58 protein-coding genes and 2 pseudogenes (2 of these 60 running past the window's edge) are annotated in these 55548 nt (G+C 72.8%); 45 read left to right on the top strand and 15 right to left on the bottom strand.

Annotated elements, in window-relative coordinates; translation table 11 throughout:
• The 5 genes from E1212_RS00545 to E1212_RS00565 all read left to right on the top strand — a co-directional run.
• On the top strand, positions 1-817 hold the final stretch of the coding sequence (locus tag E1212_RS00545; RefSeq protein ID WP_131977501.1) for a proline--tRNA ligase. It extends 944 nt beyond the left edge of the window; 817 of the gene's 1761 nt are visible here — the last part of the coding sequence; the start codon falls outside the window, past its left edge; the stop codon is at positions 815-817.
• Positions 818-821: 4 nt separating this feature from the next.
• Positions 822-1637, top strand: a complete 816-nt coding sequence (locus E1212_RS00550; RefSeq protein WP_131977504.1) for a helix-turn-helix domain-containing protein — start codon at positions 822-824, stop codon at positions 1635-1637.
• Between the two features lie 170 nt (positions 1638-1807).
• On the top strand, positions 1808-2719 hold the full coding sequence (locus E1212_RS00555) for a DMT family transporter (RefSeq protein WP_203416092.1): 912 nt from the start codon (positions 1808-1810) through the stop codon (positions 2717-2719).
• A 9-nt stretch (positions 2720-2728) separates the two neighbouring features.
• Entirely contained in the window at positions 2729-4141 is a 1413-nt protein-coding gene (gene sthA / locus E1212_RS00560; RefSeq protein ID WP_131977507.1) for a Si-specific NAD(P)(+) transhydrogenase, read from the top strand.
• A gap of 40 nt (positions 4142-4181) precedes the next feature.
• The gene (locus E1212_RS00565; RefSeq protein WP_131977510.1) at positions 4182-5075 is read left to right on the top strand and encodes an alpha/beta fold hydrolase; all 894 of its coding nucleotides are present in this window, start codon (positions 4182-4184) and stop codon (positions 5073-5075) included.
• Here E1212_RS00565 and E1212_RS00570 read toward each other — a convergent pair.
• Positions 5072-5485: a DUF4439 domain-containing protein gene (locus tag E1212_RS00570; protein ID WP_131977513.1), complete on the bottom strand. Its 414-nt coding sequence runs from the start codon at positions 5483-5485 to the stop codon at positions 5072-5074. The genes E1212_RS00565 and E1212_RS00570 overlap by 4 nt on opposite strands.
• Positions 5482-6003, bottom strand: coding sequence for a hypothetical protein (locus tag E1212_RS00575; protein WP_131977516.1), 522 nt, complete (start codon positions 6001-6003; stop codon positions 5482-5484). Before E1212_RS00575 ends, E1212_RS00570 begins: the two co-directional genes overlap by 4 nt.
• Positions 6004-6147: 144 nt before the next feature.
• Between E1212_RS00575 and rimP the strand changes: the two genes are divergently transcribed.
• From rimP to E1212_RS00655, 16 genes and pseudogenes are all read left to right on the top strand, one after another.
• Positions 6148-6642, top strand: coding sequence for a ribosome maturation factor RimP (rimP, locus tag E1212_RS00580; protein WP_131977519.1), 495 nt, complete (start codon positions 6148-6150; stop codon positions 6640-6642).
• 4 nt (positions 6643-6646) lie between these two features.
• Positions 6647-7648, top strand: a complete 1002-nt coding sequence (gene nusA / locus E1212_RS00585) for a transcription termination factor NusA (protein ID WP_131977522.1) — start codon at positions 6647-6649, stop codon at positions 7646-7648.
• A 75-nt stretch (positions 7649-7723) separates the two neighbouring features.
• Positions 7724-8020 (top strand): YlxR family protein, encoded by a 297-nt coding sequence (locus E1212_RS00590; RefSeq protein WP_275296141.1) that lies wholly within the window; start codon positions 7724-7726, stop codon positions 8018-8020.
• Positions 8021-8110: 90 nt separating this feature from the next.
• On the top strand, positions 8111-11152 hold the full coding sequence (gene infB / locus E1212_RS30260; protein WP_131977525.1) for a translation initiation factor IF-2: 3042 nt from the start codon (positions 8111-8113) through the stop codon (positions 11150-11152).
• A gap of 22 nt (positions 11153-11174) precedes the next feature.
• Positions 11175-11474 carry a DUF503 domain-containing protein gene (locus tag E1212_RS00600; RefSeq protein ID WP_131977528.1) on the top strand — a complete coding sequence of 100 codons (300 nt, stop codon included), beginning with the start codon at positions 11175-11177 and terminating at the stop codon, positions 11472-11474.
• Positions 11475-11478: 4 nt separating this feature from the next.
• Entirely contained in the window at positions 11479-11985 is a 507-nt protein-coding gene (rbfA, locus tag E1212_RS00605) for a 30S ribosome-binding factor RbfA (protein WP_131977531.1), read from the top strand.
• Positions 11945-12850: a tRNA pseudouridine(55) synthase TruB gene (gene truB / locus E1212_RS00610; protein ID WP_131977534.1), complete on the top strand. Its 906-nt coding sequence runs from the start codon at positions 11945-11947 to the stop codon at positions 12848-12850. The genes rbfA and truB overlap by 41 nt, the downstream gene beginning before the upstream one ends.
• Entirely contained in the window at positions 12847-13290 is a 444-nt protein-coding gene (locus E1212_RS00615) for a MarR family winged helix-turn-helix transcriptional regulator (RefSeq protein WP_131977537.1), read from the top strand. The genes truB and E1212_RS00615 overlap by 4 nt, the downstream gene beginning before the upstream one ends.
• Positions 13291-13374: 84 nt before the next feature.
• Positions 13375-13833, top strand: coding sequence for a MarR family winged helix-turn-helix transcriptional regulator (locus E1212_RS00620; RefSeq protein WP_131977540.1), 459 nt, complete (start codon positions 13375-13377; stop codon positions 13831-13833).
• 50 nt (positions 13834-13883) lie between these two features.
• Entirely contained in the window at positions 13884-15422 is a 1539-nt protein-coding gene (locus E1212_RS00625) for a DHA2 family efflux MFS transporter permease subunit (protein WP_131977543.1), read from the top strand.
• Between the two features lie 41 nt (positions 15423-15463).
• A complete protein-coding gene (locus tag E1212_RS00630; protein WP_131977546.1) occupies positions 15464-16417 on the top strand; it encodes a bifunctional riboflavin kinase/FAD synthetase in 954 nt (317 codons plus the stop codon).
• A 146-nt stretch (positions 16418-16563) separates the two neighbouring features.
• The gene (gene rpsO, locus E1212_RS00635) at positions 16564-16833 is read left to right on the top strand and encodes a 30S ribosomal protein S15 (protein ID WP_131977549.1); all 270 of its coding nucleotides are present in this window, start codon (positions 16564-16566) and stop codon (positions 16831-16833) included.
• A gap of 227 nt (positions 16834-17060) precedes the next feature.
• Positions 17061-19280, top strand: a complete 2220-nt coding sequence (locus tag E1212_RS00640; protein ID WP_131977552.1) for a polyribonucleotide nucleotidyltransferase — start codon at positions 17061-17063, stop codon at positions 19278-19280.
• Positions 19255-20607: a M16 family metallopeptidase gene (locus tag E1212_RS00645; protein WP_131977555.1), complete on the top strand. Its 1353-nt coding sequence runs from the start codon at positions 19255-19257 to the stop codon at positions 20605-20607. The genes E1212_RS00640 and E1212_RS00645 overlap by 26 nt, the downstream gene beginning before the upstream one ends.
• Before the next feature lie 7 nt (positions 20608-20614).
• Positions 20615-21388: a polyprenyl diphosphate synthase gene (uppS, locus tag E1212_RS00650; RefSeq protein ID WP_238992204.1), complete on the top strand. Its 774-nt coding sequence runs from the start codon at positions 20615-20617 to the stop codon at positions 21386-21388.
• Positions 21389-21773: 385 nt separating this feature from the next.
• Positions 21774-22250, top strand: a pseudogene (locus tag E1212_RS00655) (transposase); the annotation flags it as partial.
• Here the strand turns inward: E1212_RS00655 and E1212_RS00660 are convergent.
• A complete protein-coding gene (locus E1212_RS00660; protein WP_131977561.1) occupies positions 22212-23258 on the bottom strand; it encodes a GlxA family transcriptional regulator in 1047 nt (348 codons plus the stop codon). The pseudogene E1212_RS00655 and the gene E1212_RS00660 overlap by 39 nt on opposite strands.
• A gap of 144 nt (positions 23259-23402) precedes the next feature.
• On the opposite strand from E1212_RS00660, the gene E1212_RS00665 reads away from it, so the two are divergent.
• From E1212_RS00665 to E1212_RS00685, 5 genes and pseudogenes are all read left to right on the top strand, one after another.
• Positions 23403-24320: an ABC transporter ATP-binding protein gene (locus E1212_RS00665; RefSeq protein ID WP_131977564.1), complete on the top strand. Its 918-nt coding sequence runs from the start codon at positions 23403-23405 to the stop codon at positions 24318-24320.
• Positions 24317-25117, top strand: a complete 801-nt coding sequence (locus E1212_RS00670) for an ABC transporter permease (RefSeq protein ID WP_131977568.1) — start codon at positions 24317-24319, stop codon at positions 25115-25117. The genes E1212_RS00665 and E1212_RS00670 overlap by 4 nt, the downstream gene beginning before the upstream one ends.
• Positions 25118-25473: 356 nt before the next feature.
• Positions 25474-26082, top strand: coding sequence for a dihydrofolate reductase family protein (locus tag E1212_RS00675; RefSeq protein WP_131977571.1), 609 nt, complete (start codon positions 25474-25476; stop codon positions 26080-26082).
• Positions 26083-26317: 235 nt separating this feature from the next.
• A pseudogene (locus tag E1212_RS30265) lies at positions 26318-26419 on the top strand (transposase); the annotation flags it as partial.
• Between the two features lie 225 nt (positions 26420-26644).
• Complete coding sequence (locus E1212_RS00685) at positions 26645-27655, top strand: alpha/beta fold hydrolase (RefSeq protein WP_162605245.1); 1011 nt, start codon at positions 26645-26647, stop codon at positions 27653-27655.
• A 165-nt stretch (positions 27656-27820) separates the two neighbouring features.
• Here E1212_RS00685 and E1212_RS00690 read toward each other — a convergent pair whose 3' ends face one another.
• From E1212_RS00690 to E1212_RS00700, 3 genes are read right to left on the bottom strand one after another with little or no spacing between them, the layout of a single operon-like run.
• Positions 27821-29308, bottom strand: coding sequence for a pyridoxal phosphate-dependent decarboxylase family protein (locus tag E1212_RS00690; RefSeq protein WP_131977577.1), 1488 nt, complete (start codon positions 29306-29308; stop codon positions 27821-27823).
• Between the two features lie 53 nt (positions 29309-29361).
• Entirely contained in the window at positions 29362-29823 is a 462-nt protein-coding gene (locus E1212_RS00695) for a tRNA (cytidine(34)-2'-O)-methyltransferase (RefSeq protein ID WP_131977580.1), read from the bottom strand.
• Between the two features lie 13 nt (positions 29824-29836).
• Positions 29837-30805: a GlxA family transcriptional regulator gene (locus E1212_RS00700; RefSeq protein ID WP_131977583.1), complete on the bottom strand. Its 969-nt coding sequence runs from the start codon at positions 30803-30805 to the stop codon at positions 29837-29839.
• Between the two features lie 52 nt (positions 30806-30857).
• On the opposite strand from E1212_RS00700, the gene E1212_RS00705 reads away from it, so the two are divergent.
• A complete protein-coding gene (locus tag E1212_RS00705) occupies positions 30858-32192 on the top strand; it encodes an MFS transporter (RefSeq protein ID WP_131977586.1) in 1335 nt (444 codons plus the stop codon).
• On the opposite strand, the gene E1212_RS00710 is transcribed toward E1212_RS00705, so the two are convergent.
• Positions 32189-32986: a hypothetical protein gene (locus tag E1212_RS00710; RefSeq protein ID WP_131977588.1), complete on the bottom strand. Its 798-nt coding sequence runs from the start codon at positions 32984-32986 to the stop codon at positions 32189-32191. The genes E1212_RS00705 and E1212_RS00710 overlap by 4 nt on opposite strands.
• Before the next feature lie 239 nt (positions 32987-33225).
• On the opposite strand from E1212_RS00710, the gene E1212_RS00715 reads away from it, so the two are divergent.
• The 5 genes from E1212_RS00715 to E1212_RS00735 all read left to right on the top strand — a co-directional run bounded on the left by E1212_RS00715 (position 33226) and on the right by E1212_RS00735 (position 38571).
• A complete protein-coding gene (locus E1212_RS00715) occupies positions 33226-34407 on the top strand; it encodes a hypothetical protein (RefSeq protein ID WP_131977591.1) in 1182 nt (393 codons plus the stop codon).
• A gap of 26 nt (positions 34408-34433) precedes the next feature.
• Positions 34434-35174 (top strand): 4-hydroxy-tetrahydrodipicolinate reductase, encoded by a 741-nt coding sequence (gene dapB / locus E1212_RS00720; protein WP_131977594.1) that lies wholly within the window; start codon positions 34434-34436, stop codon positions 35172-35174.
• A gap of 401 nt (positions 35175-35575) precedes the next feature.
• Entirely contained in the window at positions 35576-36022 is a 447-nt protein-coding gene (locus tag E1212_RS00725; protein WP_238992206.1) for a hypothetical protein, read from the top strand.
• Between the two features lie 331 nt (positions 36023-36353).
• On the top strand, positions 36354-38186 hold the full coding sequence (gene ggt, locus E1212_RS00730; protein WP_131977597.1) for a gamma-glutamyltransferase: 1833 nt from the start codon (positions 36354-36356) through the stop codon (positions 38184-38186).
• Positions 38187-38253: 67 nt separating this feature from the next.
• Positions 38254-38571, top strand: a complete 318-nt coding sequence (locus E1212_RS00735; RefSeq protein ID WP_131977600.1) for a hypothetical protein — start codon at positions 38254-38256, stop codon at positions 38569-38571.
• Here E1212_RS00735 and E1212_RS00740 read toward each other — a convergent pair.
• The 3 genes from E1212_RS00740 to E1212_RS00750 are packed head-to-tail and all read right to left on the bottom strand — an operon-like array spanning position 38537 to position 39858.
• Positions 38537-38854 (bottom strand): NIPSNAP family protein, encoded by a 318-nt coding sequence (locus E1212_RS00740; protein WP_131977603.1) that lies wholly within the window; start codon positions 38852-38854, stop codon positions 38537-38539. The genes E1212_RS00735 and E1212_RS00740 overlap by 35 nt on opposite strands.
• Positions 38855-38863: 9 nt before the next feature.
• Positions 38864-39175 carry an AzlD domain-containing protein gene (locus E1212_RS00745; RefSeq protein WP_131977606.1) on the bottom strand — a complete coding sequence of 104 codons (312 nt, stop codon included), beginning with the start codon at positions 39173-39175 and terminating at the stop codon, positions 38864-38866.
• The gene (locus E1212_RS00750; protein ID WP_131977609.1) at positions 39172-39858 is read right to left on the bottom strand and encodes an AzlC family ABC transporter permease; all 687 of its coding nucleotides are present in this window, start codon (positions 39856-39858) and stop codon (positions 39172-39174) included. The genes E1212_RS00745 and E1212_RS00750 overlap by 4 nt, the downstream gene beginning before the upstream one ends.
• A 71-nt stretch (positions 39859-39929) precedes the next feature.
• Here E1212_RS00750 and E1212_RS00755 point away from each other — a divergent pair, with 71 nt between their 5' ends.
• On the top strand, positions 39930-40514 hold the full coding sequence (locus E1212_RS00755) for an ASCH domain-containing protein (protein ID WP_131977612.1): 585 nt from the start codon (positions 39930-39932) through the stop codon (positions 40512-40514).
• A 1-nt stretch (position 40515) separates the two neighbouring features.
• Here E1212_RS00755 and E1212_RS00760 read toward each other — a convergent pair whose 3' ends face one another.
• From E1212_RS00760 to E1212_RS00770, 3 genes are read right to left on the bottom strand one after another with little or no spacing between them, the layout of a single operon-like run.
• The gene (locus E1212_RS00760) at positions 40516-41151 is read right to left on the bottom strand and encodes a DUF2461 domain-containing protein (RefSeq protein ID WP_131977615.1); all 636 of its coding nucleotides are present in this window, start codon (positions 41149-41151) and stop codon (positions 40516-40518) included.
• Complete coding sequence (locus E1212_RS00765; protein WP_131977618.1) at positions 41148-41720, bottom strand: GNAT family N-acetyltransferase; 573 nt, start codon at positions 41718-41720, stop codon at positions 41148-41150. The genes E1212_RS00760 and E1212_RS00765 overlap by 4 nt, the downstream gene beginning before the upstream one ends.
• Positions 41721-41777: 57 nt before the next feature.
• Positions 41778-42962, bottom strand: a complete 1185-nt coding sequence (locus E1212_RS00770; protein ID WP_203416095.1) for a nitric oxide synthase oxygenase — start codon at positions 42960-42962, stop codon at positions 41778-41780.
• A 400-nt stretch (positions 42963-43362) separates the two neighbouring features.
• Here E1212_RS00770 and E1212_RS00775 point away from each other — a divergent pair, with 400 nt between their 5' ends.
• The 6 genes from E1212_RS00775 (at position 43363) to paaE (ending at position 47934) form a co-directional block, all read left to right on the top strand.
• Positions 43363-44271, top strand: a complete 909-nt coding sequence (locus tag E1212_RS00775; protein ID WP_131977622.1) for a hypothetical protein — start codon at positions 43363-43365, stop codon at positions 44269-44271.
• Between the two features lie 88 nt (positions 44272-44359).
• Positions 44360-45322 carry a 1,2-phenylacetyl-CoA epoxidase subunit PaaA gene (gene paaA, locus E1212_RS00780; protein WP_131977625.1) on the top strand — a complete coding sequence of 321 codons (963 nt, stop codon included), beginning with the start codon at positions 44360-44362 and terminating at the stop codon, positions 45320-45322.
• Positions 45319-45606: a 1,2-phenylacetyl-CoA epoxidase subunit PaaB gene (gene paaB / locus E1212_RS00785; RefSeq protein ID WP_131977628.1), complete on the top strand. Its 288-nt coding sequence runs from the start codon at positions 45319-45321 to the stop codon at positions 45604-45606. The genes paaA and paaB overlap by 4 nt, the downstream gene beginning before the upstream one ends.
• The gene (gene paaC, locus E1212_RS00790; RefSeq protein ID WP_131977631.1) at positions 45603-46349 is read left to right on the top strand and encodes a 1,2-phenylacetyl-CoA epoxidase subunit PaaC; all 747 of its coding nucleotides are present in this window, start codon (positions 45603-45605) and stop codon (positions 46347-46349) included. Before paaB ends, paaC begins: the two co-directional genes overlap by 4 nt.
• A complete protein-coding gene (gene paaD, locus E1212_RS00795) occupies positions 46346-46834 on the top strand; it encodes a 1,2-phenylacetyl-CoA epoxidase subunit PaaD (RefSeq protein WP_238992207.1) in 489 nt (162 codons plus the stop codon). The genes paaC and paaD overlap by 4 nt, the downstream gene beginning before the upstream one ends.
• Positions 46831-47934 carry a 1,2-phenylacetyl-CoA epoxidase subunit PaaE gene (paaE, locus tag E1212_RS00800; RefSeq protein ID WP_131977634.1) on the top strand — a complete coding sequence of 368 codons (1104 nt, stop codon included), beginning with the start codon at positions 46831-46833 and terminating at the stop codon, positions 47932-47934. The genes paaD and paaE overlap by 4 nt, the downstream gene beginning before the upstream one ends.
• Here paaE and E1212_RS00805 read toward each other — a convergent pair.
• A complete protein-coding gene (locus tag E1212_RS00805) occupies positions 47922-48605 on the bottom strand; it encodes a response regulator (protein WP_131977637.1) in 684 nt (227 codons plus the stop codon). The two genes, paaE and E1212_RS00805, sit on opposite strands and share 13 nt — an antisense overlap.
• On the bottom strand, positions 48602-49459 hold the full coding sequence (locus E1212_RS00810; RefSeq protein WP_131977640.1) for a sensor histidine kinase: 858 nt from the start codon (positions 49457-49459) through the stop codon (positions 48602-48604). The genes E1212_RS00805 and E1212_RS00810 overlap by 4 nt, the downstream gene beginning before the upstream one ends.
• 99 nt (positions 49460-49558) lie before the next feature.
• Here E1212_RS00810 and E1212_RS00815 point away from each other — a divergent pair, with 99 nt between their 5' ends.
• From E1212_RS00815 to E1212_RS00840, 6 genes are all read left to right on the top strand, one after another.
• Positions 49559-50260: an ABC transporter ATP-binding protein gene (locus E1212_RS00815; protein ID WP_131977643.1), complete on the top strand. Its 702-nt coding sequence runs from the start codon at positions 49559-49561 to the stop codon at positions 50258-50260.
• A complete protein-coding gene (locus E1212_RS00820) occupies positions 50257-50997 on the top strand; it encodes an ABC transporter permease (RefSeq protein WP_131977646.1) in 741 nt (246 codons plus the stop codon). Before E1212_RS00815 ends, E1212_RS00820 begins: the two co-directional genes overlap by 4 nt.
• Positions 50998-51164: 167 nt before the next feature.
• The gene (locus E1212_RS00825; protein WP_131977649.1) at positions 51165-51815 is read left to right on the top strand and encodes an HAD-IA family hydrolase; all 651 of its coding nucleotides are present in this window, start codon (positions 51165-51167) and stop codon (positions 51813-51815) included.
• Positions 51816-51826: 11 nt separating this feature from the next.
• Positions 51827-52951: a PrsW family intramembrane metalloprotease gene (locus tag E1212_RS00830; RefSeq protein ID WP_131977652.1), complete on the top strand. Its 1125-nt coding sequence runs from the start codon at positions 51827-51829 to the stop codon at positions 52949-52951.
• Positions 52952-52993: 42 nt separating this feature from the next.
• Positions 52994-53926, top strand: a complete 933-nt coding sequence (gene dapA, locus E1212_RS00835; protein ID WP_131977655.1) for a 4-hydroxy-tetrahydrodipicolinate synthase — start codon at positions 52994-52996, stop codon at positions 53924-53926.
• On the top strand, positions 53923-55548 hold the 5' portion of the coding sequence (locus E1212_RS00840; protein ID WP_131977658.1) for a ribonuclease J. 63 nt of this gene lie beyond the right edge of the window; only the first 1626 of its 1689 coding nucleotides appear in the window; its start codon is at positions 53923-53925; its stop codon lies off the right edge, out of view. The genes dapA and E1212_RS00840 overlap by 4 nt, the downstream gene beginning before the upstream one ends.

A 55548-nucleotide genomic window follows, 5' to 3' on the forward strand; every position in this document is an offset into this window, starting at 1 on the left:
CGACGAGAAGCGGCTGCAGGCCCAGGTCGAGCCGGCCGCCGTCGAGCCGTTCACCGAGGACGACTTCGCCGCGCACCCCGCTCTGGCCCGCGGCTACATCGGCCCGGGCGTCCTGGGCGAGAAGAACGCGTCCGGCATCCGCTACCTCGTCGACCCCCGCGTCGTCGAGGGCACCCGCTGGGTCACGGGCGCCGACACCCCCGGCAAGCACGTCATCGACCTCGTGGCCGGGCGCGACTTCACGCCCGACGGCACCATCGAGGCCGCCGAGGTGCGCGCCGGCGACCCCGCGCCCGACGGCTCCGGGCCGCTCGAGACCGCGCGCGGCATCGAGATGGGGCACATCTTCCAGCTCGGCCGGAAGTACTCCGACGCGCTGGGCCTGCAGGTGCTCGACGAGAACGGCAAGCTGGTCACCGTCACCATGGGCTCCTACGGCGTCGGCGTCTCGCGCGCCGTCGCGGCCATCGTCGAGAACTCCCACGACGAGCTGGGCATCATCTGGCCGCGCGAGGTCGCACCGGCCGACGTGCACCTCGTCGCGACCGGCAAGGACGACGCGGTGTTCGAGGCGGCGGCCGGGATCGCCGCGGAGCTCGACGCGGCCGGGGTCCGGGTCATGTTCGACGACCGCCGCGGCGTCAGCCCGGGCGTGAAGTTCAAGGACTCCGAGCTCATCGGCGTGCCGACCATCGTCGTGGTGGGGCGCGGGCTGGCCGACGGCGTCGTCGAGATCAAGGACCGCGCCACCGGCGAGCGCGAGGAGGTCGCCGTCGGCGCCGTCGTCGACCGGCTGCGCGCGATCGTCGCAGAATAGGGGCATGACGGGACCGCTCCTGGGCGAGTACCCGGCCGGCGCCGCACACCCGGCGCTGGCCGGCGACGTGGTCGGCTACTGCGGCTACGTCGAGCACTCGGCGGTCCCGGTCCGGCGGCGCGAGCTGCCCGGTCCACGGGTGCCGGTCATCGTCAGCTTCGGCGACACGCTGTCGGTGCGATCGCCCGGTTTCAGCGGCGAGCTGACCGCGTTCGTCGCCGGGTTCCACGACACCTTCGCCGTCACGGAGTTCGTCGGGGCCCAGCGCGGCCTGCAGATCGACCTCACGCCGCTGGGCGCGCACCGGCTGCTCGGCCTGGCCGGCCGCGACCTGCGCGACGGCGCCCTGCGGCTGGGCGATGTGCTCGGGCGGTCCGGCGACGAGCTCGTCGAGCGGCTGGCGGCGGCGCCGGACTGGCCGTCGCGGTTCGCGCTGGCCGATTCGTTCCTGCTGCGCCGGCGCGAGGCCGCTCCGGTGGCCGACCCCGAGGTGGGGTGGGCATGGGACCGGCTCGTGCGCTCCGGCGGGCGCGTGCGCATCGCCGCCCTGGCCGGCGAGGTCGGCTGGAGCCGGCGCCACCTGGCCGGCCGGTTCCGGCACCAGACCGGGCTCGGCCCGAAGGAGGCGGCTCGGGTGCTGCGGTTCGCGCGCGCCGTGCGGCGCCTCGGCGGGGCGCCGCCGGGGGCGCTGAGCGACCTCGCCGCCGACACCGGCTACGCCGACCACAGCCATCTGGTCCGCGAGTTCCACGCCCTGGCCGGCTGCACCCCGTCGCAGCTGGCCGCGGAGCTGAGCGGTGCGTCCGTCGTTCCCGTATGATCCCCTCATGCATCGGTTGTTCCCGATCACCCCGCCCCCCGCTTCCTAGCGGGGCGCGTCTCTCAGCGCGCCGGCTGCCCCTCTGACGGGTGGCCGGCTTCTTCGCGCATTCCTGTTGTCGTGTCCCGCTCCCGCGCGCCTCTTTCTCTTCTCGTCGCAGGAGCTGATCCGTGGAACACACTCGTACGCTCACACCTTCGTCGTCGCGCACCGACCTGCTCTCGGTCGTGGGCGCCGGCGTGCTCTGGGGGACCGGAGGCCTGACCGGCGTCCTCCTCATCGACCGCACCGGCCTCGGCGTGCTCGCCGTCGCCGCCTATCGGCTGCTCGTCGGCGGCGGGCTGGTCGCCCTGTGGCTGCTGGCCACCGGCCGGCTCACCACGCTGCGGCTGGGCGGGCGCGGCGTCCGGCGGCTGGTGCTGCTCGGCGCCCTGGCCGCGCTGTACCAGAGCTGCTACTTCGCCGCCGTCTCGCTGACCTCGGTCAGCCTGGCGACCCTCGTCACCCTCGGCGCGTCGCCCGTGCTCGTCGTCGCCGCCGAGGCGGTCCTCGGGCGGCGGCGGCCGTCGGGGCGGATCCTGGTGGCGATCGCGACGGCGATCGCCGGCCTGGGGTTGCTGGTCGGCACGCCGGCGGCCGGCGACCCGGGGGCGGTGCTGGCCGGGACGGCGTGCGCGCTCGGCTCGGCGGCCGGGTTCGCCGCCATCACCATGCTGGGCGCCCGTCCCGTCGACGACCTCGGGCCGCTGCCGACGGCGGGCCTGTCGTTCTGCGCCGGCGGCCTGGTGCTGCTGCCGGTCGCGGCGCTCACCGGCGGTGTCACCGTCGAGCTGGACGGGCCGACGGTGGCGCTGCTGCTCTACCTGGGGCTGGCGCCGACGGCGCTGGCCTACGGCCTGTACTTCACCGGCCTGCGCACGGTCGCGACCGGCTCGGCGGCGCTGATCTCGCTGCTGGAGCCGATCACGGCCGCCGTCCTGGGCGCCGTCGTGCTGGACGAGCGGCTCGGCGCGGCCGGGCTGGCCGGTGCGGTGCTCATCGGCGCGGCCGTGCTGATGACGACGACGGGTCGACGCCGCTAGCGTGGGGTCATGGACGAGCCCGAGTACGACTACGACCTGCTCGTCATCGGCTCCGGGCCCGGTGGGCAGAAGGCGGCCATCGGAGCGGCCAAGCTGGGCAAACGGGCGTGCGTGGTCGAGCGCCGGCACATGATCGGCGGCGTGTGCGTCAACACCGGGACCATCCCGTCGAAGACGCTGCGCGAGGCCGTGCTGTATCTCACCGGTCTGTCCATGCGCGAGCTCTACGGCCAGTCGTACCGCGTCAAGCACGAGATCACGGTGCAGGACCTGCTCGCCCGCACCCAGCACGTCATCGGCCGCGAGATCGAGGTGGTGCGGGCGCAGCTGTTCCGCAACCACGTCGATCTCGTGGTCGGCTCCGGCCGCTTCGTCGACCCGCACACCGTCGCCGTCGAGGGGCCGGGGGAGCGCCGTCAGGTCACCGCCGCGAACATCGTCATCGCGACGGGAACCACCCCGGCCCGCCCGGCCCACGTCGAGTTCGACGACGGCAGGGTGGTCGACTCCGACGGCATCCTCACGATCGAGCGCATCCCCGACTCCATGGTGGTCGTCGGGGCCGGCGTCATCGGCATCGAGTACGCGTCGATGTTCGCCGCCCTCGGCACCCGCGTCACCGTCGTCGAGAAGCGGGCGCAGATGCTCGAGTTCTGCGACCCCGAGGTGGTCGAGTCGCTCAAGTTCCACCTGCGCGACCTCTCGGTGACGTTCCGGTTCGGCGAAGAGGTCGAGAAGGTCGAGATCGGCTCGCGCGGCACCGTCACGACCCTGGCCAGCGGCAAGCGGATCCCGGCCGAGACCGTCATGTACTCGGCCGGCCGGCAGGGCGTCACCGCCGAGCTGGGGCTGGCGAACGCCGGCCTCGAGGCCGACGGCCGCGGCCGCATCACCGTCGACGGCCAGTACCGCACGACGGTGCCGCACATCTTCGCCGTCGGCGACGTCATCGGCTTCCCGGCGCTGGCCGCCACCAGCATGGACCAGGGCCGGCTGGCGTCGCTGCACGCGTTCGGCGAGCCGGCCAACGAGCTGCGCGAGATCCAGCCCATCGGCATCTACACCATCCCCGAGATCTCCTACTGCGGCCGCACCGAGGTCGAGCTGACCCAGGAGGCGGTCCCGTACGAGGTCGGCATCTCCCGCTACCGCGAGCTCGCCCGCGGCCAGATCGTGGGCGACTCCTACGGCATGTTGAAACTGCTGGTCAGCCCGACGACCCGGCACATCCTGGGCGTGCACGTCTTCGGCACGGGCGCCGCCGACCTCGTGCACATCGGCCAGGCGGTCATGGGCTGCGGCGGCACCGTCGACTACCTCGTCGACACCGTGTTCAACTTCCCGACTCTGTCCGAGGCCTACAAGGTCGCCGCGCTGGACGTCACCAACAAGCTCCGCGCCCTGGAACGCTTCGACCTCTAGCAGCCCGAATAACCGGTTAAGGCCTGGGTACGGTTACGGCATGAGACACGCAGCCAAGACCAGGCACCTGTTCCGCGACGTCGGCGGGCTGCGGGTGCACTACCGCGAGACGGGCATCCCGTCGTCGACGGCGGTGCTGCTCCTGCACGGCTTCCCGGCCTCGTCGCACTCGTTCCGCGCGGTGCTCCCCGTGCTGGGCGAGCACTTCTACACCGTCGCGCCGGACATGCCCGGGTTCGGGTTCTCCGACGCGCCGCCGCCGGACGAGTACGAGTACACCTACGAGCGGTTGTCGGAGGCCATCGAGGCCCTGGTCGACGACCTGGGCGTCCGGCGCTACGTCCTCTACGTGACCGACTACAGCACGCCGGTCGGATATCTCATGGCCCTGCGCCACCCGGAGCGGATCCTGGGGCTGGTCGTGCAGAACGGCAACACGCACGAGGCGGGCATGGGCGAGACCTGGGACACCGCGCGCCGGTACTGGGCGGAGCCGACCGAGGAGAACCGCGCGGCGCTGCCCGACTGGCTGACCTTCGAAGGCACCCGCGACCAGTACCTCAGCGGGCTGTCGCCGGACCTGCAGGCCCTGCAGCCGCGCGAGACGTGGCACCTCGACTGGGAGCGGCTCACACGGCCCGGCAACGTCGAGGCGCACTTCCAGCTCTTCGTCGACTACCAGCACCACGTGGCCCGTTTCCCCGAGATCGCCGCCTTCCACCGCGAGCACCAGCCGCCGTGCCTGGTGCTGTGGGGCCGCCACGACGTCTACTTCGACATCGCGGAGGTCCTGGCCTACCACGAGGAGATGGAGACCCTCGAGGCGCACATCTACGACGGCGGGCACCTCTTCCTCGAGACCCACGCCGCCGAGGTCGCGGAGCAGCTCGTCGCCTTCGTCGGCGACGTGCTCGACGCCGCGAGGACGGGCTAGACCCGGCCGTCGAGGCCGGGGAAGGCGGCCGGGGAGCCGCCCCACGCCAGCGCCTGGACCGCGGCCGCGACCACGCCGCGGACGGCGAACTCGCGCAGCTCGGGCGAGTCCGCGGCGCCGACGAGGTCGGCGTACAGGGCGCCGAGGCGTTCCTCCAGCAACACCGCCAGCGCCGCCGCGGATGCCTCGTCGGTGACGGGGGAGGGCAGCGCGTAGCCGGGCTCGGCGGCGACGGGATCGGCGTCGGCCGCGCGGATCAGCGCTGCCAGCGCATCGCGGCGCGCACGATGGGCCGCCAGCGCGGCATGGGCCGATTCTGCGCCGTCGGCCAGGTGCGCGCCGGCCACGCCGTAGCCGTAGACGCACGCGTGCTCGCCCGCCAGTGCCGCCTGAGCTGCGTCGATACTCATCCGAGCAGCACCCCGTGACCGGCCTCGGAGGCGGCGATCGACGCGAGGACGGCGGCCAGCCGCGGCCCGGACGCCGCCAGGCAGGCCACGACACACGCGTCGGCAGCGGCCCGTTCCGCCTCGGCGACGGCGGCCAGCGCGGCGCCCGCCTCGCCCGGGACCTCCGGCGCCGCGGCCTCGGGTGCATCAGGAGCGGAGCCGAACGGCAGCGGCCCGTCGTCGCCGAGAACGGTGAGATGCTCCTCGTGGTGCGCGGTCAGCGGCGCGAGCCGCCCGTCCAGGTCCGGATGGGCGGCGACGGTGGCCGCGTGCAGCGCCAGCAACCGCTGCTCGGACGCCACCGCGCGCCACCGCAGCTTCACGTCCGCGTCGAGCGACGAGCGTGCCCCGGGCGCGGCCTTCGGACGCGGGTCGGCGGCGCACCCCGGCAGCGCGACGAGAGCGGCGGCACCCAGCACCGGAGCCCCGGCCACCAGCGCGAGCAGCCGCCGCCGGCCGTCGTCCACCCTCTGCGTCACGGGGGACACCGTAACCGGTGAGAACCCGCGCTTGGATCACCGGCCGGAGCTGTAGTCTTGGCTACTCTTGGCGGCAGGGAGTCAAGAACACGGCCAACCCATGAGACACCATGAGACAACTCGACATCGAGGAAGGGGCACCCGATGACATCGGCCACCCGTGACCTTCTGCAGCAGGTCATCGAGCCCGTGGTGACGTCAGAGGGGCTCGACCTCGAGGAGCTCGAGCTGTCCCAGGCGGGTCGCCGCAGCCGGCTGCGCATCATCGTCGATGCCGACGGCGGGGTCGACCTCGACCGCTGCGCCGAGGTGTCGCGGCACATCGCCAAGGTGCTCGACGACTCCGACGTCATGGGCGACCACGCGTACACCCTCGAGGTCAGCTCGCCGGGCGTCTCCCGGCCGCTGACCCTCCCGCGGCACTGGTCGCGGGCGACGGGCCGGCTGGTGCGCGCCGTCCTGCACGACGGCGGCGACGTCACCGGCCGGGTGGTGTCGGCGGGAGACCACTCCGCCGTGCTCGACGTCGACGGCGACAGCCGCGAGCTGGCGTACGCCGACGTCCGCAGGGCCAAGGTTCAGGTCGAGTTCCGGAAGACCGACGACTCCGAGCTCGACGATTTCGAGGAAGAGGACTGAGAGCGTGGACATCGACCTTTCGCTCCTGAGAGCACTGGAGCGAGAGAAGGACATCTCCTTCGACCTGGTCGTCGAGGCGACGGAGCGCGCGCTGCTGCTCGCCTACCAGCGCTCCGAGAGCCACCAGCCGCGCGCCCGCGTCGAGCTGGACCGCAAGACCGGCCATGTCACCGTCTGGGCCCAGGAGCTCGACGAGGACGGCGCCGTCGTGCGCGAGTGGGACGACACCCCCGCCGGCTTCGGCCGCATCGCCGCCACCACCGCGAAGCAGGAGATCCTGCAGCGGCTGCGCGACGCCGAGGACGAGAACACGTTCGGCGACTTCCTCGACCGCGAGGGCGAGATCGTCTCCGGCACCATCCAGCAGGGCCGCGACCCCCGCACGGTCATGGTCAGCCTCGGCAAGGTCGAGGCGGTGCTGCCGCCGGCCGAGCAGGTGCCGGGCGAGCGCTACGAGCACGGCAGCCGCATCCGCTGCTACGTCGTACAGGTGCGCAAGGGCCAGCACGGCCCCGTCATCACGGTGTCGCGCACGCACCCCAACCTGGTGAAGAAGCTGTTCGTGCTCGAGGTACCCGAGATCGCCGACGGCACGGTGCAGATCGCCGGCATCGCCCGCGAGGCCGGCCACCGCACGAAGATCGCCGTGTTCTCCACGGTGCCGGGGGTCAACGCCAAGGGCGCCTGCATCGGCCCCATGGGCTCGCGGGTCCGCGCGGTCATGTCCGAGCTGCACGGCGAGAAGATCGACATCATCGACTGGTCCGAGGACCCCGCTGAGCTGGTGGCCAACGCGTTGTCGCCGGCTCGCGTGCAGCGGGTCGAGATCGTCGACGCGGCCGCGCGGTCGGCCCGGGTGACGGTGCCCGACTTCCAGCTCTCGCTGGCCATCGGGCGCGAGGGACAGAACGCGCGGCTGGCCGCCCGGCTCACCGGATGGCGCATCGACATCCGTCCCGACACCGAGCCGGAACCCGCCGATCGGGGCGCCGATGCGCCCGCGTGACCGTTCAGGCGTGATAGACGCTAAACTGTTCGAGTGAATGACCGCGCGACCGGCCGGTCACCTGTGCGCACCTGCGTGGGTTGCCGGTCCCGCGTGGTGAAGTCCGAACTGCTCCGCGTCGTCGCGGGCGGTGCCGGCGCCGAACGGGCGCTGGTTCCCGACCTCGGCGGCCGGCTACCGGGCCGGGGTGCGTACCTGCACCCGAGCCAGGAATGCCTCGACCTAGCCGAGCATCGTCGGGCGTTCTCGCGCGCACTTCGCGCCGAGGGGCCGCTCGACGGTGCTGAGCTGCGTCGATGGCTGGCCGAGCACGAGGAACGACCCGGTCGGCTGCCACGGCCGACCGGAACGGAAGAAGGAGACACGACGTGACGCTCACGAGCGCTCGATGAGCACGCAGCGATGAGCACGCGCACCACCTAGCCGGTCCGAGCCGACACGCCCGGGCCGAGAAGGAGAGCAGTGGCAAAGGTCCGGGTACACGAGCTCGCGAAAGAGCTCGGTGTGACGAGCAAGGATGTCCTCGGCAAGCTGGGCGACCTCGGGGAGTACGTCAAGTCGGCATCGTCGACTGTCGAGGCTCCCGTCGTCCGCAAGCTTCGCGACGCATTCGCCAATCAATCGACCGGCAAGGGAACCACGCGGTCTCCTGGCCGCCCTGGCCCCACGGCCAGGCCGGGAGCACCCACCCCCAGTCCCAGCACCAACGCCGCACCGGCGCCGGCACCCGCCGCGCCGGGGGCGAAGCCTGCCCCGCGTCCGGCCGCTCCGGCGCCCGCGGCCGAGCAGGCGGCTCCGGCCGCTCCGGCTGCGCCGCCCGCGTCCCGGCCGGCACCGAGCCCGGCTCCGGGCCCGCGTCCCGGCCCCGCAGCACCGCCCGCGGGCTCGCGCCCGAGCGGTGGCGACGGCCGTGGCCAGGGCCAGGGCGCACGTCCCGGCCAGGGCCAGCGTCCCGGTGGCGGCGACCGGCCGCGTCCGGGTTCGGGTTCGGACCAGGGTCAGCGGCCCGGCGGCGACCGGCCGCGTCCGGCCGGCGGCCCGAAGCCCGGCCCCGCCGCGCCGCGTCCGGCCGGCCCGCGTCCGGGCAACAACCCGTTCGGCGGCGAGAACACCGGCATGGGCCGGCCTCGTCCCGGCGGCGGCCCGCGTCCGGGCAACAACCCGTTCTCGTCCGGTGGCTCCACCGGCATGCAGCGTCCCGGCTCGCGCCGCGACGGCGAGGGCCGCGGCGCCCCCGGTCCGGGTGGCCCGCGTCCCAGCGCTCCGGCGCCGCGTCCGGGCGGTGGCGGTGGCGGCGGAGGCCCGCGTCCCAACCCCGGCATGATGCCGCCGCGCCCGTCGCAGCGGCCCGGCGGCGGCGGTGGCGGTGGCGGCGAGCGCGGCGGCCGTCCCGGCGGTGACCGCGGCGGCCGTCCCGGCGGCGGCGGCCGTCCCGGCGGTCCCGGTGGTGGCGGCGGTGGCCGTCCCGGTGGCGGCGGCGGCTTCGGTGGCGGCGGTGGCCGTCCCGGTGGCGGCGGTGGCTTCGGCGGCGGTCCGGGCGGCGGCGGTCGTCCCGGTGGCGGCGGTGGCCGCGGCCGCGGTGGCACGGCCGGCGCGTTCGGCCGTCCCGGCGGCAAGCCGGCCAAGAGCCGCAAGAGCAAGCGCCAGAAGCGCCAGGAATACGACAACATGCAGGCCCCGTCGATCGGCGGCGTGCGGCTGCCGCGCGGCAACGGCCAGGTCGTCCGGCTGCCCCGCGGCGCGTCGCTCGCCGACTTCGCCGAGCGCATCGACGTCGACCCCGCGCAGCTGGTCCAGGTCCTGTTCGGCCTCGGCGAGATGGTCACGGCCACCCAGTCGGTCGACGAAGACACCTTCCGGGTGCTGGGCGAGGAGCTCGGCTTCGAGATCCAGATGGTCTCGCCCGAGGACGAGGACCGCGAGCTGCTCGAGTCGTTCGACATCGACTTCGACGCCGAAGAGGGCGACGACGAGGCACTGGCGGCACGGCCGCCGGTGGTCACCGTCATGGGCCACGTCGACCACGGTAAGACGAAGCTGCTCGACGCGATCCGCAAGGAGAACATCGTCGAGTCCGAGGCCGGCGGCATCACCCAGCACATCGGTGCCTACCAGGTCTACGTCGAGCACGAGGGCGAGCAGCGGGCAATCACCTTCATCGACACCCCGGGTCACGAGGCGTTCACCGCCATGCGTGCCCGTGGTGCCCAGGTGACCGACATCGTCATCCTCGTGGTGGCGGCCGACGACGGCGTCATGCCGCAGACCATCGAGGCGCTGAACCACGCCCAGGCGGCCGGTGTGCCCATCGTCGTCGCGGTCAACAAGATCGACGTCGAGGGCGCCAACCCGTCGAAGATCCGCCAGCAGCTCACCGAGTACAACCTGGTGGCCGAGGAGTACGGCGGCGACACCATGTTCGTCGACGTCGCGGCGAAGCCGGGCATCAACATCGACAAGCTGCTCGAGGCCGTCCTGCTCACCGCGGACGCGGCGCTCGACCTGCGGGCCAACCCCGAGATGGACGCACGCGGCGTGGCGATCGAGGGTCACCTCGACCGCGGCCGCGGTCCGGTGGCGACCGTCCTGGTGCAGCGCGGCACGCTGCGTCCGGGCGACGCCATCGTCACCGGCCAGTCCTACGGCCGGGTGCGCGCCATGCTCGACGAGTACGGCAAGCCGGTCGAGGAGGCCCTGCCGTCGCGGCCGGTCCTCGTGCTCGGTCTCACCGCGGTGCCCGGCGCCGGCGACAAGTTCCTCGTCGCCGACGACGACCGCACCGCGCGCCAGATCGCCGAGAAGCGCGAGGCCATGGAGCGCAACGCCGCCCTGGCCAAGGCCCGCAAGCGGGTCACGCTCGAGAGCTTCATGGCCGAGAGCAAGGTCGAGACGCTGAACCTGATTCTCAAGGGCGATGTGTCCGGCTCGGTCGAGGCGCTCGAGGACGCGCTGCTCAAGATCGACGTGGGCGACGAGGTCAACCTCAACATCATCCACCGCGGCGTCGGCGCCATCACGGCCAACGACGTCAACCTCGCCTCCATCGACCAGGGCATCATCATCGGCTTCAACGTCCGGCCGCAGAGCCGGACGGTCGAGGACCTGGCCGACCGCGAGGGTGTCGAGATCCGGTACTACTCGGTCATCTACGCGGCGATCGAGGAGATCGAGGCGGCCCTCAAGGGCATGCTCAAGCCCGAGTTCGAAGAGGTCCAGCTCGGCACCGCCGAGATCCGCGAGGTGTTCCGGTCGTCCAAGGTCGGCAACATCGCCGGCTGCATGGTCACCGACGGCATCATGCGGCGCAACGCGTCGGCGCGGCTGGTCCGCGACGGCGTCGTGGTGGGCGAGGGCCTCACGATCGTGTCGCTGCGGCGCGAGAAGGACGACGTCACCGAGGTCCGCGACGGGTTCGAGTGCGGTATCAGCCTCGGCTCGTTCAACGACATCAAGGTCGGCGACCGCATCGAGACCTACGAGATGAAGGAGAAGCCGCGCGGCTGACGCCGTCCGCGGAACCCGAGCCGTGTTCGTGGGAACGATCACGTTCGACCTGCTCCTCGGCGACGTCCGCTCGTTGAAGCAGAAGCGCGCCGCCGTTCGGCCCATCGTGGCCGAACTGCGGCGCCGCTTCGACGTCGCCGTGGCCGAGGTCGGACACCAGGACCTGCATCGCCGCGCAAAGGTGGGGGTCGCCGTCGTCGCCGGCGACTCCCGGCAGTGCATCGACGTGCTCGACGCCGTCGAGCAGCACGTCGCGGACCGGCCGGAGATCGAGCTGCTCTCCACCCGCCGGCGGATCCACAACGACGAGGACGAGGAGTAGTGCCATGGCCGATCCAGCGCGGGCACGCAAGCTGGCCGACCGCATCCGCGAGATCGCGGCCGAGACGCTGGAGCGCCGGGTCAAGGACCCCCGGCTGGGGTTCGTGACGGTCACCGACGCCCGCATCACCGGTGACCTCCGCGACGCCACCGTCTTCTACACCGTCTACGGCGACGACGAGGAGCGCTCGGCCACGGCCGCCGCGCTCGAGAGCGTCAAGGGGCTGGTCCGCTCCGAGGTGGGCCGGCGCACCGGCGTCCGGTTCACCCCGACGCTGGAGTTCGTCGCCGACGCCATCCCCGAGAACGCCGCGAACATCGACGACCTGCTCCGCACCGCCCGCGAGTCCGACGAGCGGGTCGCCCAGGTGGCCGCCGACGCCGAGTACGCCGGCGACCCCGACCCGTACCGCAAGCCCGCGGAGGACGAGGTCGACGAGGATCTGGACGACGAGGTCCACGGGGACCTGGATGACGACGGCGACGAGGACGGCGACGACCCTCGTGGGTGACGTCGACGGCCTCGTCGTCGTCGACAAGCCCGGCGGCTGGACCTCGCACGACGTCGTCGCCCGCATCCGGCGGCTGGCCGGCACCCGCCGCGTCGGCCACGCCGGCACGCTCGACCCGATGGCCACCGGCGTCCTGGTCGTCGGCATCGGCAAGGCCACCAAGCTGCTCGGCCACCTGGCGCTGACGGAGAAGGAGTACGACGCCACCGTCCGGCTCGGCGCCACCACCGTCACCGAGGACGCCGAGGGCGAGGTGACGGCGACGGCCGACGCCTCCGCCGTCACCGACGCGGCGGTCGCCGACGGCGTCGCCGCCCTCACCGGGCCGATCCAGCAGGTGCCCAGCGCGGTCTCCGCCGTGAAGATCGACGGCGTGCGCTCGTACCACCGGGTCCGGTCCGGCGAGAACGTCGATCTGCCGCCCCGCGACGTCGTGGTCAGCCGGTTCGACGTGCTGGCCACCCGGCGCGACGGCCCGTACGTCGACCTCGACGTGTCGGTCGCCTGCTCGTCGGGCACCTACATCCGGGCGCTGGCCCGCGACCTCGGGGCGTCGCTGGGCGTCGGCGGCCATCTGACGGCGCTGAGGCGCACCGCCGTCGGCCCCTACCGGCTGGACCGGGCGCACACGCTCGAGGCGCTCGCCGAGGACCTCGTCGTCCTCCCGATCGCCGACGCGGCGGCCGCGGCGTTCCCGCGCCTCGACGTCGACGCCGCCACCGCGGGCAAGGTGGCGCACGGCATGCCGCTGCCGGCCATGGGCCTCGGCCCCGGCCCCGTCGCCGTCTTCGGGCCGGACGGTACGCTGCTCTCGCTGGCGGAGGACCGCGGCTCCCGCGCGAAGCACCTGGCGGTGTTCGTATGACTGATCGGCAGCAGGTCCACGAGGAGCTCGAGGCGGAGCTGGCGTTCCTGTGGCGCCGGGTGCGCCGGCTGTCGATCGACCTCGCCCGCCAGGTCGACGAGGGCCTCGAGGCCGCGGCCTACGGGCTGCTGGGCCTGCTGGCCGACGGCGGCGACGTGCGCGCCGCAGACCTCGCCGACCGGCTCGGACTGGACAAGTCCACCGTCAGCCGCCAGGTCACGCAGATGGAGTCGCTCGGGCTGATCCAGCGCGTCATCGACCCGCAGGACGGCCGGGCCCGGCTCATCCACATCACCGACGACGGCCGGTCGCGGGTCCAGCAGCTGCGGGCGGCGCGGGGCCGCTGGTTCGGCGAGGCGCTGGAGCACTGGCCCACCGCCGACGTCGACACCCTGGCCGTTCTGCTGAAACGCCTGAACGAGTCCCTCTCGCAGGAATAGCCTCGCCCTCCGGAATAAAGTTGTGTGCTGCAACCATTGACCATATAGTTGCAGCAGCCAACCATCTGAGGCGGTGAGACGAGCATGCGCAGCGACGTCTGGAGCGAGCTCGTCGAACAGGGGCGGCTCCTGGTCCGCATGGGCCGGCTGCTCACACACCGCCACGTCGAGATCTACGAGGGCGTGGGTCCGGCGCTGGGCGGGATGCTCGCAACGCTGAGCAAGGAGGGCCCCATGCGGCTGACGGCGCTCGCCGACCGGCTGCACGTGGACCCGTCCGTCGCCAGCAGGCAGGCGTCCGAGCTCGTGGAACGTGGGCTGGTCGGGCGCCGTCCGGACCCCGGCGACGCCCGCGCCGGCCTGCTCGACGTCACCGCCGAGGGCCACGCGACCCTGCGGCGCGCCATGGACCGCAGCACGGAGGTCATGGCCTCCGCGCTGTCGGACTGGAGTGACGCAGAGGCCCGGCAGCTGGTCGACCTGCTCACCAAGCTCAACACCGATCTCCGCGACGACCTCTGCGGGGAGAAGGGACGCGTCTGATGGCGAACTCCGCCGGTTCCGTCGAGGTACCGCAGGAAACCCCGTCGGCGATGACCCACCGACAGGTGCTGGAGGCGATGTCCGGGCTGCTGCTCGCCATGTTCGTGGCGATGCTGTCCGGAACGATCGTCGCCAACGCGCTGCCGCGCATCATCGGCGACCTGGGCGGCAACCAGGACCAGTACACCTGGGTGGTGACGGCGACCCTCCTCGCGGCCACGGCCACCACCCCGATCTGGGGCAAGCTGGCCGACCGCATGAACAAGAAGCTGCTCGTCCAGCTGTCGATCACCGTCTTCGTGATCGGCTCGGTCCTGGCCGGGTTCTCGCAGAACACCGAGTCGCTCATCGGCTTCCGCGTGCTGCAGGGCCTGGGCCTGGGTGGTCTGCAGGCGCTCGTGCAGATCGTCATGGCCTCGATCGTCAGCCCGCGCGAGCGCGGCCGGTACATGGGCTACTTCGGTGCCGTCATGGCCGTCGCGACGGTGGGCGGCCCGCTGCTGGGCGGCTTCCTCGTCGACTCCGAGCTGCTCGGCTGGCGCTGGTGCTTCTGGGTGGGCGTGCCGTTCGGCATCGCGGCCCTGGTCCTGCTGCAGCGCACGCTCAAGCTCCCGGTCCTGACGGCCACCACGAGGATCGACTGGCTGGGCGCCCTGCTCATCCCGGGCGGCATCAGCGTGCTGCTCATCTGGGTCACGCTGGCCGGCAAGGACTTCGCCTGGATGTCGTGGCAGTCGGCCGTGTTCGTGGCCGGTGGCGTGCTGCTGATCGCGTTCGCCGTCGCCGTCGAGCGCCGGGTTCAGGACCCCGTCGTGCCGCCGCGGCTGCTGAGGCAGCGGACCATGGTGCTGGCGATCATCGCCAGCGTCGCCATCGGCATCGCGATGTTCGGCTCGTCGGTCTTCTTCGGGCAGTACTTCCAGATCGCCCGCGGCTACTCGCCCACGGCGGCCGGCCTACTCACGCTGCCGATGATCGTCGGCCTGCTGCTGGCATCGACCATCACCGGCCAGCTGGTCACCCGGTTCGGGCGGTGGAAGAGGTTCCTCGTCGCCGGGTCCGCGCTGATCGTCGTCGGCCTGGGGCTGCTGGGCACCATCGACCACTCCACCTCGCTGGTGCTCATCGGCGTCTACATGGCGATCCTCGGCGTCGGTGTCGGGTCGAGCATGCAGAACCTCGTGCTCGCCGCGCAGAACGGCCTCGACTACCGCGACCTCGGGGCCGGGACGTCGACGGTGACGTTCTTCCGCTCGCTCGGCGGTGCGGCCGGTGTCTCCGTCCTCGGCGCGATCCTGGCCACGCACGTCACCGACCTCATCTCCGAAGGGCTGGCGTCGATTCCGGGCGCCGGCGACGCCACCCAGAGCGGCGGCTCCACGTCGCTGGACCTCACCGGTCTGCCGGAGCCGGTGCGGGTGATCGTCGAGCACGCCTACGGCGACGCGACGGCCCTGGTGTTCCTCATCGCCGGCGTCATCGCGCTGATCGCGTTCGTCGCCGTCCTCTTCATGAAGGAGACCTCGCTGCGGACGACGGTGGGCGACGCCGAGCCGGCGGAGCTGGAGGAGGCCGCCGCGCGGGCATAATGAACGTAGACAGGCGACATCGAACCCGGGAGAGGACGCTCGTGCACCACTGGACCGATCTGGGCCAGGTCCCTCCCGGGTTCGGGCCGGCGGTCGTCACCATCGGCAACTTCGACGGCGTCCACCTCGGCCACCGTCAGGTCCTGACCCGCATGGTGGCCGACGCCCACGCGGCCGGCGGCGGCACGCAAGCCGTCGCCGTCACCTTCGACCCCCACCCGCGCCGGCTGCACCGGCCCGAGGACGCGCCGCCGCTCATCACCGGCGTGCGCGACAAGCTCGAGCTGCTCGCCTCGACGGGCCTCGACGCCGTCCTCGTGCAGCCCTACACCTGGGAGTTCGCGCGGCAGTCGCCCGAGCAGTTCGTCCGCCGCTTTCTCGTCGACGGGCTGCACGCCGTCACCGTCGTCGTCGGCCATGACGTCCGGTTCGGCTGGCAGAACGCGGGCGACCTGTCGACGATGCTCTCGCTGGGGGCCCAGTACGGCTTCAGCGTCGAGGTGATCGACGAGGTGAAGACGCCTGACGGCGGCCGGCGCTGGTCGTCGACGTGGGTGCGCGAGCTGCTGTCCCTGGGCGACGTGGGCGGAGCCGCGGAGATCCTGGGGCGGCCGCACCGGCTGCGTGGCGTCGTCGTCGAGGGCGACAAACGGGGTCGCGAGCTGGGGTTCCCGACGGCGAACCTGTCGGCCTCGGCCGACGGCCTGGTGCCCGCCGACGGCGTGTACGCGGGCTGGCTGTCGGTCGTGACGCCCGGGTCGCGTGAGCGGCTGCCGGCGGCCATCTCGATCGGCACCAACCCGACGTTCGCGGGGGAGGCGCGGCGGGTGGAGGCCTACGTGCTCGGCCGCACCGACCTCGACCTCTACGGCGACGAGATCCTGCTCGAGTTCGTGGAGCGGCTGCGCCCGACGCTCAGGTTCGACTCCGTCGACGACCTCGTCGCCACCATGAACGACGACGTCGCCAAGGCCCGGGTCGTTCTCGGCGTCTGAGGTGTCACCAGGGCGACCCGAGGGCTGATTCGATTCGAACTGGGCCGCGCTGGTATCCTTGGCGCCGCCGTCAGAACGGCCGCGGTTTCAGAGTGCACCGGTGGACATGCCCGGTTGCGCCGCGCAACGATTCGACAAGGAGTTCCGTGCCGACCGACACGAAGACCAAAGAGACCATCATCGCCGAGCACGCCCGCGGCAACGGCGACACGGGCTCGCCCGAGGTGCAGGTGGCGCTGCTCACGCATCGCATCAACCACCTCACCGAGCACCTGAAGGTGCACAAGCACGACCACCACAGCCGCCGCGGGCTGCTGCTGCTGGTCGGCCAGCGCCGCCGGTTGCTCAAGTACCTGCAGCGGGTCGACATCGAGCGCTACCGTGCGCTGATCGAGAAGCTCGGCCTGCGCCGATGAGCTGAGGCCGCGGGGAGCGGACTCCCGCACCGGGAGCCGCTCCCTTCGGCATATCAGCCGCCGGCATCAACTGAAGACAAGCCCAACCAGTCAGGGCGGCCGACTTGAACGCGGCAGGCCGGTCCTCGGTTGTGGTCCTCGGGCAAGTCCCGCGGGCTTCCATCGAAGACCGGCGCGTACGAGATCTCATTCGAGCGGCCTCCCGTGATGCTCCAGGAGGACGACCCATGACGGGTCCGCAGATCCACAGTGCCGAAGCCGTGATCGACAACGGCAGGTTCGGCAGCCACACCATTCGCTTCGAGACCGGCCAGCTCGCGCAGCAGGCCGCCGGCTCCGCCGTCGTCTACCTCGACGACGAGACCATGCTGCTCTCGGCCACCACGGTGTCGAAGAACCCCAAGGAACACCTCGACTTCTTCCCGCTGACGGTCGACGTCGAGGAGCGCATGTACGCCGCGGGCCGCATCCCCGGCTCGTTCTTCCGCCGCGAGGGCCGGCCCAGCGAAGAGGCCATCCTCACCTGCCGGCTCACCGACCGGCCGCTGCGCCCGTCGTTCACGAAGGGCCTGCGCAACGAGGTCCAGGTCGTCATGACGGTCATGTCGCTGCACCCGGACCACCTGTACGACGTCGTGGCCATCAACGCCGCGTCGGCGTCCACCCAGCTCGCCGGGCTGCCGTTCTCCGGCCCCGTCGGCGCCGTCCGGGTGGCGCTCATCGAGGACCAGTGGGTCGGGTTCCCGAGCCACTCGCAGCTGTCCGAGGCCGTCTTCGACATGGTCGTGGCCGGCCGGGTGCTGCCCGACGGCGACGTCGCCATCATGATGGTCGAGGCCGAGTCGACCGCCGAGACGTGGGGGCTGGTCCAGGCCGGCCGCACCGCGCCGACCGAGGAGGTCGTCGCCGCGGGGCTCGAGGCGTCGAAGCCGTTCATCACCGCCCTGGCCTCCGCGCAGAGGCAGCTGGCCGACGCCGCGGCGAAGGAGACGGCGGAGTTCCCGATCTTCCTCGACTACACCGACGAGATCTACGCCGCCGTCGAGGGCGCCGCCCGCGACGAGCTGGCCAAGGCGCTGACCATCGCGGCCAAGCAGGAGCGCGAAGAGCGTCTCGACGAGATCAAGGCGTCGGTCAAGGAGCGCCTCGCCGAGCAGTTCGAGGGCGCCGAGAAGGACATCAGCGCCGCGTTCCGGTCGCTGACGAAGTCGGTCGTGCGCGAGCGCGTGCTGCGCGACCAGGTCCGCATCGACGGCCGCGGCCTCACCGACATCCGCACGCTGTCCGCCGAGGTCGGCCCCATCCCGCGGGCGCACGGCTCGGCGCTGTTCGAGCGCGGCGAGACGCAGATCCTCGGCGTCTCCACGCTGAACATGCTCAGCATGGAGCAGAAGCTCGACACGCTCTCGCCGGAGAAGTCCAAGCGCTACATGCACAACTACAACTTCCCGCCCTACTCGACCGGTGAGACCGGCCGGGTCGGCTCGCCGAAGCGCCGCGAGATCGGCCACGGCGCGCTCGCGGAGCGGGCGCTGCTGCCGGTGCTGCCGGCGCGCGAGGAGTTCCCGTACGCCATCCGGCAGGTCTCCGAGGCGCTGGGCTCCAACGGCTCCACGTCCATGGGCTCGGTCTGCGCCTCCACCATGTCGCTGCTGAACGCCGGTGTGCCGCTGCGCGCCCCGGTCGCCGGCATCGCGATGGGCCTCATCTCCGGTGAGGTCGACGGCGAGCAGCGCTACGTCACGCTCACCGACATCCTCGGTGCCGAGGACGCCTACGGCGACATGGACTTCAAGGTCGCCGGCACGCGCGAGTTCGTCACGGCGCTCCAGCTGGACACGAAGCTGGACGGAATTCCGGCATCCGTCCTGGCAGCTGCCCTGCAGCAGGCCCGCGACGCCCGGCTCACCATCCTCGACGTCATGGCCGAGGCCATCTCCGAGCCGGACGAGATGAGCCCCTACGCGCCGCGGATCATCTCCATCAAGATCCCCGTCGACCAGATCGGCGCGGTCATCGGCCCCAAGGGCAAGATCATCAACCAGATCCAGGACGACACCGGCGCCGAGATCGCCATCGAGGACGACGGCACCATCTTCATCGGTGCCGTCGACGGCCCGTCCGCCGAGGCCGCGCGCACCCAGATCAACGCGATCGCCAACCCGACGATGCCCGAGGTGGGCGAGCGCTACCTCGGCACCGTCGTCAAGACGACGAGCTTCGGCGCGTTCGTCTCGCTGCTGCCGGGCAAGGACGGCCTGGTGCACATCTCCAAGTTGCGGTCCCTCGCGGGCGGCAAGCGGGTCGAGAACGTCGACGACGTCGTCTCGGTCGGGCAGAAGATCCAGGTCGAGATCGCCGAGATCGACGACCGCGGCAAGCTCGCCCTGACCCCCGTCGTCGACGAGGAGCCCGCAGCCGATGCCGGCGAGGCAGTCGACGCCTGACGGCCGCGTGACGACTCCGTCGACGCAGACGTTGTTGGGGGAGGACGACGGCGGACTGGTCCGCCGCACCGTCCTCCCCGGCGGTCTGCGTATCGTCACCGAGGCCGTTCCGACCGTCCGGTCGGTCGCCTTCGGCATCTGGGTGGGCGTCGGCTCGGTCGACGAGCAGCTCACCGAGGCCGGCGCCACGCACTACCTCGAGCACCTGTTGTTCAAGGGAACGCCGAAGCGCACGGCCCTGGACATCTCCGCGGCCATCGAGTCCGTCGGCGGCGAGATCAACGCCTTCACCGCCAAGGAGTTCACCTGCTACTACGCGCGGGTGCTCGACACCGACCTGCCGTTGGCGGTCGACGTCGTGTCCGACATGGTCACCTCGTCGCTCATCGCGCCGGCCGACGTCGAGAGCGAGCGCGAGGTGGTGCTCGAAGAGATCGCCATGCGCGACGACGACCCGTCCGACGCCGTGCACGACCTGCTGGCCACCCGCATGTGGGGTGACAGCCCGCTCGGCCGGTCCATCCTCGGCACGGTCGAGAGCATCACGGGCATGGCGCGCGACACCGTCAACGACTACTACCGGCGCCACTACCTGGCCCGCAACATGGTCGTCGCCGTCGCCGGCAACGTCCGCCACGACGACGTCGTCGCGCTGGTCGAGAAGGCGTTCGGCGAGGCCGGCTTCCTCGACGTCGACGACTCACCCGCCCCGCCGCGTACGGGCGGGGTGGCGCCGTCGTCCGGCCAGGGCGTCACGCTGCTGCACCGGCCGACCGAGCAGGCGAACGTCGTGCTGGCGGTGCCCGGGCTGGCCCGCAACGACGAGCGCCGGTTCGCGCTGGGCGTGCTGAACGCCGCGCTCGGCGGCGGCATGTCGTCGCGGCTGTTCCAAGAGGTCCGCGAGCGGCGCGGCCTGGCGTACTCCGTCTACTCCTACGCCTCGCAGCACGCGGCGGCCGGGCTGCTCGGCGTGTACGTCGGCTGCCAGCCGAAGAAGGTCGACCAGGTGCTCGAGCTGTGCCGTACCGTGCTGGCCGACGTCGTGCGCGGCGGCATCACGGCCGAGGAGCTCGAACGCGGCAAGGGACAGGCCCGCGGCGGCCTGGTCCTCGGACTCGAGGACACCAGCGCCCGCATGAGCCGGCTGGCCAAGGCCGAACTCGTCTACGACGAGCTGCCCAGCGTCGACGAGCTCATCGCGCGAGTCGACGGCGTCAGCATCGACCAGGTCGCCGACCTCGCCCGCGCGCTGCTGCCGGCGACACCGACGCTCGCGGTCGTGGGACCGTTCGACTCGGCGGGCCGGTTCGAAGCGGCGCTGGGTTGATCTGATCGTGGGACGGGCGCTGCGCGGGCTGCCCTACCGGTGGTACGCGCGGCGGCTGTCCGCCCGGCTGCGGGCGGCCGGGCCCGGCGCGCTGCCGCGGCACGTGGCCGTCGCCATGGACGGCAATCGCCGCTGGGCCCGTCAGGCCGGCTACGCCGATCCCACCATCGGGCACCGGTTCGGCGCCGAGCACGTCGACGAGCTGCTGACCTGGTGCGCCGCCATCGGGATCGGCCACGTGACGGTGTACGTGGCGTCGTCGGACAACCTGCGCAAGCGCTCGTCCGACGAGGTCGGCCACCTCATGCGCATGGTCGAGGAGGTCGTCGCGACGCGGCTGGCCTCGCCGTCGCACCGGTGGCGGCTGCACGTCGCGGGGCGGCTCGACGAGCTGCCCGACTCCACGCGTGACGCGCTGAAGCTGGCGGTCTCGTCGACGGCCGGGCGGTCTGAGGGGCTGGAGCTGACGGTGGCCATCGGCTACGACGGCCGCCAGGAGATCGTCGATGCCGTCCGCTCCTACCTCGACGACGGCGGCTCGGCCGACGACCTGACGCCGGACGACATCGCCCGGCACCTGTACACGCGCGGGCAGCCGGCGCCCGACCTCGTCATCCGCACGAGCGGCGAGCAGCGGCTGTCCGGCTTCCTGATCTGGCAGGCCGCCCACGCCGAGCTGTACTTCTGCGACGCCTACTGGCCCGGCTTCCGCCAGGTCGACTTCCTCCGCGCGCTGCGCACCTACGCCCGGCGCAAGGCGGCGGGCATGGTCGACGCGTAGGCGGCTTCAGGAGGGCGGGGGCCCGATCCTCTGCCTGCGCTCGGGGCGGGTGCGCGCTGGCGCACCGGCAAGGGGCTGCTCATGTGTACTGCGTGTGGGCGGCAGGTGTCGGTGACGGCGGGCACGATCTTCCACCGGACCCGTACGCCGTTGGCGACGTGGTTCGCCGCGATCTGGTTCGTCACGTCGCAGAAGGACGGCGTGTCCGCCTGGGTCTGCAGCGGGTGCCGGGGTTCGGTTCGTACGAGACCGCGCTGGCTGCACAAGCTGCGTCGGGCGATGGTCCGGCCCGACCGGGACCGGCTGTCCGGGACCGGTTGTCCGGGACCGTCGAGGTCGACGAGGTGATGGTCGGCGGCGTCGACGTAGGTACCGCCGGCGCGGGCGGGGACACGGTCCCGGTCATGGTCGCGGTCGAGCGCAGCGACGGCCAGCGGCTGGGGCGCATGCGTGCTCGGATCGTCACTGCGCCGGGCAGCTTGCAGCTGGTCACCCCTTCGCCACCGGCGTCGTCGAGCCCGGCTCGACCATCCACACCGACGGTGCCCGAGGGCTGCGTCGGCTGGCCGACATGGGCTACACCCACCACGACACCACCGGCTACAACGCCGCCGACCGGTCGGCCGTGCTGCCGGGAGTGCACCTGATCGCGTCGCTGCTCAAGCGCTGGATCGCCGGCACGCTGCACCATCGCGTCAGCACCGAGCACCTGTGCTACCACCTCGACGAGTACACCTTCCGGTTCAACCGCCGCACCGCCCGCAAGCGGGGCTCGCTGTTCTACCGGCTCCTCCAGCAAGCCGTCGCCACCGACCCCCACCCGCTACATGACCTGCAACGACCCGGAGACCCCGGATGGTGACACCGGCGTCATGGTGCGGGCACGCCCGAGGTTGAGGGAGCGGTGGTGCGAGGGTGTGGTGCCATACCGGTTCACGAAGGCCTGCCGGAGTGCTTCGGTCGATCCGAAGCCGCAGCGTGCCGCTACTCTCGTGATCGGCAGCGAGGTGGTCGCCAGCAGGTGTGCGGCCGCTTCCGTTCGAGCATTCCGGACGAAGCGGGCGGGCGTCACGCCCAGGTTGGCCAGGAAGATCCGGGTGAGGTGCCGCGTGCTCACGCCGGCTACGCGGGCCAAGGCGGCGGCTGTGAGGTCGGAGTCCAGGTGTGTGGTCACGTGCTGTTCGATCTTGCGCGCCAGTTCGTTCTCGGTGCGAGGCGCGGCGGTGTACATGCTGATCTGCGCCTGGTTCCCGGGTCGCTGTAGGTAGGTGACCAGGGCTCTGGCGACCTGCCGGGCGAGATCCAGGCCGTGGTCCTCCTCGATGAAGGCCAGCATGAGATCCAGGGCACTGGTGACGCCTGCGGCGGTGGCGATGTGGCCATCGCGGATGTAGATGGGGTCGGGGTCCACGGCGACAGTCGGGAAGTGGGTCGCCAGGTCCTGCGCGACGGCCCAGTGTGTCGTGCCGCGCCTTCCGTCCAGCAGGCCGGCGGCAGCGAGAACGAACGCGCCGGTGCAGACCGAGGCGATGCGTCGGCTCTCCCGCGCCAACCGGCGCACGTGGCCGACGATGTGCGGATCGTTGGCCGCGCGTCCGCTGCCGACGCCTCCCACGACGATCAGAGTGTCCAACGGTCCGCGCGTGCCTTGCAGCGACCGCTGGCTGGCCACGGTGAGCCCTGGACTGCGGCGCTGGAAGGTGAGGCCCGAGCTGCAGGTGATCGGCTCGCCGTCCGCGCTGACGACGGTGACCTGATACGGGGCGCCTGATCCCAGCGCGTTCGCCATGCCGAGGGTCGCGGTGACACAGGCGAGGTCGAGCAACTCGGTGTCGGCATAGCCGACGACGACGACCGACCGCCCATCCATGCCGCGAGGGTAGTCAGATGCGACCAGCATCCCAAACTTTCGGACACGTCCGCCGTCGGTCATGGGCTTTTCCGCTCGGCGCGGACATCGTGGGTCCCGGGTCGCCGCTACCCCTGCGGCGCACGTGAGTCGTCAGGAGGACATGTGGCCGAATTGGCCCTCGATGTCCTCGATCTGCGGTGCAGCTACGGAGCGTTCGAGGCCGTACGCGGGGTGTCGTTCCAGGTCGCCTCCGGTGAGCTGTTCGCGTTGCTCGGCACGAACGGCGCGGGCAAGACCACCACGATCGAGGTGTTGGAGGGCCTGCAATCCGCCGCCGCCGGACGCGTCCGGGTGCTGGGAAGGGATCCGCGCCGCGATCGCCGTGCGCTGCGCCGCCACACCGGCGTGATGTTGCAGGACGGCGGGCTGACCGGGCAACTGACCGTGCGAGAGAGCGTCCAGGTGTGGCGCGGGCTCACCCACCGTCCGCGGACAACCGACGAGGTGCTCGACCTAGTCGGATTGTCGCCCCGGTCCGGAGTCGCCGTCGAGCAGCTCTCCGGTGGCGAACGCCGCCGCCTGGAGCTGGCGCTCGCGGTGCTCGGCCGGCCCCAGTTGCTGTTCCTCGACGAACCGACCACGGGAATGGACCCGGCCTCGCGGCGCACGACCTGGGACGTGATCCGCCGGCTGCGCAGCGACGGGACCACTGTCTTGCTCACGACGCACTATCTGGACGAGGCGGAGGCGCTCGCCGACCGGGTGGCGATCATGCACGCGGGGCGGATCGCCACCATCGGAACACCGGATGACGTGGTGACGGTCCTGCCCGCGAGGATCAGTTTCCTCGAGCCCACCGGACTGCGTCCGCCGGAGCTGCCGCACGCGACGGTCGCGATCGACGAAGGCCGCGTGGGCTACCAGTCCTCCGACGTGCAGGTGGATCTCGCGTACCTCCTGGACTGGGCCCGCGATCACGGGGTGACGCTACGCGGGCTGACGGCAAGATCGGCGTCGCTCGAAGATGTACTTCTCGACATCGCCGCCAACCACACAGCCGCCGACAAGGCACATCAATGACCGCGACCCAGCTCGAGTCCGGGATATGGCGACAGCTCTGCGCCCTGTTCGGGATGGAACTGCTGCTGCTTCGCCGGAACATGGCCGCGGCGGTGCTGGTCGTGGTCCTACCGCTGGTCGTGGGTGTGCTCATACTGGGTGTGGACCAGGTCGCGGTGGGTGACGAACGAGCCGGTGCGGAGCGGATCGCGAGGGCTCTGGGCATGATCGTGGCGATCTTCGTCCATCACCACCTCGTGACGGTCTACGCCTCTCGCCGACAGGAACTCGTGTTGAAACGCCTCCGCGCCGGCCTGCCGGCCGACGCGACGATCATCGCCGGCGCCGCGAGCACGGTCACCGTGATCTATCTCGCCCAGACGGTCCTGCTCGGGGCTTACGCGGTTCTGGTTCTGCGATTCCCCGTGCCGCTCAACCCGGTCTCGATCCTGCTGGCCGTATTGCTGGCTGCCGGCCTGATGACCACTATCGCGGCGGTGGTGTCCGCGGTGACGCGAAGCTCGGAGGCGGCCATGATGACCACCTTCCCGACCGTGGCGTTCTTCCTCGCGACTCCCGGTGTGCTGGCCCCATACGGCGCGTTTCCCGACTCGTTCGAGACGGTGATGTGGTGGTTCTCGCCGCTCGGGCCGTTCGGTGAGGTTGTGCGCATCGGCTGGCTCGGCGCCGAGAACGGTGCAGGGCTCCTCGACAGCCTCATCCACACGCTTCCTGGACTGGCCGTCATGTCCGCCTGGCTGGTGCTGACCGCTCTAGCCGTCACCCGCTTCTTCCGATGGGAGCCCCGGCACAAATGACGAGGCCACGCGCACAAGCAAGTCACGACCACGCTCTTTCCCTCACGGCCCGAACGCCGAGCCGGAGTTCGAGCTGGTCTCAGGGGCTACGAGCTATCTCGTGCGGCGCCCCGCTAAGGGCGGCTTCATCAGGGAGGATGCGGATCGCGGCATCCGGCGCGCAGCATCCGCACCCGGATCTGATCGGCCCGTGACTGCCCCACCTGCAACGACCCCGCGACCCCGGATGATGACTTGGAAGGTCACGATGAGCTCCGGGCACCCCGGCGGTCGGTGAGGAGAAGCATGAAGCGGCTATGAAGCCGCCTCGTGTTCGCTCGGCCCGTCCACACTCACCCACGACAGGAGACCCGATCATGTCCCGCTCCGTGCTCTACATGTCCATGTCGCTCGACGGCTTCATCACCGGTCCCGATGACGGCCCGGACAACGGCCTCGGAACCGGAGGCGAACAGCTGCACGCCTGGCTGTTCGACGGCGACCACGAGGCCCGCGGTGGCGTCGGACTCCCAGTCATCCGCACCAGCGCGGCCAGCCTCCCAGTGGCCCAGGAGATGCTGGCCACCGGCGCCGTGCTGACGGGAAAGCGCACGTTCGACGCGGCCGGCGGCTGGGGCGGCGGCCACCACAACGGCGTCCACATCGAGGTGTTCACCCGCTCCGAGCCGGTAGCCGACGCCATCCAGGGCCCCAACATCCACTACGCCACCGACGGCATCGAGGCGGCCATGGCGCGGGCCAAAGCCGCGGCCGGCGACAGAGACGTGCTGGTGCACGGGGCGACGACAGCGCAGCTGGCACTGCAGGCCGGGGTGCTGGACGAACTCGAGATCCACCAGGTCCCCGTCCTGCTCGGCGGCGGCCGGTCACTCTTCGGCACGCTGGGCTCACCCCGCCAGCTCGACCTCGTCCGCGTCGTCGACGCCCCAGGCGTCACACACCTGCGATACCGCGTGGCCGGCTGAGCACGCCGGTCGCCGTCGCCGTCCCGGATCGAATCGACGACGCAGGCGAGCCGACTCGCGCATCGCCCGGGCCGGTCGGCGGCCGTGACTTGACTTGAGCAGACATGCAGGACATGCGATCTGCATATCTGCTCACGTCAAGAACAAGGCCGGCGTGAGCGGTGATCATGAACGCCGCCATCCGGTGGCGGGCGTCGACTACCCGGGTACCTTTCAGGAGCTGCTGGCCTGACTCCCGGACAACCGGGCGTGCCTGGAGTATCTGGAGCGGCTGCGCTGGCCGGACGGGTTCGTCTGCCCGCGCTCGGGGCGGGTGCGGGCTGGCGCACCGGCAAGGGGCTGCTCATGTGTACTGCGTGCGGGCGGGCATGACCTGCAACGACCCGGAGACCCCGGATGTTGAGAGACGCGCGTGTCGCTGAAAAGTCGCTTCACGACGCCATTCAGTGGGGGCATCTCGTATGCCCTTCGGAGAGCGCGGGTGATGTGCGCTGGACATACATTGAACCAATCACGCGCTCGTTGAGACCATGGGATGGTGAGGGGTCGCGCGCGTGCAGGGGTGATCGCCGGTGTCGTTGGCCTGGCGTTCTGGTTCCTGCGCGGAGGCCCGAAGCTCCCACCCGGTGCGACGGCCATCATCGAGCGCGTGTCGAGGAGCGACGTGGCGCATGTCGTCGACGGCGAGACGGGGTACGCGGACTCGGAGGGAGTCCGCATCTGGTACGAGAGCATCGCCGCGGAGGGATCCGAGAAGGGGGTTGTGCTGCTCAACGTCTCCATGGGGGGCGACTCGCTGTTCTGGCCTCCGGGCTTCCTTCGCGGTCTCACCTGCGCCGGGTACCGGGTGATCCGCTTCGACCAGCGCGGCACCGGCGCCTCTGACTGGTTGCCGGACTGGAGTCGGAAGCAGCCGTACTCCCTGCTCGACATGGCCGCCGATGCGGTTGCCGTGCTCGACGCGCAGCAGGTGGCGAAAGCCCACGTCATCGGTCTCTCGCTGGGTGGGTTCGTCGCCCAGGAGATCGCGATCGGCTATCCCGATCGCGTGGCATCTCTCACCCTGATGTCGACGGCGGCCGATCCGACGGACAAGAGCCTCCCCGGGATGCGCATCGGACCGATGCTGCGAGCGGGTCTCATGGGACTGCCTCTTCTGCGATATCGGCTCTTGGGCGGTGAGAAGAATCTGGTCAGAGAGCGAGTCGCCAAGATGATCAGCGTCAACGGCGCCGGAGGCGTGGACATCGAGGAGCTGGCCGAGCTCGTCCTGTACGACCTGCGGTACCGGCGCGGCATCAACCTGCGCGCCATCGTCCAGCATCAGGTCGCGGTCACGATCACTCGCTCTCGGTATGCGCTGCTGGGCGGCATCCGGGCCCCGACCCTGGTCGTCCACGGAACAGCCGACACGTTCATTCCGATCGAGCACGCTCACAAGCTTGTCGACCTGATCCCCGCGGCGAAGGGCCTCTGGCTCGACGGAGTGGACCACCACCAATTCCCGTACCCGGACATGCCCACGGTCACGCGGGCGATCGTCTCTCACCTCGACAGCGCCCCAGACTCATGACAGCTCCGGTGAGACGGACTGTCCTCGGCCGCGACACCGCCTCCGCAGTGATGTGCTTGACACCGCTCCCGGGGGCGGCGTGGACGATCAACGCTCAGTGAGCCCGCTATGACCCAAGCAGATATGCAGAACGTGCGAATGTCTTACCGGCAGCCACCGACAGGGTCAGTTCGGCGGGGGCGAGCCCTCCGCGTGCAGCCGCCGGCCATGGGTGACCACCTCGTCGACGAGGGCCTCGACGTGCGCGGCCTCGGTCCGGTAGCTGATGAGGCAGGCCCGGATCGCGTACCGGCCGCGGATGACGGCGTTCGACGGGTAGACCTTGCCGGCTCGCTGGACGGCATAGAGGATCCGCTCGTTGAGGTCGTCGAGATGCGCGTCGTCGTGTTCGCCGGGCGGGACGTAGCGGAAGCAGACGATCGACAGCTCGGGGTCGGCCAGCGCCTCGAGCTCGTCGTGCGCGCCGACCAGGTGGTGCAGCCAGGAGGCCAGCTCGACGTCGTGGCGGATGCGCCGGGCGGTCGCGTCCCAGCCCTGCGCCAGCAGCGAGACCCAGACCGGCAGCGCGTCGAACGGCCGCGTGAACTGCGGCGTCCACTGGTAGCGCAGCACCATCTCGCTGAGCACTTCGGCGTCGAGCTTGGTGTAGTCGGGCTGCAGCGTGAACGCGGCGACGTGCCGGGCCGGGTCGCGGAACAGGACGAGGCTGGCCGAGATCGGGATGTTCATCCACTTGTGCGGGTCGCACGTGACGGAGTCCGCGCGGGCGATCCCGGCGAACCGCGGCTTCAGCTCGTCGACCATCGCGGCCGGCCCGCCGTACGCGGCGTCGACGTGGAACCAGCAGCCGTACCGCTCGGCGACGTCGGCCAGGTCGGACAGCGGGTCGATGGCGCCCATCTCGGTCGTCCCGGCGGTGCCCACGACGCAGAGCGGCGTGACGCCGTCGGCGATGTCGCGCTCGATGGCCGCCTCGACGGCGGACGCCTGCAGCCGGAACCGGTCGTCCGTCGGCACCCGGCGCACGGCCGCCGTCCCCAGCCCCAGCAGGTCCGCGGCCCGGTCGACGGTCTCGTGCACGTCGTCGGACGCGTAGACGGCCAGCCGCGGGCCGGCGCTGACGCCGTCGCGCCGCACGTCCCACCCGCAGAGCGAGTCGCGTGCGACGGCGAGCGCCATGAGGTTGGCGGTGGCGCCGCCGGTGACGAACGCCCCCGACGTCTCCGGCGGCAGGCCGAGCCGGTCGGCGAACCAGGCCAAGACGTGGTTCTCGATCTCCGTGGCGGCGGGGCCGAGCGGCCAGCCGCCCAGGTTCTGGTTGATGCCGGCCGCCAGCAGCGCCGCCGGCGCGCCCGGGACCGTGCCGGCGCCGGTGATGTAGGCCATGAAGCCGCCGTGCCCGGTCTGGGTGCCGTAGTCCATGACGACGGTGCGCAGGTGGTCGAGCAGCTCGTCGTCGCTCAGCGGCTTCTCCGGCACCTCGCGGCCGTCGATGACGGCGGCGCGGGTCTCGGCCGGGGTGTGCGGGTGCGTGACCGGGAGCTCCGGCAGCCGCCGCAGGTACTCCGTCCACAGCTCCAGCGTGGCCTGGCCGAACTCGGCGGCGCGATCGGGAGACCAGTCGAGGTCGGTGAGGGGTTCGGGTCGCTCCATGGGCAGGACGGTACTCCGCGGGCGTGTGACGGTCCGGGTGATCGCGGGCCGACTCAGACGCCGCGGTAGTCGTGCTGGCGCCAGGCCTCGTAGACGGCGACGGCGGCGGAGTTCGAGAGGTTGAGCGAGCGCCGCCCGGCCAGCATGGGGATGCGGACGCGGTCGGTGACCAGCGGGTCGGCCAGCACCGACGGCGGCAGCCCGGTCGGCTCCGGACCGAACAGCAGCACGTCGCCGGGGCGGTAGGCGATGTCGCTGTGCCGGGTGGTGCCGCTGGTGGCGAACGCGAACACCCGGTCCGGCCGCAGCGCCGCCCAGGCGGCGGCGAGGTCGTCGTGCACCGTCACGTTCGCGAGGTCGTGGTAGTCGAGGCCGGCGCGGCGCAGCTTGGCGTCGTCGAGGTCGAAGCCGAGCGGGCGGATCAGGTGCAGGTGGGCGCCGGTGGCCGCGACCATGCGGATCGCGTTGCCGGTGTTCGGCGGGATGCGCGGCTCGTAGAAGACGACGTGGAACACGCTGGGGACGATCTCACGTCCGGAACGTGCGGCGGTAGCCCGACGGCGACACGCCCAAGCTCGCGCGCAGGTGCTGGCGCATCGAGGCGGTCGTGCCGAAGCCGCAGCGGCGGGCGACCTCGTCGACGGTGAGGTCGCTGTCCTCGAGCAGGTGCCGGGCGCGGTCGACCCGCTGCTGGATGAGCCACTGGCCGGGGCTGACGCCGAGCTCCTGGCGGAACCGGCGGGTGAACGTGCGCACGCTCATCGACTGCCGCGACGCGAGGTCGTGCAGCGTCAGCGGCTCGTCGAGGTGCGCGACCGCCCAGCTGCGGGCGTCGGCCGTGGTCAGCGCGTCGGGCTCGGGGACCGGCCGGTCGACGTACTGGGCCTGGCCGCCGTCGCGCCACGGCGGGACGACGCAGCGGCGAGCGGCGCGGTTGGCGACGGCGGTGCCGAAGTCGCGGCGGACGATGTGCAGGCACAGGTCGACGCCGGCCGCCACCCCCGCGGAGGTGAGGATGTCGCCGTCGTCGATGAAGAGCACGTCAGGATCGAGCTTCACCTGCGGGAACAGCTCGGCGAAGCGGTCGACGCTGCGCCAGTGCGTGGCCGCCGGGCGGCCGTCGAGCAGCCCGGCCGCGGCCAGCGCGAACGCGCCGGTGCAGATGGAGACGATGCGGGTGCCCGGCGTGATCTGCGCGAACGCCGCCGCGAGGTCGTCGGGGAGGGTGCCGTCGCGCGAGACGCTGGTGGTCTCGTACGACGCGGGGACGACGACGGTGTCGGCGTGCGCGAGCGCCTCGGGGCCGTGCGGGACGACGACGTCGAAGTCGGCGTCGGTGCGCACGGTGCCGCGGGCGAGACCACAGGTGTGCACCTCGTACAGCGACCGGCCGTCGGTCGTCCGGGCCGCGCCGAAGATGCGCGCCGGGATGGCCAGCTCGAACGGGATGACGCCGTCCCGGGCGAGCACGACCACGCGATGGGGTCCTGCCGTCATGGCCGGATTCTTTCATATGGTGGCTGTCCGGCCACTGGTGGGGGTGCGGGCGATGCCCGAGGATCGTCGGGTGACGCAGACTGTGCCGGCTCGCCCGTCGTCGCCGCGCCGGGTGGGCCGGATCCACCGCGCCTGGTGGGTGGCGCTGGTGGCCTTCGTCGCGCTGGTCGGCGCGGCGGCGTTCCGGGCCACGCCGAGCGTGATGATCGAGCCGTTCCGCGAGGAGTTCGGCTGGTCGCACGGGACCATCTCGTTCGCGATCTCCGTCAACATCATGCTGTACGGGCTGACCTCGCCGTTCGCGGCGGCGCTGATGGAGCGGTTCGGCATGCGCCGGGTCGTGTCGCTGGCGCTGTCGCTGGTCGCGGCCGGCAGCGGGCTGACGGTGTTCATGACGGCGAGCTGGCAGCTGGTGCTGTGCTGGGGCCTGCTGGTCGGCCTGGGGACCGGGTCGATGGCGCTGGCGTTCGTCGCCACCGTCACCGACCGCTGGTTCGTCGCGCGGCGGGGCCTGGTGTCGGGCATCCTGACGGCCGGGACGGCGACCGGCCAGCTGGTCTTCCTGCCGCTGCTGGCGGTGCTGGTCCAGGATCGCGGCTGGCGGCCGGCGTCGCTGGTCGTGACGGCGGTGGCGCTGGCCGCGGTGCCGCTGGTGTGGTTCCTGCTGCGCGACCGTCCCGAGGACGTGGGCCTGCGGGCGTACGGCGCTCCGCTGGACACGCCCGCGTCGCCGCCGCCGGGTTCGGGGACGGGTGCCGGGCGGCGCGCGATCGGCGCACTGACGTCGGCGGCGCGGACGAAGGCGTTCTGGCTGCTGGCCGGGACGTTCGCGATCTGCGGCGCCTCGACCAACGGGCTGGTGGGGACGCACTTCGTCCCGGCCGCGCACGACCACGGCATGCCGGTGACGACGGCCGCGGGGCTGTTGGCGGTGATCGGGATCTTCGACCTGGTCGGCACGGTCGCGTCGGGCTGGCTCACCGACCGGTTCGACCCGCGGCTGCTGCTCGGCGTGTACTACGCGCTGCGCGGGGTGTCGCTCATGGTGCTGCCGTTGCTGCTGGCCGACACGGTGCACCCGCCGATGCTGTTCTTCATCGTCTTCTACGGCCTCGACTGGGTCGCGACGGTGCCGCCGACGATCGCGCTGTGCCGCGAGCACTTCGGCGCCTCCGGCCCGATCGTGTTCGGCTGGGTGCTGGCGTCGCACCAGATCGGCGCCGCGCTGGTCGCTTTCGGGGCGGGGCTCACGAGGGACGCGTACGGCAGCTACGACATCGCCTGGATCGGCGCCGGCGCCCTGTGCGCCATGGCGGCCGCGATGGCACTGGCGATCCGGCGAGGCGTCGGCGCGGGCGCCGGTGCCGGTGCCGCGGTGGGAACCTAGGGGACGTCGGCGCGGACGGCGTCGGCGATGCGGCGGGTGGCGCGGCTGGCCCGCTGGCGGGCGGCCGCCCAGGTGAGCCCGTGGCGTTCGGCGGCGGCCTTGCCGCCCTGCCGGCCCGCGGGTGGCGCGTAGATGTCGACCAGGAGCGTGGCCTCCTCGTGGGTGACCGTGCCGTTGCCGACCGCCCAGGCGAGCAGTTCGAACAGCTCGAGGTCGGGCGGGGACCCCGCGCTGGCGGCCGGGTGCAGGTGCTCGTGGCCGGCCGGGGTCTCGTGCCGCTGGTGCGCGAGCTCGTCGACCGTGAGGCGGAGGGTGTCCATGGCGATGTTGGCCGCGACCTTCACCGGTCGCCGGGCGACCGGGTAGCTCGCGACGACGGTCCAGAGCGCGGTGACGGCGGCCTGTTCGAGGGCAGGGCGTGAGTCGCGGCCGGCGTGGGTGGCGGCGATGCGGACCGCCTTGCCGAGCATGAGCTGGAACACCGATCGCAGCGCCAGCGCGTCGCCGTTGCGGCCCTGGCGGAGCAAGGCGAGGAGGATGCCGTCGGCGTCGCCGCGGACCGCGAGCTCGAGGTCGGCCGGCGCGGCGACGGAGGGGAGCCGCCAGCGGGCGACGGCGCGGGCGGACGAGGGGTCGGCGCAGAGCCGTGCCCACTCGGCGTTCAGCTGCCCGACGAGACTGTCGTCGCTGCGTCGCGCCGGGCCGGCGGCCGTAGCAGTGGCGGCGGCGGTGGTGGCGGCGGTGGTGGTGGCCGCGATGGCGGGCTGCGACGTGACGGGGATGGCTGCGGACACGGGGTGGCTCCCTCCGGGGTGGGACGCCCCCAAGGTCGCGAACGACCCTTGCCCGGGAACTTGCCCGCAGGCGGTGCGCGCAGCTCAGAGCGGTTGCCCGAGTGGGTGGACCGCTTGCCCGGACGGTGTCGCCGCCGGGCCCGCCGGGCGTCGTCCACAGCCGGCACGAGTTCGCCGAGTTGTCCACATTCTGGGGAATCGATCGTGACGCGGACCGGCCGGCGGAGCAGTGTCGAGGCATGACGAAGACACGCGCAGACAAGCGCCGCGCCAAGCGGCGGGCCGCCCACAGTCACCGCGACGCGAGCCCGATCCTCTTCACCGATCGCCACCGCGACCACCTCATGGCGGCGATGGTCGCCGAGCAGGACGGCGATCTCGAGACCGCGCTCGCGCACCTGCGGAGAACTCCGCATCGACGCGGCAGCGGCTGGGAGAGACAGCTGGCCGAGCTGGTGACGCTCGGCGAGCGCGCCGAGCCGTGGCAGTGGGCCCGGTTCGCCGTCGCCGCCGCGCAACGCTGGGTGGCCGGCGTCCCGAGCCCCTTGGCGGCCCGCATCGAGCGTGAGATCCGCGCCGGCGCGGGCGACCTCGGGGCGCCGAACGACCCTGCCCTGCCTTGGCGCCTGCGGGCCCGGCAGATCACGGTGTCGCGCACGGTCGCCGACTCCCTGCTCTTCGACGAGCTGCTGCTGGAGCTGTTCCTGGTGCGGGTCGCGCCCGAGCTGGAGCGGCGGGCCGGGGGCGGCCGCGGCTGGGCGATGGCGCCGGGGCGCGTGTACGAGCTGGGCGAGGTCACGGGCGTCGAGCTGCGGGTCCGCGACCGGTCCGCGGGGGAGCAGCGGGTCGTGCGACACCTCGGTGAGGCGGTGGGCACGGCGCCGGGCTCGCCGGTGTACGGCCGGCTGCTCGACGTCCCAGGTGCGCCCGGCACACCGGCGACGATCTTCGCGAGTGCGCCGCTCGTGGTCGACGAGCCCGCCGCCCGGCGGCTGGAACACCTGATCGAAGAGGACACGCACGACCTCACCGAGTGGGGCGGCGCGCTCGGGGCGGCGGCCCGGTCCGGCGCCGAACACCTGCCGCCTCCGCCTGACCTCGACGGGGAACCGGCGGCGGGCGTGCGGCTGCTGATGGACCAGGGCCTCGACCGCGTGGCGGCCGAGCTGTTCGCCCTCGTGCAGTCGCTCGTCGCGATGCACGCGATCGACCCGGGCTCCACACCGGTCTACGCCCACCACGCCGCCGTGGCCCTGGCCGACCCGGCGGTCGAGGCCGAGGTGGGGCGGCGCCTCGTGGGGCCGTCGTATGCCGAGATGTGGCGGTCGTTCGCAGCGGCCGCCCACGGGCTCGACCGGGAGCGGTTCCTCGCGCTCGCGGCAGCCTCGCTTCGAGATGCGGCCGACCAGGGCGGGAGGTGATCGCGGGGATACGACAGACTTGGTGCATGACGTTGCGGGTTGCGGTGATCGGCGCGGCCGGTCGCATGGGGCAGCAGGTGTGCCGGGCGGTCGACGAGGCCGCCGACCTCGAGCCGGCCGGACGGTTCGACGTGGGCGACGACCTCGGCGACCTCGGTGGCGCCGACGTCGCCGTCGAGTTCACGGTGCCGGGGGCGTCGCTCGCCAACGTGCTGCACTGCGTCGAGCAGGGCGTGCACGTGGTGGTCGGCACCACCGGCTGGACCGACGAGTCGATGCAGCAGGTCCGGGCGGCGCTGGCCGTGCAGCCGAAGGTGGGTGTGCTCATCGCGCCGAACTTCGCCATCGGGGCCGTGCTCACCATGCGGTTCGCCGCTCAGGCGGCCCGGTTCTACGAGTCGGTCGAGGTGATCGAGCTGCACCACCCCGACAAGGTCGACGCGCCCAGCGGGACGGCGGTGCGCACCGCCGAGGTGATCGCCGAGGCCCGCCGGGCCGCCGACGTGCCGCCCGCGCCCGACGCGACAGCCAGCGGCCTCGACGGCGCCCGGGGTGCGCGGGTCGACGGGGTGCCGGTGCACGCGATCCGGCTGCGCGGGCTCGTGGCGCACGAGGAGGTGCTGTTCGGGTCGCCGGGCGAGACGCTGACGATCCGGCACGACTCCTTCGACCGCGCCTCGTTCATGCCCGGCGTGCTGGCAGGGGTGCGCGGCGTGGTCGACCGGCCCGGGCTGACGGTCGGGCTCGACGAGATCCTCGACCTGTGAGCGCGGAGCCTGTGAGCGCGGAGCTTGTGAGCGCGGAGCTTGCGAGCGCGGAGCTTGTGAGCGCGGAGCTTGCGAGCGCGGAGCCGAGCGCGGAGCCGGTGAGCGCGGAGCCGGTGAGCGCGGAGCCGGTGAGCGCGGAGCCGGTGAGCGCGGAGCCGGTGAGCGCGGAGCCGAGCGTGGACCGGTGCGGGCGGAGCCTGTGAGCGCGGAGCCTGTGAGCGCGGAGCCTGTGAGCGTGGAGCTTGCGAGCGCGGAGCCTGTGAGCGCGGAGCCTGTGAGCGTGGAGCCTGTGAGCGTGGAGCTTGCGAGCGCGGAGCTTGTGAGCGCGGAGCCGAGCGTGGACCGGTGGGGGCGGAGCCTGTGAGCGCGGAGCTTGTGAGCGCGGAGCCGAGCGTGGACCGGTGAGGGCGGACCGGCGCGACCGCGTGTGGGCCGCCGGCATGGCGATCCTGGTCGGGGCGCTGCTCGTGCTGGTGGTGTGGCGCGGCGCGCTGCTCATCGGGTCCGGGTCGGCGGCCGGAGCGGGCATCGGGGTGGCGGTCGTGGTGATCGCGGTCGTCGGCGCGTGGGTGCTGTGGCGGTCGGTGCAGTTCGGGCTGCGGACGCAGGCGCTCGCCCGCGAGCTCGAGGACGAGGGCGGCCTGCCGGTCGACGACCTCCCGCGCCGGCCCAGCGGCCGCGCCGAGCGAGGTGCCGCCGACGAGCTGTTCGAGCGGCGCCGCGCCGAGGCCGAGGCCGACCCGGACGACTGGCGCGTGTGGTTCCGCCTCGCCCTGGCCTACGACGACGCGGGGGACCGGTCGCGGGCGCGCGAGGCTGCCCGGCGAGCGATCGCCCTGCACGGCTGACCGCGCGGCACTCAGCCGGGCGGCAGCGTCGCGCCGAGGGGGCGCCGGTGGCTGTCGAGACATGTCGACCGCGACCACACTCGCGGCGGGAGCACCTCACCCGGGTGAGAACCGTATGGGGCGTAGCCGGTTCCGGCATGTGGTGTCGCGGCGGATGAGGGTGCATCCCGGCCGGGTGAGGTCCGCGGGTCAGGTCCGGGCCACCGCCCGAAGCCGGGCGGCGTCGCCGGCCGGACTGGTCCGCCCTCTGTGCGCTGATCACTTCTCAGCGAGATCGAAATTCGGCAAGGTAGGGGGATCGCACGGCGGCGGGTGTCGAGGGAGACCGGTGATGGGTGTGCAGCGGAGCAGGCGGACGGCGGCAGTGGCCCTCGTCGGGACGATCGCTCTGGCGGGAGTGGGGCTGCTCGCGCCCGCGCAGGCGGCCGAGGACCGGCGGCCGGACGGCGATCCGCCGCCCAAGCAGCCCGTCGCCACGGGATCGGGCGGCGCCGTCGCCACCGTCGACCCCGACGCCACCGCCGCGGGCATCGAGGTGCTGCGCCGCGGCGGGAACGCCGTCGACGCGGCGGTGGCGGCGGCCGCGGCGCTGGGCGTCAGCGAGCCGTTCTCGTCCGGCATCGGCGGCGGCGGGTTCTTCGTCTATTACGACGCGCGATCGGGCGAGGTCAGCACGCTCGACGGGCGCGAGAGCGCCCCGGCGACGGCCACCGAGCAGCGCTTCATCGACCCGGCGACAGGGACGCCGCTGCCGTTCCAGGAGGCCCGGGTCAGCGGCCTGTCCGTCGGCACGCCCGGCACGCTCGCCACGTGGGACGAGGCGCTGGACCGCTGGGGCCGCCGCAGCCTCGCCCGCAACCTGGGCCCGGCCATCGAGCTGGCCGAGGACGGGTTCGTCGTCGATCAGACGTTCCGGTCGCAGGTCGAGGGCAATGCCGCCATCTTCGCCGACTTCCCGGCGTCGGCTGAGCTGTACCTGCCGGGTGGCGCGCCGCCCGCCGTCGGCACCGTCCTGCCCAACCCCGACCTCGCCGACACCTACCGGCAGATCGCCCGGCACGGCATCGACGAGTTCTACGACGGCCCCATCGGCGCCGACATCGCCGCCACCGTGCAGGACCCGCCGGTGCGCGACGGCGCGACGCGCACCGTGCGGCCCGGCGACCTGACGACCGGCGACCTCGCCGGCTACGAGGTCATCGAGCGCGACCCGACCGTCGTCGACTACCGAGGATTGCAGGTGTACGGCATGGCGCCGCCATCGTCGGGCGGGTCGACCGTCGGCGAGGCGCTGAACATCCTCGAGAACTTCGACCTCGCCGCCATGGACGAGGCACAGGCGCTGCACCACTACATGGAGGCGACGGCGCTCGCCTTCGCCGACCGCAACCGCTACGTCGGCGACCCCGACGCCGTCGACGTGCCGCTGGACGAGTTGCTGTCGCAGGGGTTCGCCGACGAGCGCGCCTGTCTGCTCGATCCCGACGCGGCCGCGCCGAAACCGGTCGCTCCGGGCGTCCCCGACGGCGACTACGGCGGCTGCGCGGCGGCCGCCGAGCCGGCCGCCGTCGCCGACGAGGGCTCGACGACGCACCTGACGACGGCCGACCGCTGGGGCAACGTCGTCGCCTACACGCTGACCATCGAGCAGACCGGCGGCAGCGGCATCGCGGTCCCGGGCCGGGGCTTCCTGCTCAACAACGAGCTCACCGACTTCAACTTCGCGCCCACCCAGGGCAGCGCGCCCGACCCGAACCTGCCCGGCCCGGACAAGCGGCCGCGCTCGTCCATGGCGCCGACCATCGTGCTCGACGGCGACGGCGACGCGCTGCTCGCGCTCGGCAGCCCCGGCGGCGCGACGATCATCGGGACCGTCCTGCAGACGCTGGTGAACCGCATCGACCTCGGCATGGACCTGCCCGAGGCACTGGCCGCGCCGCGCCTGTTCCAGCCGAACGCCGTCAACACCACGGCCGAGCCCGCCATCGACGGCGGCCCGCTCGGCGCGATCCTCGAGGGCCAGTACGGGCACACGCTCGTGCCGACGGCCGAGATCGGCGCGGCGACGGCGATCGAGCTCCTCGGCAAGCACAAGCTGCAGGCGGTCGCCGAACCGGTCCGCCGCGGCGGCGGCAGCGCGGCGGTGCTCCGTCCGCGGCGCTGACCTCCCGGCAACGACGGCGACGACGACCGGCTCGCCCGACCTGGCGGACCTGCGGCGGGCGCTGCCGGTGCTCGCGGAACTACCGGACGACCTCGTCGGGCGACTGGAGCTGTCGGAGCTGGTCGTGCCCACACCGGAGCTCGCGGTGGCCCGGAGCCGGCTGGAGGAGCGGCTCGGCCACCACGTGGTGACCTACCGCGCCGGCCCACCAGCGCCGTCGCCGTCCGGCACCGCACTGCACCTGTGCACCCTGCTGCAGCCGGCAGCGCTGGCCGGCGACGACCTGGCCGCCCTCCGCGGTGCCGAGGCCGATGCTCCCGGTGTGCTGCTCGTCGCCTATGAGCAGCCGCTCAGCCTTCGCCCCGGGGCAGGAGCGGGCGCATGAACGTCCGCTCGTAGCGCAGGACGCAGCCGGTCTCGTCGCGCAGGGCGTCGGCGGCGACGAAGTCCGGGTGCACACCGAACAGCGTCCGGTACTCCTCGTAGGCGGCCAGGCTCGGGAAGCTGAAGAGCGCGAGCGCCTGGTCGCTGGCGCCCTCGGAGGGCAGGAAGTACCCGTGGTGGGTCCCGCCGTGCTCGTTCACCAGCGACAGCCAGCGCTGGGCGAACCGCTCGAAGTCGGCGATCTTGCGTGGATCGATGGTGTAGGTGACGACGCAGGTGATCACGCGCGAAGGCTACGTCAGCGCGCGCAGCAGCGCCGTCGTGGCCGCGGCGACGACGATGACGACCAGGAAGGACTGCCGCAGGATCAGCGCGACCACGCCGGCCGCGACCCCCGCGAGCAGCCGCAGGTCGATCCCGAGGCTCCCGGCGGAGTCGAACAGCTCGACGGCGACCAGTGCGGCCAGCATGGCCACCGGCAGCAGCGTCGCCACCCGCTGGACGTCGTCGCGCTCGAGCACCGACGCCGGCAGCGACACGCCCGCGAGCTTCAGCGCATAGCAACCGAGCGAGGCGACCACCACCGCCACCCACACCGTCGTCATGTCGCCGCCTCCCGCCGGTGCAGCAGACCGGCGACGACGGCGATGGGCGCGGCCGCGAGCACGGGAATGCCCGCCGGCACCAGGGGGATCAGCGCCGTCGCCACCAGCGCACCGCCCGCCGCCACCGCCCGCCCCTCCACCGTCCGCAGCCGCGGCCACAGCAGCGCCAGGAACGCCGCCGGGATCATCGCGTCGAGCCCGAGCGTCGCGGGCTCGCCGATCGCGGACCCGCCCAGCGCGCCCGCCAGCGTCCCGGCGTTCCACAGCAGGAAGAGCAGCACGCCGGTGGCCCAGAACGCATAGCGCTGGGCCGGCTCCTCGTCGTGCCCGACGGCCATGGCGGTCGTCTCGTCGATGACCAGTTGCGCCGTGACGAGCCGGCGCGGCCCGGACAACGCCCGCCGGCCGAGGATGCGCGTCAGCGGGACGCCGTAGAACGCGTTGCGCACGCCGAGCAGCAGCGCCGTCGGGACGGCGGCCAGCCCGGCCCCGCCGCTGCCGATGACGCCGACCAGCGCGAACTGCGAGGCGCCGCTGAACATCACCAGGCTGAGCACCATGGTCTGCCACACCGTGAGGCCCGAGGCGACCGAGACGGCGCCGAAGGACGCGCCGAACGCTCCGGCGTAGGCGGCCATGGCGGCGGCGTCGCGCCGGATCGCGGCCCGCGATTCCTGACCCATGGGGGGACAGTACTCATCCGGTCCGACAGTGCTGCAGTCGGTTCGGATGGCGATACCGCTACCCTGGCCCCGTGCTGTTCCAGAAGCGCTTCTGGCCGGGCATCGCCGACGGCACGGTCACGCTGGCGTTCCGGCGCTGGGCCCGCCAGCAGGTGCTGCCCGGCCGCCCGTACCGCACCCAGGCCGGCCGCATCGAGGTCACCGCCGTCACCGTCGTCGATCCGGCAGCGATCAGCGACGACGACGCCCGCGCGGCCGGGCACCCGGACGCCGCGAGCCTGCTCGCCGATCTCCCCGGCGACCCCGCCAACCCGACCTACCGCATCGAGTTCCACCCGGCGACCGACGCCGATCCGCGCGCCGAGCTGGCCGCGGGCGTCGACCTCGACGCGGCCGAGATCGACGCCATCACCAAGCGGCTGGACCGCCTCGACCGCGCCTCCTCCTACGGTGCCTGGACCCGCGAGACGCTGCGCATCATCGAGCAGCACCCGGAGCGCCGCGCCGGCGACCTCGCCGACCTGGTGGGCCGCGAGCGGGCGCCGTTCAAGCTCGACGTGCGCAAGCTGAAGAACCTCGGCCTGACGCAGAGCTTCCCCGTCGGCTACCGCATCTCCCCGCGCGGCCGCGCCTACCTCGACGCCACCGAGGGCTGACTCAGCGCCGCGGCTGGTCCGACGGCCCCACGTGGTCGTCGAGCCACTGCCGCAACGACGCCAGCTCGCGCCATGCCTCCGCGACCCGCGCGGTCGCCGCCGGCGTGTGCAGCCAGTCGGGGGCGCCGACGTCGCGCCAGCCGACCAGCGCCTTCTGCCGCAGCAGGTCGATGCGCGGATGGTCGGCGTCGTAGCCGCGCGGCTTGGTCTTCAGCGCCTCGCCGTCGACCACGAAGCCGGCGTCGCGCACCGACTCGACGATCTCGACGAGGGCCTCACCGCGCCGGGAGTCGTCGACGGCGACGCGGTAGCGGGCGACCTGGTCCGGCGCCATCTGGTAGTAGCCGGCGGCGATGAACAGCCCGGCCGCGCTGACGTGCACGTAGTGCCCGCCGGCGGTGAAGCCCTGCTGGGTCTTGTACGGGGTCTTGTCGGCGGCGAACCGGACGTCGCGGTAGGGCCGGAAGAACCGCACGGTGCCGAACTCGGGGGAGAGCTCGTCGGCCAGGGCGCGCATGGGGTCGCGGACGGACTTCTCGTAGACGTGCTTGTGCGCGGTCCAGAACGACTTGGTGTTGTCGTTCTCGAGGTCCTCGTAGAAGTCCAGCGCCTCGACCGGGATGCCTGCGAAGCTCACGACGCGTCCTCCGCTTCCGTGGCCAGCGACGTGTGCAGCCGCACCTGCCGCAGCGTCGCCGACCCGTCGCCAGTGAGGTCGAGCGTGCGGTGCGCGGAGTCGGGTGCCCAGCCGGCCGGCTCGAGGAACCCGCGCAGCGCGTCGTCGCCCACGACCAGCCAGATGCGGGCGCGGGTGAAGCCGTCGGCGCGCAGGGTGTCGGCGACGGCGGCCAGCAGCCGGGAGCCGTGGCCCTCGCCGAACGCGGCGGGGTCGACGTGGAAGGCGACGATCTCGCCGTCGGCCGGCTGCGCGTCGGGGTCCTCGGACGGCGCGGTGGCGGCGAACCCCACCACGCGGCCGGCCTCGAGCGCGACCAGCACCCGATGCCGGGCCGACGGCGGCCGGGTGACGGCCTCGCGCCAGGCGGCGGCGAACGACGGGGCGTCGACGTCGGCGAGCAGCGCGGGCGGCAGCAGCGAGCCGTAGGACGCCGTCCACGCCCGGGCCTGCACGGCACCGATGGCGTCGGTGTCGGCGGCCCAGGCGAGACGGACGGAACGATCGGCGACGATGGGCGGCTCGGACACCCGCCCCACGATACGCCCGGCCCCAGGAGGGCCGGGCAGGACCGGCGACTCACATGGTCAGGCGCCCGTGCGTGCGTGGTGCGGGCACTCGGCGGGGACGGCGTCGTCCTGCGGCGGCGTCCAGCCGGTGCCGGGCAGGAAGCCGGGCAGCACCGCCGACTCGTCGTAGTAGCGGTGGTAGACCGGCGACGTCGTGCTCGCCAGCGGCGGCACCACCCACGACCACTCGGCGTGCGCCTCGCGCCCGGCCCGCTCCTCCTTCTCGACGAACCGCATGAACATCTCCGACTCGTGGTGGTGGTCGGCGATCTTCGCGCCGGCCTCGTCGAAGGAGTGCAGCACCGCCCGGTTGATCTCGACCAGCACGCGGTCCTTCCACAGCGACCGGTCGTTGTCGACGTCGAGGCCGAGGAGGCGGCCCACCTGCGTCATGCGGTCGTAGCGGTCGGCGTCGACGAGGTTGCGCGAGCCGATCTCCGTCCCCATGTACCAGCCGTTGAACGGCGCCGTCGGGTACGTGATGCCGCCGATGCGCAGCGGCATCGAGGAGATCGCCGGGACGGCGTGCCACTTGAGGTCCAGCTCGGCGAACCAGGGGAACTCCGGGTGGGAGAGGGGTACCTCGAGGACGGCGTCGCCGGGGATGTCGAACAGACGGACGCCGTCCTCGGGGGTCTCGATGGCCAGCGGGAGCACGTCGAAGTCGGTGCCCTTGCCCGACCAGCCCATGCTCTCGACCCAGCGGGTGAACTCCGCCTGGCCGGGGTCGCCGATGACCGACTCCATGCCCTGGTAGCCGGCGTAGCGGATCAACTGGCTGTTGCGCAGCCGGGGCGCCGGCCGGCCGGGCTGGTCCGCGGCGAACAGGGTGAGCACCGGGCGGATGCGCCCGCCGTTGGTGGCCACGCGCAGGTGCTCGACGCACTCGGCCGCGACGCCCTCGGCGCTGCGGACGCTGCGGCGGTCGCGGACGATCAGGCTGCGCCAGTAGAGACGGCCGATGCAGCGGTTGGCATTGCGCCACGCCACGCGTGCGCCGAACTCCAGTTCCTCGGTGGTGTGACCGAACGTGCCCCGGCGGCCGAACTCGACCAGCGCCTCGCTGAAGCGCTCTTCGGGATCGGGGGCGTTCGGGTTCTCAGCCGCGTGCTGCCGGAAGAACGCCTCGGCTTCGCTGAGATCGACGGAGTGGATCGGAACGTCTGGAAGGCCCGGATGGTGGTGCGTCCCATCGGTCGTCACAGGGTCAGCTCCTCCGCTGTCGCAGGTGGCGTCTCGCCGTCGATGCGTGATGCGGACATTCCCGGCAAATCGCCCCGAACATGATCATCCTGCCGGGAAAATGACGCACCGTCACGGATGATCTCAGAAGGCGGACGGCGCCGTCTGCCGTTCGCGCGAATCCGTCCGGACCCGCCGAAGTCGGCCGGAACCGGACGCCGACGGATCGCCTCGGCAACGCCGCAGCTCATGGGTCATATCCAGACAATCCGGGCGATATGACCATGAGTGAGCTCGTGAGAAGAGGCTCACGGGTCGCAGAGACACCGTGGGTGACGGTCGTCACGCACAGTGACGACGACGCGTGGCCGGCGGCTGAAATTCGGTGGACCGGAGCTGTCCGTCCGGTGAGGGTGGAGGCATGACGGAACACGGGCAGCGCGCGGCGCTCGGCCGGGTCCTGCGGCGGGTCGGCGGCGACGGCGTCCTCGACGCGCTGACGGCGTTGCCGGGCGCCGACCTCACCACCCTGCAGCTGGAGCTCGCCCGCCGCCGGGCCGCGGCGCTGTCGCCGGCCGACGTCCTCGCGCAGTACCGGCGCGACCGGTTCACCGCCCCGGCGCCGGTGCCGTTCCGCGCGCTGCGCCGGGTCGAGGATGCCCTGCTCGAGGCCGTCGCCGCGCAGCCGGAGCCGGCCGACGTCGTCGCGCTCGCGCCGCTGGCGCCGCTCGGCACCCACTCGGTGCTCGCCACCGTCGACCAGAACAAGGTGGTCACCACCGCCCGCGGCACCGACGTCGCCGCCGACCCCACCAACGCGCTGGCGCTCGAGGCCGCCGTCCGCCGCCGGGGCGCCGCGCCCCGCGACGTGGTCCGGCTCGCCGCCGTCCAGCGGGTGGTGCGGGCGCAGTTCGTCGACGTCTCCGGCATGTTCGCGCACTTCACGCTGTTCGCTCAGGTCACCGCCGGTCGCGACGGCGGCGGGCGCGGCTTCGAGCGGGCCGCGCTGGCCGGGCAGCTCGCCGTCCTCACCCGGGCCCTCGCCGAGCTGGGGGCCGACGGCGTCGAGCTGCGGCTGACCGTGCTCGATCCGGCCTTCCAGCCGGTCGCGGAGGCGATCGAGGGCGCCGTCGACGATCCCGGCCGCGCGACCGGCCGCGGCTACTACGAGGGCCTGTGCTTCAAGGTCATGGCCCGGTTCGGCGGCGGGGAGCCGCAAGAGGTCGGCGACGGCGGGTTCGTCGGCTGGGCCCGCGACCTGCTCAGCAACGGCAAGGAGCGGCTGCTCATCAGTGGCCTCGGCGTCGACCGGCTGGCGGCGCTCGCGTGACCCGGCGGCGGTCCCAGCGGGGCCGAGGTATTACACCAACCACACAGGGATGCTGGACAGGTGTCACATCCGGGCCTAGCCTGGAACCATGGCGGGTACCGACGAACGAGAGGCGGCGTTCTACGCGATCGTCGACTCCGACGGGCGCATCGAGCCGCGCGACGACATGCCCGAGGCGTACCGGAAGACGCTGATCCGGCAGATCGCGCAGCACGCGCACTCGGAGATCATCGGCATGCAGCCCGAGGGCAACTGGATCAGCCGCGCGCCGAGCCTGCGCCGCAAGGCGATCCTGCTGGCCAAGGTGCAGGACGAGGCCGGCCACGGGCTGTACCTCTACGCGGCTGCCGAGACCCTCGGCGTGTCCCGCGACCAGTTGCTCGAGCTGCTGCACACCCGCAGGCAGAAGTACTCGTCGATCTTCAACTACCCGACGCTCACCTGGGCCGACGTCGGCGCCATCGGCTGGCTGGTCGACGGCGCCGCCATCACCAACCAGGTGCCGCTGACCCGCTGCTCCTACGGCCCGTACGCCCGCGCGATGGTCCGCATCTGCAAGGAGGAGTCGTTCCACCAGCGGCAGGGGTTCGAGTCGCTGCTGACGCTGACCCGCGGCAGCGCGGCGCAGAAGGCGATGGCGCAGGACGCGCTCGACCGCTGGTGGTACCCGAGCCTGGCCATGTTCGGCCCGCCCGACACCGGCGAGCAGGTCAGCGGCGGCCACACCGAGCAGTCCATGCGGTGGGGCATCAAGCGCTTCAGCAACGACGAGCTGCGCCAGCGCTTCGTCGACATGACGGTGCCGCAGTCCGAGGTCCTCGGGCTCACGATCCCCGACCCGGACCTGCGCTGGAACGACGAGCGCGGCCACTACGACTTCACCGCGCCCGACTACGACGAGCTGTTCCGCGTCATCAAGGGCGACGGCCCCTGCAACGCCCAGCGCCTGGCGCACCGGGTCGCGGCGCACACCGAGGGCGCCTGGGTGCGCGAGGCGGCCGCCGCCTACGCGGCCAAGCAGCGGGCCAAGACGCAGACGGAGGCAGCGTGACCAGCGCCGAGTGGCCGCTCTGGGAGGTCTTCGTCCGGGCCAGGCGCGGCCTGTCGCACCTGCATGTCGGCAGCCTGCACGCGCCCGACGCCGCCATGGCCGTTCGCAACGCCCGCGACGTCTACACCCGCCGCGGCGAGGGCGTGTCCATCTGGGTCGTCCCGTCGGACCAGATCACCGCCAGCAGCCCGGACGAGAAGGACGCCTTCTTCGACCCCGCGGGCGACAAGGTCTACCGGCACCCGACGTTCTACGAGGTGCCGGCGGAGGCGAAGCACCTGTGAAGGACCAGTACGCGCTGGCGCTCGGCGACGACGCGCTCGTGCTCGCGCAGCGGCTGGGGGAGTGGGTCGCCCGCGCGCCGGAGCTCGAGGAGGACGTCGCGCTGGCCAACATCGCGCTCGACCTGCTCGGCCAGGCCCGCACGCTGCTGACCCACGCCGGCGAGCTGGAGGGCGCGGGCCGCGACGAGGACGCGCTGGCGTACTGGCGCGACGACCGCGACTTCCGCAACGTCCTGCTGGTCGAGCTGCCGAACGGCGACTTCGCCCAGACCATGGCCCGGCAGCTGGTCTTCGCCGCCTACCAGTACGAGCTGTACGACCGGCTGCGCGCCAGCACCGACGCCACGCTGGCCGCCGTCGCCGGCAAGGCCGTCAAAGAGGTGCACTACCACCGCGACCACGCCACCCAGTGGGTGCTGCGGCTGGGCGACGGCACCGACGAGAGCCGCCGCCGCATGGTCGCCGGCCTCGACACCGTCTGGCCCTACGTCGACGAGCTCTTCGACGACGGCGGCAACCCCGGTCCCGCGCTGGTCGCCGAGGGGGTCGCGGTCGACCCCGCCACCCTGCGCGAGCCGTGGACGGCGTACGTCGGCACCGTCCTGGCAGAGGCCGGGCTGGAGCCGCCCGCCGGCGCCGCACCCCGCGGCGGTGGCCGCCGCGGCCTGCACACCGAGCACCTCGGCTACCTGCTCGCCGAGATGCAGCACCTGCACCGGACCCACCCGGGGGCGACCTGGTGAGCGCGACCCTGAGCATCGAGGACGTGCGGGCCGCCGTCGCCGCCGTCCCGGACCCGGAGCTGCCGGTCGTGACGATCGAGCAGCTCGGCATCCTGCGCGACGTCCGCGTCGACGCGACCGGGCGGGTCACCGTCGACATCACCCCGACCTACTCCGGCTGCCCGGCCATGGACGCGATCCGGGCCGACGTCGAGGCCGCGCTGGCCGGGGCCGGGGTCGACGGCGCCGAGGTGCGGCTGGTGCTCGCCCCGGCGTGGACGACCGACTGGATCACGGCCGAGGGCCGCGCGGCGCTCGAGGAGTACGGCATCGCGCCGCCTGGGCCCGCGCGCGGCACCGTCACGGCGCTCGCCCTCTCCGTCCGGTGCCCGCACTGCGGCTCGCCCGACACCCGCGAGCTGTCCCGGTTCGGGTCGACGGCGTGCAAGGCGCTGTGGGTCTGCCGGGCCTGCCAGGAACCGTTCGACCACGTGAAGCCGCTATGACGACGGCTGCCACCCAGCCCCGCACGGAGCGGCGGCGGCACTCCGTCACCCACCGGCTCCGTGTCGCCGCCGTCGACCGGCTGACCGACGACGCCGTCGCCGTCACGTTCGCCGTGCCGCCCGAGCTCGCCGACGACTACGACTTCGCCGCCGGCCAGCACGTCAACATCGCCCTGCCCGGCGGCGACGGCGTGCGGCGCAGCTACTCGATCTGCTCGCCGGCCGGCTCCGGCGTGCTGCGCATCGCGGTGAAGCGGATCCCGTCGGGGGTGTTCTCGTCGCACGCGCTGACGACCCTGGCGGCCGGCGACGAGCTGGACGTCATGACGCCGGCCGGGCGGTTCACGCCGTCGTTCCACCCCGGGCAGGCGAGGCACTACGCCATGGTCGCGGCCGGCAGCGGCATCACGCCGGTGCTGTCGATCGTCGCGACGGCGCTGGCGACCGAGCCGGACAGCCGGGTCACGCTGCTGTACGGCAACCGGACGTCGTCGACGGTGATGTTCCTCGACGAGCTGGCCGACCTCAAGGACCGCTACGCCGGCCGGCTGCAGCTGGTGCACGTGCTGTCGCGCGAGCCGGGGTCGACGGAGCTGCTGTCGGGCCGGCTCGACGGCGACCGGCTCGACCGGCTGCTCGACACCCTGCTGCCGCCCGGCACCGTCGACGACTGGTACCTGTGCGGGCCGTACGAGCTGATCACGACCGCGCGCGGTGTGCTGGCCGGCCGCGGCGTCGACCGCGCCCACGTGCACGCCGAGCTGTATCACGTCGGCGACCCGCCGCCCGCCATCCGCGAGGAGGCACGTCAGGCCGCGGTCACCTGCGCCGTCACCGCGGTGCTCGACGGCCGCCGCACCGCCGTCACCGTCGACGACCCCGACGAGACCGTCCTCGAGGCCGTGCTCCGCGTCCGCAACGACGCCCCGTTCGCCTGCAAGGGCGGCGTCTGCGGCACCTGCCGGGCCAAGGTCCTGGACGGCAGCGTCACCATGGAGCGCCGCTACGCCCTCGAGGACGACGAGGTCGCGGCCGGCTACGTGCTGACCTGCCAGTCGCACCCCACCACGCCCACGCTCGAGGTCGACTACGACGCCTGACCCGCGGAGCCGACCAGGCCGTTCTCGTAGGCGGCGATGACCAGCTGGGCGCGGTCGCGGGCGGCCAGCTTCGCCAGCAGGCTGCCGACGTGGGACTTCACCGTCTTGACCGAGATGGTGAGCGCGGCGGCGATCTCGTCGTTCGACAGCCCGCCGGCGACCAGCGACAGGACCTCGGTCTCGCGCTCGGTCAGGGTGCCCAGCCGGCGCCGGTCACGGCCCGGCGCGACCGGCCGGGCGAGGTAGTGCTCGACCAGCCGGGTGAGGATGCTCGGGGCGAACAGCGACTCGCCGGCGTGCGTGCGCCGGACCGCGTCGAGCAGCTCGTCCGGGCGGGCGTCCTTGAGCAGGAAGCCGCTGGCGCCGGCCCGCAGCGCGGCGTACACGTACTCGTCGAGCTCGAACATGCTCAGCACCAGCACCCGGACGGCGTCGAGTGCGGCGTCGGCGGTGATGCGCCGCGTCGCCTCGATGCCGTCGCCGCCGGGCATGCGGATGTCCATCAGCACCACGTCGGGGCGCAGCTCGCGCGTCAACTGGACCGCTTCGTCGCCCGTGGCCGCCGTGCCGGCGGTGGCGAGGTCCGGGGCGGCGTCGAGCAGCAGCGCCAGACTGTGCCGCAGCAGTGGCTGGTCGTCGGCGACCAGTACCCGGACCGGCGACGGCGTCATCCCGCGGTCCCGTCGGGGAGGCGGGCGACGACGGCGTACCCGGGTCCGTCCGGGCCCGCGTCCAGGGTGCCGCCGAGCGCCGTCACCCGCTCGCGCAGCCCGGCCAGGCCCTGCCCGGCACCGGGCCGCGGCTCCCAGCCGCCGGCGGGCCCCGCGTCGGCGACGGTCACGACGACCGACCGGCCGTCGCGCCGCAGACGCACCCGCGCCCGGGTCGGCCCGGCGTGCCGCGCGGTGTTGCTCAGCGCCTCGCGGACGACCGCGCACACCGTCAGCTGCACTCCCGATGAGACGGCGCCGAGCCCGGCCGCGGCGTCGAGGGTCGCGTCGAGGCCGACGCCGCGTGCCGCCGCGACGACGTCGGGCAGGTCGGCGAGCGATGCCGCCGGCCGGAGCGCCGCGTCGGATCCGGGGGCGCGCAGGACGCTCAGCATGCGGCGCAGCTCGGTGGTGGTCTCGCGGCCGACGGCCTCGATGTCGGCCAGCGCGCTCGTCTGCTCCGCCGGCCCCTCCGGCCCGGTCAGCCTGGCGGCGACGGCGGCCCGGACGGTGATGAGGCCCAGCCCGTGCGACACGAGATCGTGCAGGTCGGCGGCGATGCGCAGCCGCTCGGCCTGGGCCGCCCGCTCGCCGGCCCACGCCGCCAGCCGGTCCTCGTGGGCGCGGCGCTCGCGCCGGGTGCGCAGCACGGCCCACCCCGTCACCAGCACCGCGATGCCGACGACGACCAGCGGAAGCACCTGCGCCGTCGATCCCCGGACGCCGATGGTCATGAGCGCCGCGACCAGGAGCACGAGTGTCGCCCACGCCACCGGCCAGGCCCGCGAGCGCCAGGTCGGCCGGCCGGTCTCCATGCCGCGAGTCTAGGGACGACGGCCGGGTCGCACATCGGACCACGGTCCGAGCGACCGTGGCCCGATGACAACCCGGCTGTGCTCGGCTGACATGGGCGCATGCTCACTTTCGACGATGTGGTGAAACGCCGCGGCGCCCGCGAGGTGCTCTCCGGCGTGACGTTCCGGGCCGAGCCGGGCCGGGTGACCGCCTTCCTCGGTCCGAACGGCGCCGGCAAGTCCTCGACGCTGCGGATCCTCCTCGGGCTGGACCGGCCGACGTCGGGCCGGGCGCTGGTGGACGGCCGTCCCTACCTCGCGTTGCGGCGGCCGCTGGGCGTGATCGGCTCGGTGCTGGACGGCTCGGGAGCGCACCGGTCCCGCTCGGCCCGCCAGCACCTGGCCTGGGTGGCCCGCAGCAACGGCATCCCGCGCCGCCGGGTCGGCGAGGTGCTGGAACAGGTCGGCCTGACCGACGCGGCGCGGGTGCGGGCCGGGCGGCTGTCGCTCGGGATGGGGCAGCGGCTCGGCCTGGCCGCCGCGCTGCTCGGCAAGCCGCGGGCGCTCGTGCTGGACGAGCCGGTGAACGGGCTGGACCCGGAGGGCATCCGGTGGATCCGCCGGCTGCTGCGCTCGCACGCCGAGGCCGGCGGGACGGTGCTGCTGTCCAGTCACCTCATGACCGAGGTCGCGGAGCTGGCCGACGACCTGGTCGTGATCGCCGCCGGGCAGGTCGTCGCCGCCGGGCCGCTGGACGCGGTCACCGCCGGGCACCCGACGCTGGAGGACGCGTTCTTCGCGCTGACGGGCGGTGCGTCGTGACCGCTGCTGTCGCCGGCGCCGTCGACGCCGTCGCCGCCGAGCTGCGCAAGGTGCTCACCCTGCCCGCCACGCTGGGCGCGCTGGTCGTGGCCGTGCTGGGTCCGGTCGCGCTGGCCGCGCTCACCGCGTCGCAGAATCCGCGCGGCTCGGCGGCGGAGGCGGCGCTCGCCGCGGAGCCGCTGGTCATGGTCGGCGCGATCGTGCTGGGCGTCGTCGCCGTCAGCAGCGAGTACGGCGGCGGCCGGCAGATCGCCAGTACCTTCGCCGCGATGCCACGGCGTCCCGCCGTCCTGGCGGCGAAGGCCGCGGTGGTCGCCGTCCTGGTCGCGGCCGCGGCGGCCGCCGCGTTCCCGGCCGCGCTGCTCGCCGCTCGCCTGGTCGCCGGCCCCGGGCCGGATGCGGACGGCGTGCTGGGCCGCGCCGTCGGTGGCGGCGTCTACGCCGTCCTCACGGCGCTGATCGCGCTGGCGATCACCGTGTTCGCTCGCAGCGGCGTCGTTCCGCTGGTGGTGCTGGTCGCGAACGGCTCGGTGGTGTCGGTGTCGTTCCTGCTGTACCAGGTGACCCCGCTCGCGCGGTACCTGCCGGACCTGGCCGGCATGCGGATGGTCGCCGGTGAGGACCGGCTCGCGATCGACGACGCGCTGGCGCCGGTCGCCGGTGGGCTGGTCATGGCCGCATGGACGGCCGCGCTGCTCGCCGTCGCCGCCGTCGTGCTGGTCCGCCGCGACGCCTGACGGCTGCGCGGCTCGCGGAGGGCGCCCCCGATAGGCTCCTGTCCCGTGATGGGTCGTGCACACCGGCGGCGAGCGGGGGCCGATGGCTCCCTCGAGCCGTCGGTCCGAGGCGGAGGACGGCAGATGGACGACAGCGCTCCATGCATGACCCATCACATCGAGGTGTGATGGTGGTGCTCACGGCGGAAGCGATCCTGCTCGACCTCGACGGGACGCTGGTCGACTCGACCGACTCCATCGCGCGCTGCTGGCTGCGCTGGTGCCGGCAGTTCGAGATCGACCCCGCGCGACTGGCCGACGCCCACGGTCGCACCACGGCCGACATCGTCGCCGATCTGCTGCCCGGTCACCGGGTGGCGGCCGCGATGGCCCGCATCGACGAGCTCGAGATCGACGACGCCGGCACCGTCCGGCCCATGCCCGGCGCGGCTGAGCTGCTGGCCGCGATCCCGCCCGAGCGCCGCGCCGTCGTCACCTCCGGCAACGCCGTCCTGGCGGCGGCCCGCATGAGCGCCGCCGGGCTGCCCGCTCCCGCCGTCGTCGTCACCGCCGACGACGTCATCCGCGGCAAGCCGCACCCGGAGCCGTACCTGCTCGGTGCCGAGCGGCTCGGGTTCGAGCCCGCCCAGTGCCTCGTGGTCGAGGACGCGCCCAGCGGCATCGCGGCGGCCCGTGCGGCCGGCATGGCCGTGCTCGGCATCGCGTCCACGCACGAGGCGCGCCAGCTCGAGGCCGACCTCATCGCCGGCACGCCGGCGCAGGTACGGGTGCAGGTCGACGGAACCGGCCCGCTCCTGATCGGCGTCGAAACGCCGTGACAAGGCCGCCCGTGGACGCCGCGCTCGTCCAGCACCAGCCGTGGAGCCGGCAGCAGCGCCGCCGCGTCTTCTGGCCGGTCCTCGGCCTGGTCGCGGCCGCCATCTGCGCCGTCGTCGTGGTCGGGCTGGCGGTGGGCGACCTCGCGCCGTCCACCGTCGCCACCGCCACGCTGTTCGCGCTGCTGCCGGTCGTCGTGGTGGTCGGGGCGTTCCTGTGGCTGGACCGCTGGGAGCCCGAGCCGGGCCGGATCATGCTGGCGGCGTTCCTGTGGGGCGGCGGCGTGGCGACGCTGGGCGCGCTGGTGGTGAACTCCGTCGTCGCCGTCACCTACGGCGAGTACACGTCGTCAGTGGTCAGCGCCCCGTTCGCCGAAGAGGCGCTGAAGGGCGCGTTCCTGGTCGGCCTGCTCTGGCGGCAGCGGCACGAGCTGGACGGGCTGGTCGACGGCATCGTCTACGCCGGGCTCGTGGCGGCCGGGTTCGCGTTCGTCGAGAACATTCTCTACCTGGGCCGGGCGTTCGACACCGACTCGTTCGACGGCTACACGGTGTTCGTCGTGCGCGGCGTGTTCTCGCCGTTCGCGCACCCGCTGTTCACGGTCTTCATCGGCATCGCCGTGGGCATCGCGGCGCAGCGGAGGTCGGTGGCGGCGCGGGTCGTGCTGCCGTTCCTCGGGTACCTGTTGGCGGCCGGGCTGCACGCACTGTGGAACGCGTCGGCGCTCTGGGACGACCGCGGCCGCGGCTTCATCGCCGTCTACGTCGTCGTCATGGTGCCGCTGTTCGCCGGCATGCTCGGCATCGCGCTCTGGCAGCGCCGCCGCGAACAGCGCGTCATCGCGGCCCGGCTGGGCGAGTTCGTGCAGGCCGGCTGGATCCCGTGGTACGAGCTCGACCTGCTGTCGACCATGCGCAGCCGGCGGCGCTGGAGCACCGCCATGAAGACCCAGTACGGGCGCGACGCCGCCCGCGCCGTCCGCGACTACCAGGGCGCCGTCACCGAGCTCGCCTTCCTCGTCACCCGGCTGCGCCACGCCGAGGCGGACGAGCAGGCCGACCCGCGGCTGGCCGAGCTGCTGTCCGCCGTCACCCGGACCCGCGCCCGAGCCGTCGCCCTGACCAGCACCGGACGGTGAGGCAGGTCGGTCCGCGGGGTCGGATCACGGTAGCCTTTGTCCATGCCTGACGAGCTCTTCACCCTCGCCGCCGCCACCACGGGTGCGCCGGCGGCCGCACCGTTCGGCCGCACGTCGGTCGCCATGGTCACGCCGTTCCTCGACGACGGCGGCCTCGACCTCGAGGGCAGCGCCGCGCTGGCGGAGAAGCTCGTGAACGACGGCTGCGACGGCCTCGTGGTCAGCGGCACCACCGGTGAGAGCCCCACCACGTCCGACGCCGAGAAGGACCACCTCCTGCGGGCCGTGCTCGAGGCCGTCGGCTCGCGCGCCCACGTCGTCGCCGGCGTCGGCACCAACGACACCCGCCACACCAGCGAGCTCGCGCAGGCCGCCCAGAAGGCGGGCGCCCACGGGCTGCTGCTGGTCACGCCGTACTACAGCCGGCCGCCGCAAGAGGCGCTGTACCAGCACTTCGTCGCCGTCGCGTCGGCCACCGACCTGCCGGTCATGCTCTACGACATCCCCGTCCGCACCGGGGTGCCCATCGCCACCGAGACGCTGCTCCGGCTGGCCGAGCACGACCGCATCGTCGCCGTCAAGGACGCCAAGGGCGACGTGTTCGCGTCGTCCGAGGTCATCGCCCGCACCGGGCTGGCCTACTACTCCGGCGACGACGCCCTCAACCTCGCGCTGCTCACGCACGGCGCCGTCGGCGTGGTGAGCGTGGTCGGCCACGTGGCCGCCGCCCAGTACGCCCAGATGATCCGCGCCGTCGACTCCGGCGACCTGCGGCGGGCGCTCGACCTGCACCGTCAGGTCATCCCGGCCGTGCGCGGCATCATGACCCGAACTCAAGGAGCCATCATGGCCAAGGCCGCCGTCCAGCACCTGGGCGTGATCCGGCACCGCACGGTCCGCTCGCCCCTCATCCCCGCCACCGACGAGCAGGTCGCGCTGCTGCGCGCCGACCTCGCCGAGGCGGGGCTCGCATGAGCCACCCGCACCCCGAGCTCACCACGCCCCCTCCGCTCGCCCCCGGCGCGCTGCGTCTCGTCCCGCTGGGCGGGCTGGGCGAGGTCGGCCGCAACATGACGGTGTTCGAGCACGGCGGGCGGCTGCTGATCGTCGACTGCGGCGTGCTGTTCCCCGAGGACAACCAGCCCGGCGTCGACCTGATCCTGCCCGACTTCGAGTACATCCGCGACCGCCTCGACGACGTCGAGGCCATCGTCCTCACGCACGGGCACGAGGACCACATCGGCGCCGTGCCGTTCCTGCTCCGCGAGAAGCAGGACATCCCCGTCGTCGGCTCCCGGCTCACCCTCGCGCTGGTCGAGGCGAAGCTCAAGGAGCACCGCATCGACGCCTACCAGCTGCAGGTCAAGGAGGGGCAGACGGAGCGGTTCGGGCCGTTCGAGGTCGAGTTCCTCGCCGTCAACCACTCCATCCCCGACGCGCTGGCGCTGGCCATCCGCACCCCGGCCGGCGTCGTGCTGCACACGGGCGACTTCAAGATGGACCAGCTGCCGCTCGACGGCCGGCTCACCGACCTCAACGGCTTCGCCCGGCTCGGCGACGCCGGCGTCGACCTGTTCATGGTCGACTCCACCAACGCCGAGGTGCCCGGCTTCACGCCGCACGAGCGCGACATCGCCGACGTCCTCGACGGCGTCTTCGCCCGGGCGCCGCGGCGCGTCGTCGTCGCCTCGTTCGCCAGCCACGTCCACCGCGTGCAGCAGGTGCTCGACGTCGCCGTCGCGCACGGCCGCAAGGTGGCGTTCGTCGGCCGCTCCATGGTCCGCAACATGGGCATCGCCCGCGACCTCGGCTACCTCACCATCCCCGGCGGCACTCTGGTCGACCTCAAGTCGATCGACAACCTCCCGCCCGAAGAGGTCGTGCTCATGTCCACCGGGTCGCAGGGCGAGCCCATGGCGGCGCTGTCGCGCATCGCCAACCGCGACCACCCGGCCATCCGCATCGAGCAGGGCGACGTCGTCGTGCTGGCCTCCTCGCTCATCCCGGGCAACGAGAACGCCGTCGGACGCGTCATCAACGGCCTCACCCGCGAGGGCGCCACCGTCGTGCACAAGGGCAACGCCAAGGTGCACACCTCCGGCCACGCGTCGGCCGGCGAGCTCCTGTTCGTGTACAACCTGGTCAAGCCGCGCAACGTCATGCCCATCCACGGCGAGACGCGGCACCTGTTCGCCAACGCCGACATCGCGGTGGCCGCCGGGGTGCCGCGCGAGCGGGTCGCGCTGGCCGAGGACGGCGTCGTCGTCGACCTCGTCGACGGTGTCGCCAAGGTGGTCGGCGCGGTTCCGTGCGGCTACGTCTACGTCGACGGCTCCAACGTCGGCGGCGTCGCCGAGGCGTCGCTCAAGGACCGGCGCATCCTCGGCGAAGAGGGCTTCATCTCCGTCGTCGTGGTGGTCGACTCCGTCACCGGCAAGGTCACCGGCGGTCCCGAGATCCACGCGCGCGGCTTCGCCGAGGACGAGAGCGTCTTCGACGACATCCGGCCCGAGCTGATCACGGCCCTGGAGAAGGCGGCCGAGGGCGGCAACGCCGACACCTACCAGCTGCAGCAGACGGTCCGCCGCACCATCGGC

Source organism: Jiangella ureilytica, from assembly GCF_004348545.1.
GTDB classification, from domain to species: Bacteria; Actinomycetota; Actinomycetes; order Jiangellales; family Jiangellaceae; genus Jiangella; species Jiangella ureilytica.

Coding starts and splice junctions, on each gene's coding strand:
- E1212_RS00675 (WP_131977571.1), top strand. CDS start 25,474: ATGTCCCGCTCCGTGCTCTACATGTCCATGTCGCTCGACGGCTTCATC.
- E1212_RS00805 (WP_131977637.1), bottom strand. CDS start 48,605: ATGACGCCGTCGCCGGTCCGGGTACTGGTCGCCGACGACCAGCCACTG.
- rbfA (WP_131977531.1), top strand. CDS start 11,479: ATGGCCGATCCAGCGCGGGCACGCAAGCTGGCCGACCGCATCCGCGAG.
- E1212_RS00620 (WP_131977540.1), top strand. CDS start 13,375: ATGCGCAGCGACGTCTGGAGCGAGCTCGTCGAACAGGGGCGGCTCCTG.
- paaE (WP_131977634.1), top strand. CDS start 46,831: ATGACGACGGCTGCCACCCAGCCCCGCACGGAGCGGCGGCGGCACTCC.
- E1212_RS00810 (WP_131977640.1), bottom strand. CDS start 49,459: ATGGAGACCGGCCGGCCGACCTGGCGCTCGCGGGCCTGGCCGGTGGCG.
- E1212_RS00670 (WP_131977568.1), top strand. CDS start 24,317: ATGACCGCGACCCAGCTCGAGTCCGGGATATGGCGACAGCTCTGCGCC.
- E1212_RS00640 (WP_131977552.1), top strand. CDS start 17,061: ATGACGGGTCCGCAGATCCACAGTGCCGAAGCCGTGATCGACAACGGC.
- dapA (WP_131977655.1), top strand. CDS start 52,994: ATGCCTGACGAGCTCTTCACCCTCGCCGCCGCCACCACGGGTGCGCCG.
- E1212_RS00750 (WP_131977609.1), bottom strand. CDS start 39,858: ATGGGTCAGGAATCGCGGGCCGCGATCCGGCGCGACGCCGCCGCCATG.
- truB (WP_131977534.1), top strand. CDS start 11,945: ATGACGACGGCGACGAGGACGGCGACGACCCTCGTGGGTGACGTCGAC.
- E1212_RS00690 (WP_131977577.1), bottom strand. CDS start 29,308: ATGGAGCGACCCGAACCCCTCACCGACCTCGACTGGTCTCCCGATCGC.
- paaA (WP_131977625.1), top strand. CDS start 44,360: ATGGCGGGTACCGACGAACGAGAGGCGGCGTTCTACGCGATCGTCGAC.
- E1212_RS00615 (WP_131977537.1), top strand. CDS start 12,847: ATGACTGATCGGCAGCAGGTCCACGAGGAGCTCGAGGCGGAGCTGGCG.
- dapB (WP_131977594.1), top strand. CDS start 34,434: ATGACGTTGCGGGTTGCGGTGATCGGCGCGGCCGGTCGCATGGGGCAG.
- E1212_RS00660 (WP_131977561.1), bottom strand. CDS start 23,258: ATGGATGGGCGGTCGGTCGTCGTCGTCGGCTATGCCGACACCGAGTTG.
- E1212_RS00815 (WP_131977643.1), top strand. CDS start 49,559: ATGCTCACTTTCGACGATGTGGTGAAACGCCGCGGCGCCCGCGAGGTG.
- E1212_RS00775 (WP_131977622.1), top strand. CDS start 43,363: ATGACGGAACACGGGCAGCGCGCGGCGCTCGGCCGGGTCCTGCGGCGG.
- E1212_RS00565 (WP_131977510.1), top strand. CDS start 4,182: ATGAGACACGCAGCCAAGACCAGGCACCTGTTCCGCGACGTCGGCGGG.
- E1212_RS00570 (WP_131977513.1), bottom strand. CDS start 5,485: ATGAGTATCGACGCAGCTCAGGCGGCACTGGCGGGCGAGCACGCGTGC.
- E1212_RS00825 (WP_131977649.1), top strand. CDS start 51,165: ATGGTGGTGCTCACGGCGGAAGCGATCCTGCTCGACCTCGACGGGACG.
- E1212_RS00705 (WP_131977586.1), top strand. CDS start 30,858: ATGCCCGAGGATCGTCGGGTGACGCAGACTGTGCCGGCTCGCCCGTCG.
- ggt (WP_131977597.1), top strand. CDS start 36,354: ATGGGTGTGCAGCGGAGCAGGCGGACGGCGGCAGTGGCCCTCGTCGGG.
- E1212_RS00550 (WP_131977504.1), top strand. CDS start 822: ATGACGGGACCGCTCCTGGGCGAGTACCCGGCCGGCGCCGCACACCCG.
- E1212_RS00625 (WP_131977543.1), top strand. CDS start 13,884: ATGACCCACCGACAGGTGCTGGAGGCGATGTCCGGGCTGCTGCTCGCC.
- E1212_RS00700 (WP_131977583.1), bottom strand. CDS start 30,805: ATGACGGCAGGACCCCATCGCGTGGTCGTGCTCGCCCGGGACGGCGTC.
- E1212_RS00745 (WP_131977606.1), bottom strand. CDS start 39,175: ATGACGACGGTGTGGGTGGCGGTGGTGGTCGCCTCGCTCGGTTGCTAT.
- sthA (WP_131977507.1), top strand. CDS start 2,729: ATGGACGAGCCCGAGTACGACTACGACCTGCTCGTCATCGGCTCCGGG.
- E1212_RS00645 (WP_131977555.1), top strand. CDS start 19,255: ATGCCGGCGAGGCAGTCGACGCCTGACGGCCGCGTGACGACTCCGTCG.
- rimP (WP_131977519.1), top strand. CDS start 6,148: ATGACATCGGCCACCCGTGACCTTCTGCAGCAGGTCATCGAGCCCGTG.
- E1212_RS00715 (WP_131977591.1), top strand. CDS start 33,226: ATGACGAAGACACGCGCAGACAAGCGCCGCGCCAAGCGGCGGGCCGCC.